A 55,106-nucleotide genomic window follows, 5' to 3' on the forward strand; every position below is an offset into this window, starting at 1 on the left:
ATCCTCGCCGACCTCCCCTCCATCACCCACTTCGTCGCCGGCCTCGGCACCACGGGCACCCTCATGGGCGTCGGCCGCTATCTGCGCGAACACGTCCCCGGCATCACCGTCGTCGCCGCCGAACCCCGCTACGACGACCTCGTGTACGGGCTGCGCAACCTCGACGAGGGCTTCGTCCCCGAGCTGTACGACGCCTCCGTCCTCACCACCCGCTTCTCCGTCGGCTCCGCCGACGCCGTCGCCCGCACCCGGGAGCTGCTCCAGCAGGAGGGCATCTTCGCCGGCGTCTCCACCGGCGCCGCCCTGCATGCCGCCATCGGCGTCGGCAACAAGGCGGTCAAGGCCGGACACCCCGCCGACATCGTCTTCGTCGTCGCCGACGGCGGCTGGAAGTACCTGTCCACCGGCGTCTACACGGCGCCCACCACCGAGGCCGCGATCGAGGCCCTCCAGGGCCAGCTCTGGGCCTGACCCCCGGTCCGACCCCCGGCCCGCCGGCCCTCCCGCACCTCCGCCCGCGCCGGGCGGCCGCCCCGAACCCCGGGGTCGGCCGCCCGGCGCGGGCGCTTCACCGGCCACCGCCCGCGGGGCCCCCGCCGAATCGGTGACAGCGCAGGTGAGTTCGCCCACACCCCCCCACCCCCAAGGGGCGACACCCCCTTTTGCGCTTTACGCTCAACGGACCGCACGCCCAGACCCACCCCCCAGCCCTCCTCCCCGTCAATGGAGGTCACCGCTCCATGAAGCTCACCGTCGTCGGCTGCTCGGGGTCGTTCCCGTCCGCGGAATCGGCTTGTTCGAGCTACCTCGTCGAGGCCGACGGCTTCCGGCTGCTCCTCGACATGGGCAACGGCGCCCTCGGCGAGTTGCAGCGCCACATCGGTCTCTACGACCTCGACGCCATCTTCCTCAGCCATCTCCACGCCGATCACTGCATCGACATGTGCGGCTACTTCGTCGCCCGCTACTACCGGCACGACGGCGGCCGCTGCCCCGCCCTGCCCGTGTACGGGCCCGAGGGCACCGAGCAGCGGCTGATCACCGCGTACGCGGACACGCCGTCGCCGACCGCGATGAGCGAGGTCTTCGACTTCCACACGCTGAAGTCCGGCAGCTTCGACATCGGCCCGTTCTCGGTGCGCACGGAGCGGGTCGCGCACCCGGTCGAGGCGTACGGCATCCGGCTGGAGCACGCGGGACGGACCCTCACCTACTCCGGTGACACGGGGGCCTGCGAGGCCCTGCACGAGCTGGCCGCGGGGACGGACCTCTTCCTGTGCGAGGCGTCCTTCACCCACGGCAAGGAGGACGTCCCCGATCTCCACCTCAACGGGCGGGAGGCCGGGGCCCACGCCGAGCGGGCCGGCGCCGGCCGGCTGGTGCTGACGCACGTACCGCCGTGGACGGACGGGGAACGCAATCTGGCGGACGCCCGCTCGGTCTACCGGGGCCCGGCCGAGCTGGCCAGGGCGGGCACGGTCTACCAGGTCTGACCCGTACGGTCCCTGGTTCCTGGCCGGCGTGGACACGCGGGAGCCCCCGGCGCCATCCTTCCTCCGGCGCCGGGGGCTCCCGCTGTTCACAGCTGTCGGGGCTGTCGGGGCTGTCGGGGGCGGGCTACTTGCCCTCCGCCTTGAGGATCTCCGCCAGCTCCTCGTCGGACTCCCGGCCGGGCGTCGGCAGGTTGAACCGGAGGATCGCGAAGCGGAAGACCACGTAGTACACGACCGCGAAGCAGAGCCCCACGAGGAGCAGCCCCAGCGGCTTGGACGCGATCCCCAGATTCAGGACAAAGTCGACCGCGCCGGCCGAGAAGCCGAAGCCGTCCTTCATCCCGAGCGACCAGGTCAGCGCCATCGACACACCGGTGAGCACCGCGTGCACCGCGTACAGCACCGGCGCGATGAACATGAAGGTGAACTCGATCGGCTCGGTCACACCGGTGACGAACGAGGTCAGCGCGAGCGAGAGCATCATGCCGCCGACGACCGCGCGGCGCTCGGGCCGGGCGCAGTGCACGATCGCCAGACAGGCGGCGGGCAGCGCGAACATCATGATCGGGAAGAAGCCGGTCATGAACTGTCCGGCGGTGGGGTCGCCGGCCAGGAAGCGGGCGATGTCGCCGCTCTTGTCCTCGTACGTACCGGCCTGGAACCACGGGAACGAGTTCAGCAGGTGGTGCATGCCGACGGGGATCAGCGCACGGTTGGCGACACCGAAGATGCCCGCGCCCACCGCGCCGGAGCCGACGAGCCACTCGCCGAGGTTGTGCAGACCGGTGCCGAGGACCGGCCAGATGAAGCCGAAGAGCACACCGATCACCAGACCGGCGAAGGCGGAGAGGATCGGCACCAGCCGGCGGCCGCCGAAGAAGCCCGCCCAGTCGGGCAGCTTGGTGCGGTAGAAGCGCTGGTAGAGCAGGGCGACCACGATGCCCATCACCACACCGCCGAGGACCTTCGCGTCCACCGGGGCGTCCTGCATCACGATCTTGCCGTCGATGACCTTCGCCACCTGCGGGAGATTCTTGTCGGTGAAGGTGCCCAGCACGCTCTTGAAGACCAGATAACCGGTGACGGCGGCCAGCGCGGTCGAGCCGTCCGACTTCTTCGCGTAGCCGATGGCGATACCGACGGCGAAGAGCAGCGGCATGTTGTCGAGCAGGGCATTGCCGCCCGCGTACATGTACCCGGCGATCCGGGTGATGAACTCCGGGAGGGAGTCGCTGCCCAGCATGTCGTCGTTGCCGAGGCGGACCAGGAGCGCGGCGGCCGGCAGCACCGCCACCGGGAGCATCAGGCTGCGGCCGATGCGCTGCATGACAGCCATCGCGCCCGCGCCCTTCTTCTTCGCGGCCGCGGGGGCGGCACCAGCCGTCTGGGACATGGTGAATCTCCAGGTGACAAGGGGTGGGGGGAGCCGCGACGCGCGGTCGCGTGGTCTAAACCACTCAAAGTGGTGTAGACCTTTCTAACATGTGGGGGATAGATAAGGAACCTGCGAATACCGTGATATTCGCAGGCTCCTTGAGTAATCCCGGGCGCTCCCGCACCCCTGCCCCCGGCCCACCGGAACGACGCCTTCCGCCCCCGGCCCGCCCCGCCCCGGCTCCCCCCGCCTTCCCGGCCTTCCGCCGCCCCCCGCTATTTGATGTTGTCCCGCTCCAGCTCCTTCTCGATCTCCTCAGGCTCCCGCCCCGGCACCGGAATATTGAACACGGTGATCGCGAATCGGAAGATCACGTAATAGACGACGGCGAAACCGAGCCCGATCGGAATGATCAGCCACGGCTTTGTCGCGAGCCCCCAATTGATCACATAGTCGATCAGCCCCGCCGAGAAACTGAACCCGTCCTTCACCCCCAGCGCCCAGGTCAACGCCATCGACACCCCCGTCAGCAGGGCATGCACCGCGTACAGCGCCGGCGCCACGAAGAGGAACGAGTACTCGATCGGCTCGGTGATCCCCGTCACGAACGAGGTCAGCCCCACCGACAGCATCAGCCCGCCGACCTCTTTGCGGCGATACGGATGGGCACAGTGCGTGATCGCCAGCGCCGCCGCCGGCAGCGCGAACATCATGATCGGGAAGAAGCCCGTCGTGAACTGACCCGCGTTCGGATCCCCCTGGAGGAACATCGTGATGTCGCCGTGCACCACCGTCCCGTCCGGCTTCGTGTAACTGCCCAGCTGGAACCAGATCGGCACATTCAGGAACTGATGCAGACCGATCACCAGCAGCGCCCGGTTCGCCACCCCGAAGATCCCCGAACCCCACGCCCCCAGACTCACCAGCCAGTCGCTGAACGACTCCAGACCCCGCCCGATCGGCGGCCAGATCCACAGACACACCACCGCGAACGCGATCGCCACGAACGCCATGATGATCGGCACCAGCCGGCGGCCGTTGAAGAAACCCAGCCAGTCCACCAGCCGCGTCCGGTGGTACCGCTGCCAGAAGAACGCCGCCAGCAACCCGATCACGATCCCGCCGAACACCCCCGGATTCTGGTACGTGAAGACCGTCACCGTCCCGTCCGTCGCCTGACACCCCGCCCCCACCGGCTTCGTCCCCGGCACACACACCTCGGGGAACTGCCGCAGCACGTTGTAGTAGACGAGGAAACCCGCCACCGCCGCCAGCGCCGTCGAACCGTCCGCCTTCTTCGCCATCCCGATGGCCACCCCGACACAGAACAGCAGCGGCAGCCCGATATTCGGATCGAGCAGCGCACCCCCCGCCCCCGCCATCACCCGGGCGACATCGGTCCAGCCCAGACCGTCCTTGCCGAAGACGTCGTCCTGACCGAGCCGATTGAGGATCCCCGCCGCCGGCAGCACCGCGATCGGGAGCTGAAGGCTGCGCCCCATCTTCTGAAGCCCCTGGAACAACCCGTTCCAGCGGGACGGCTGCGCTGCCGCCGCACTCTCCGAGGTCATCGGCGTCCTTTCGGGCGGGCCGGGCCGGTTTTGGCCGATGCGCGGCAATTGGTGTAGACCAGTTGTCGTACCGGGGCTCCGGGCCCGGCCAGGGCCAGGCGCCCGACCGGGAGCGCCGGTGATCGACATCATGGGCGAGACAGCCGTCCGCCGCCCGTGAAGATGGGCCAACCGTGCGTTAACGTGACCAAGCGGACCGCCGGTGGGCCGGCGCAGCGCCCAGCGCCCCCAGCGGGCGCCGTCCTCAACCAGGGAGACAACATGGCCACCAAGGCAGAGAAGATCGTCGCCGGGCTCGGCGGCATCGACAACATCGTGGAGGTCGAGGGCTGCATCACCCGACTCCGCACCGAGGTCGAGAACGCCGACCTCGTCGACGAAGCCGCCCTCAAGGCCGCCGGCGCCCACGGCGTCGTCCGCATGGGCACCGCCGTCCAGGTCGTCATCGGCACCGACGCCGACCCCATCGCCGGCGAGATCGAAGACATGATGTGACCCCGGCATCCACACCGCCACCCACCTGTACGACACCGGCCTGACACCGGAGCCCAACCCCCGCGAAGGCTCCCGGCACCGGCCGGCCCCAGGGCCCCGAACCACCCGGAACGGGGCCCTTCGCCGCAGCGATAGGCTCGGCACCATGTCTCGAATCGACGGCCGCACACCCGACCAGCTCCGCCCGGTCACCATCGAACGCGGATGGAGCAAGCACGCCGAGGGCTCCGTCCTCATCTCCTTCGGCGACACCAAGGTGTTCTGCACCGCATCCGTCACCGAAGGCGTCCCCCGCTGGCGCAAGGGCAGCGGCGAAGGCTGGGTCACCGCCGAGTACTCGATGCTCCCCCGCTCCACCAACACCCGCGGCGACCGCGAATCCGTCCGCGGCAAGATCGGCGGACGCACCCACGAGATCAGCCGGCTCATCGGCCGCTCCCTGCGCGCCGTCGTCGACTACAAGGCCCTCGGCGAGAACACCGTCGTCCTCGACTGCGACGTCCTCCAGGCCGACGGCGGCACCCGCACCGCCGCCATCACCGGCGCCTACGTCGCCCTCGCCGACGCCATCACCTGGGCCCAGCAGAAGAAACTCGTCCGCGCCGGCCGCAAACCCCTCACCGGCACCGTCGGCGCCGTCTCCGTCGGCATCGTCGACGGCACCCCCCTCCTCGACCTCTGCTACGAGGAGGACGTCCGCGCCGACACCGACATGAACGTCGTCTGCACCGGCGACGGCCGCTTCGTCGAAGTCCAGGGCACCGCCGAGGCCGAACCCTTCGACCGCGCCGAACTCGACGCCCTCCTCGACCTCGCCGCCGGCGGCTGCGCCGACCTCGCCGCCCTCCAGAACGACGCCCTCGCCCGCACCCTCACCCCGTAGCCGGCACGTCGTACGGATCACTCCCCCCGGCCGGGTGGACCAGCCCCCACCCGGGTAGGCACCGAACGCCGACCGCCCCACCGAGGCGGAACGCACCGGAACGCACCGGAAAGCAACCACCGACGCCACCACCGGCGTCGTTCTGAGCACGGGCGCACGGAACCACACCGTGCGCCCGGCCGGATCCAGGAGGGGAACACTCACATGGCCGCGCGCCGCCGCCGCATCGCACTCACGCTCGCCACCGCAGCCCTGCTCGTGCCCGTCACCATCGGTTGCAGCGCCATCGACAAGGCCCTCGACTGCGTCGAAACCGCCGAGGCCATCAGCAACAGCGTCGAGAAGCTCTCCGAGGCCGCCGCCAACGCCGCCGAGAACCCCACCCAGGCACGCGAAGCCCTCGACTCCATCGACAAGGAACTCGACAGCCTCGGCGACAGGACCGACGACGCCGACCTCCAGAAGGCCGTCGACGACCTCAACGCCGGAGTCGACAGCGCCCGCAAGTCCATCGAGGGCGGCGACCCGACCCCCGACCTCGACCCCCTCAAGGACGCCGCCACCGAGATCGGCAAGGTCTGCAGCCCCTGACACCCCGCGCGCCCGGCCACGGGATCGGCCGCACACCGGCCCCGTGGCCCGCCCACCCCGCCACACCCGGATAATCGGGCCATGACCCGTATCGTTCTCGCCACCCGCAACCCCGGAAAGATCGCCGAACTCCGGCAGATCCTCGCCGCCGCCGAACTCCCCTGCGAACTCGTCGGCACCGAGGCCTACCCCGAGGTCCCCGACGTCAAGGAAACCGGCGTCACCTTCGCCGAGAACGCCCTCCTCAAGGCCCACGCCCTCGCCCGCGCCACCGGACTCCCCGCCATCGCCGACGACTCCGGCCTCTGCGTCGACGTCCTGGGCGGCGCCCCCGGCATCTTCTCCGCCCGCTGGGCCGGCACCCACGGCGACGACACGGCCAACCTGCGCCTGCTCCTCGCCCAGCTCTCGGACATCGCCCCGGAACACCGCGGCGCCCACTTCTTCTGCGCGGCGGCCCTCGCCCTCCCCGACGGCACCGAACGCGTCGTCGAGGGCCGCATGCCGGGCACCCTCCGCCCCGCCCCCGAGGGCACGAACGGCTTCGGCTACGACCCGATCCTCCAGCCGGAGGGCGAGACCCGCACGGCGGCGGAGCTGTCGGCGGCGGAGAAGAACGCGATCAGCCACCGGGGGAAGGCGTTCCGGGCGCTGGTGCCGGTGATCAGGGAGCTGGTGGGCTGAGAGACGGAAGGGCGCCCTGCTGTGGGGCGCCCCTCCGCTGGTGTGCGGTCGATGGGATTCGAACCCACATGGGCGAAACGCCCAGAGGCACCTAAAACCTCCGCTTATACCCTTCAGCAACGACCGCTAGCCGCTCGCCATCGTACCGGGCGAGCGGCTGGGGGGCACGAGCGATCAGCCTTGCTTTCTTTGGCGATTGCCTCCTCTGCACCAGGTGTCGGTGATGGCGTGGCAATTGGGGCAGAGCAACCGAAGATTGTGCGGCTGGTTGTCCTTCCAGTCCGCGTTGATGTGGTCGACTTCGAGAGTCATGGGCCGTCCGTGCCAGACCGGCCCGCTGCCGCATCCGGCGCACTGTTCGGGCACGCCGATCTCCCGCAGTGCCCGACGCAGCAGGTGTGCGGGAGTCCGGCGGCCGGTGTCCGTCTTCACCAGCACCTCCGCGGGGCGCCGGACCGGAGTGGGCCCCGGCCTGCCGCGCTGATGGGCCTGGCCCAGAAAGTGGGCCGTCGAGAGGGACTCCTCCTGGGCGTGTGCGCGCAACAGAGCCCGCTGGTGCGAGGTGTCAGGTCGGCCCAGTCGACGCAGTGCTTCGGCCAGGGATCGGGAGGACTCGATCGCCGCACTCAGTTCCGCCCGGGAGGGGCGCGGCCCGCTGGTGCGGTAGGGGCGGCGGGCGAAGTGCGAGACATCGATGCCGAAGTGCCGGAAGCGCCGCAGCAGATAGCGCCTCAAGTGTCCGTAGGGCGGTGTGCCGAAGAAGGCTATGACCTCATCGATGCTGCCGCAGCGCCGGGCGGCTTCCGCCAGTAGTTCGCGGGTGTACCGCTCGCCCCGGCTCACGGCTCCGTCGCCTCTCCCGTGCCCTGCGGGCCGATCGGTCCGCGCCGCTGCCCACTGCCCCGCCCCCGGTAGGTGTCCGTTGTGGAATGGCAGTTGGGGCAGAGGAAGCGCAGGTTCTCCTGCCGGTTGTCGCGCCAGTCGCCGTCGATGTGGTCGATCTCCAGCGGCAGCGGTCGGCCCTGCCACTCGGGCGGCGTCCCGCACAGGGCGCACACCTCCCGCGCTCCTCGTTCGAGCAGTGCCCTTCTGAGGAGGTGGCTGGACCGGCGTCGCGGATGGTCCGAACCGTCCACGATCAGGATCTCGTCCGCGGACAGGCGTCGGCGCTCGTGCGTGGGGCCCTCCGTGCGCCGCGCCGCCGTGAAGTGCGCGGTGTCGATCCCGTAGGCCCTGATCCGCCGGCTGATGTGGGTGTGCTGCCCGCCCACCACCTCGATGCCCAGTCGCCGCAGCACCTCGCAGACGCTGGTCGACTCCGCGACGGCGGACTCCAGCACCTCGCGGGTCCAGCGGGCGCCCTCGCGGGCGAAGTGGTCGGTGGATATCCCCAGACGCCGCATCCGGTCGTGGAGATAGCGCCGGGACGGGCCCTTGGGGTCGACGCCCAGTCTGGTCAGTGCCTCCGAGAGGGTGCGGGAGGATCCCGCCGCCTCGGAGAGTCGTTCGTGTGTCCACGGGCTCCGGCCCATGCCGCCCCCTCCGTCCCGGCCCCGCCCCTCGGGGCCCGAACGGATTAACGATCCGCGATGCGGACGGTTACGTCCGAAATACGGAATGAAGGGTCTCACTTGTCACCGGCGGCCCGCCCGGCCCGGTGTGGCGGGCGGGCCACCGGGGACCGGGTCAGATGCCCAGGTCCTTGATGATCTTCGCGACGTGGCCGGTCGCCTTGACGTTGTAGAACGCCCGCTCGACCTTGCCCTCCTCGTCCACGACCACCGTCGACCGGATGACCCCGGTCACCGTCTTCCCGTACAGCTTCTTCTCGCCGAAGGCGCCGTACGCCGCCAGCGTCTCCTTCGACGGGTCGCCCACCAGCGTGACCTTCAGGTTCTCCTGCTCGCGGAACTTCGCCAGCTTCTCCGGCTTGTCCGGGGAGACGCCGATCACGTCGTAGCCCGCGCCCGCGAGCAGTTCCAGGTTGTCCGTGAAGTCGCACGCCTGCTTGGTGCAGCCGGGGGTCAGGGCGGCGGGGTAGAAGTAGACGATCACCTTCCGGCCCCGGTGGGAGGCGAGTGAGACCTCGTTGCCGTCCGCGTCGGGCAGGGTGAAGTCGGGGGCGGTGTCGCCGGTCGTGAGCCGCACGCTCATGGTTCTCGGTTCTCCTCGTCGCGCCTCGGGGGTGCCGGCGGGGTGTGCGGTGGCACGCCACGCCGTGCGGGTGTACGCCGTCGAGCGTAATAGGGGTGCCGTGGGGTGCGCGCGTGGCCGAGCTGACAGACTGTCGCTGAGGAATCACCGAGACGACGAGCACGACGACGACGGAGGAGCGCGGTGTCGGACGCGAGGACCCCTGCGCAGATCGAGGCGGACATCGTCCGCCGGCGCGAGCAGCTGGCCGAGACGCTCGACGAGATCGGGGTGCGGGTGCACCCCAGCACGATCGTCGGCGACGCGAAGGCGAAGGTCGCCGAGAAGGTGGACCGGACGGCGGGGCGTGCCTTCGCCGTGGTGCACCGCACGGTGGACGGTGTGCGGGCGAAGTTCGTCGGGGACGACGGCGCTCCGCGGATGGACCGGGTGCTGCCGCTGGCGGCCGTGGTGGTGCTGGTGGGCGTGATCGCGCTCTCCTCCCGGTCGCCGGAGAAGCACGGGCGGTAACGGGCACGGGCAGGCGACAGCGGACGGTGGCGGGTCGGTGGCCCGGTGCGGTCGGGCCCCGGGCCCGCCCCCCGTGGTGCCGCCGGGTATCGCCCTGCGGGCGTGCGGATGGCCCCGGGGCAGGTAGGTTCGACGCGTGAGCGCCAACAGCCAGGTACAGAACACCCATCACGACAAGCTGCCCATCCGGATGCTGCACGACCGGGTGTTGGTGCGGACCGACATCCCGGAGGGCGAGCGGCGTTCCAGCGGGGGCATCGTCATTCCGGCGACGGCGGCGGTGGGCCGCCGGCTGGCCTGGGCCGAGGTGGTCGCGGTGGGGCAGAACGTGCGGACCGTCGAGCCCGGTGACCGGGTGTTGTACGACCCCGAGGACCGTGCCGAGGTCGAGGTGCGGGGTGTGGCGTACGTGCTGATGAGGGAGCGCGATCTGCACGCGGTGGCGGCGGATCGGTTCCAGGGTTCCGAGGATTCCACGGGCCTGTATTTGTAGGCGTCACCCCCCGGCCGTTCCCGGCCGTCCTCCGGGTCGCCCGGCCTCCTCCCTCGGACTGGTGATCGATCTCACCGCCCCCGCCGTCCCTGTTTTGCTACGGTGGAGACACCCCGACGAGACGCGCCGTACCGGGCTTGGCAAAGACGACGCACCCCGTTGAAGTTCCGCGTCTCGGAGGTGGCCGTCATGGCCTGGGTTCTGCTGATCATCGCCGGTCTGGTCGAGGTGGCCTGGTCGATCGGGATGAAGTTCACCGATGGGTTCACCAAGCTGTGGCCCAGTCTGTTCACGGGTGCCGGGATCGTCGTCAGCATGGTGTTGCTGGCGCAGGCGGCGAAGACGCTGCCGATCGGTACCGCGTACGGCGTCTGGGTCGGTATCGGTGCGGCGGGTGCCGCGATCGTGGGCATGGTGGCGCTGAACGAGCCGGTGACGGCGGCCCGGATCTTCTTCGTCTCGCTGCTGCTGGTCGCGGTGGTGGGTCTGAAGGCGACGTCCGGCCACTGACCCACCGGCCACTGACCCGCCGGCCACAGAGCTTTCCTCGGCCCCGGTCGCGTCTGCGGCCGGGGCCGAGGTGTGTCGCGGGTGTGTGCGGGTGTGTTGCCGGGGGAGCGTCGGTGTTCAGCGTCCGCCCGGTCGTCCGCCGGGCGCCGGTGGTCCGCTGCCGCCGCCCGGACCCGTACCGCCCGGTGGGAACCCGCCGGAGCCGCCGCCGTTGCCGCCACCCGGGCCGGCCGGGGCGCCGGAGACTCCCGACAGCCCGGAGCCGCCGGTCATGCCGGGCCCTCCGGCGGCGCCCGGTACGGCGGGTCCGTCGAAGCCGTCGAAGCTGTCCAGCCGGTCGAGGCCGCTGCCCGGTGCGGGGCCGCCCATGCCGCCGGCGGGGGATCCGGGCAGCAGGCCGGTGCCCGCCGGGCCGCCCGACGCGGCTCCGGTGCCGGGTCCGCCGGTGGCCCCGGCCGTGCCTTGGGCTCCGGCGACGCCGCCGGTGCCACTGCCGGGAGCCGTGCCGGGCGGCGCGTTCCCGGGTGGCCCGCCGGGTGCCGGGCGGGTCCCGGGCGCGGTCGCCGGTCCCGTTCCCGGGGTGTTCGTGCCCGGAGCGGGCCGTACCTGCCAGGCTCCCTGCCGTACCCACAGGTCGAATTCGGTGATCTCCGTGCCCGCGAGTGCGGCGCCGGTGTACTGGCCCCAGATCCGCGCGGGTGCCCCGCCGCCGCTGACGCGGGGCAGCCCCAGGGCCCCGTACAGCGAGCGCTGTGCCCCCGAGTCCGGGTCCTGTCCCATGATCGCGACCACGGTGGCCAGCTCGGGGGTGTATCCGGCGAACCAGGCGGCCCGGTCCTCCTCGGCGGTCCCGGTCTTGCCGGCGGCGGGCCGTCCCGCCGACCGGGCGGCCGTCCCGGTGCCGGCGGCGACCACGTTCTGGAGGACCGCGGTGGTGGTGTCGGCGGCTTCGCGGTCGATCGCCTGCCGGACCCGGCGCTCGGGGAGCCGTACCGCCGTGCCGTCCTTGGTGACCTTGGCGACGAGGGTGTAGGCGCCGTGGCGGCCGTGGTCGGCGAGGGTCGCGTACGCCTCGGCCATGTCGAGGACGCTGGCGGTGGCGGGTCCCAGCGCGATGGACGGTGACGCGGTCAGGTCGGGGGTGCCGGCGGGGAGTCCGAGGTCGATGGCGGTCCGCCGGACGTTCGCGGGCCCCACGTCCATCGCCATCTGCGCGTACACGGCGTTCACGGACCGGTCGGTGGCCTCGGCGACGGTGAGGTAGCCGTGGGAGATCCCGTCCTCGTTGCCGGGGGCGTACCGCTTGCCGCCCCAGCCCTGGACGGTGCGCCGGTCGGTGCCGTCGTACAGGGTGCCGGGGGTGATGAGCCGGCCGTCCTGGGTGCGGGAGCCGTGTTCGACGGCGGCGGCGAGGACGAAGGGTTTGAAGGTGGAGCCGACCTGGTAGTCGCGGCGGGTGGCGTTGTTGACGTACTGCCGGGTGTAGTCGACGCCGCCGTACAGGGCGACGACCCGGCCGGTCGCGGGGTCGATGGACACGCCGCCGACGCGTACGTTCCGGTCGGCGGCGCGGGTGGGGTCGAGCCGGGAGGTGACCTGGTCGTCGACGGCCCTGGCGAGGGCGTCCTGGCGGGTGCGTTGCAGGGTGGTGGTGATGCGGTAGCCGCCGGTGGCGAGGGTCTTCTCGTCGAGGATGCCCCGGCCGGTCAGATACTCCTCGACGGCCTGGACGACGTAGCCGCGCTGGCCGGAGAGGCCGGTGGCGGGGCGCGCGGGCCGGGGCGGGCGGAAGGTGAGGGCGGCGCGCCGGGTGGGGGTGAGCCAGCCCTGTCCGACCATGCCGTCGAGGGTGTAGTTCCAGCGGGCGACGGCCGCGTCGGTGTTCTCGGGGTGGAGGCTGACGTCGAAGGCGCTGGGGGCGTTGAGGACGGAGGCGAGGTAGGCGCCTTCGGCGGTGTCGAGGTCCTCGACGTCCTTGCCGTAGTAGGCCTGGGCGGCGGCCTGGATGCCGTAGGCGTTGCGGCCGTAGTAGCTGGTGTTGAGGTAGCCGAGGAGGATGTCGTCCTTGCTCTGTTCCCGGCTCAGCTTCACCGAGATGAAGAACTCCTTCCACTTCCGTTTGATGGTCTGTTCCTGGCCGAGGTAGTAGTTCTTGACGTACTGCTGGGTGATGGTGGAGCCGGACTGCTTGCCCTTGCCGGTGAGGGTGTTCCAGGCGGCGCGGACCATGCCCTGGGGGTCGACCGCCCGTTCGGAGTAGAAGTCCCGGTCCTCGGCGGCGAGGACGGCGTGCCGCACGGTCAGGGGGACCTGGGTGAGGCGGACGTTCTCCCGGTTGACCTCGCCGTCGCGGGCGAGCGGGCTGCCGTCCTCGTACAGGTAGAGGTTGGACTGGGCGACGGCGGCGGCGTTGGCGGGCGGGATGCCGACGAGGGTGTAGCCGGCGACGAAGCCGCCGACGAGGAGGACCGCGGCGATCAGCAGGGCGGTGAGGACCGTGCGGCGGGTGGGGCGGAGCCGGCGGAGTCCGGTGCGCCGTGGCGGGGTGGCCGGTGTGCCGCCGGGGGTGGGTTCCGTGGTGTCCGGTTCCGTGCTCCGGGGGTGGGACGCGGTCGCGTCCCGGGGTGGCCAGCCTGCGTGCCGTGGCTCCTCGCTCATGGGCCCATAGTGCACTTTAGGGGCTGATATACCCCGGACCTCCGGCCCATGAATGCGTCGCGGATAAATGCGTGGCGGACCGTTCGTGGCGGCACTAGGCTCGGGGGCTTTGGTGCCGGGGACACGCGGGGCACAGGGCGCTGGGCGCGGGAGGCCGGGCGCGGGTGCGTGAGCGTGTCGGCGCGGGGGCGGGCGCCGGTTCTGTGGGATCCGAGAGGGGGGAGGGCGGGGCATGCGGCTGTACGGGGTCGTTGCGGCGGGCGGATTCCGGCGCTTCGCGACATACCGGGTGGCCACGGTGGCGGGTGTGTTCACCAACACGGTCTTCGGCTTCATCCTCGCGTACGCCTATATCGCGCTGTGGGACCAGCGCCCCCACCTCGGCGGCTACGACGTGAGCCAGGCGGTGACCTATGTCTGGGTGGGTCAGGCGCTGCTGATGACCTGTGGGCAGATGGGCGGCGGCTTCGAGGAGGAGCTGAGCGAGCGGATCCGCACCGGGGACATCGCCGTCGACCTCTACCGCCCGGCCGATCTCCAGCTGTTCTGGCTGGCCGCCGATCTGGGGCGGGCCGCGTTCCACTTCCTTGGCCGGGGGGTGGCTCCGCTGGTCTTCGGCGGGCTCGCGTTCGAACTGGCGCTCCCCGGGTCGGTCCTGACCTGGCTGGCGTTCCTGCTGGCGGTGGCCCTCGGGGTGGTCGTCGGCTTCGCGCTGCGGTTCATCGTCGCGCTGTCGGCGTTCTGGCTGCTCGACGGCGCCGGGGCGATCCAGGTGCACTGGCTGCTGGGGCTGTTCTTCTCCGGGATGACGCTGCCGCTGAACATCTTCCCCGGGGCGCTGGGCGAGGTGGCGCGGATGCTGCCGTGGTCGTCGCTGCTCCAGGTGCCGGCGGATGTGCTGCTCGGCACCCGGACGGGGTGGGATCTGGCGGGGGCGTACGCCTTCCAGGCGGGGTGGGCGGTGGTGCTGCTGGGCGTGGGCCGGGTGGTGCTGCGGCTGGCGACGCGGAAGGTGGTGGTCCAGGGTGGCTGACCCGGACCGTACACAGGAGCGCGGGCGGGGTGCGGTCCCGCCGCCGCGCGCCGCTTCCCGAGCCCCGGGGCCGGCGTCCCCCGGATCGGCGTCGACCGTGCCCGCGTCTCCCGGATCGGCGTCTCCCGTACCGGCCGATCCGTACGGGCGGGGCGGCCGGCTCGCCACGCTCCGCACCGGCCTGTACGCCTACCGGCTCATCGTCGCGATGTGGATCCGCGCCACGATGACGTACCGGGCGTCCTTCGCGCTGACGACGTTCGCGTCCTTCGCGGTGACGGCCTTCGACTTCGTCGCGATCCTGCTGATGTTCTCGCACGTCGACAGGCTCGGGGGCTACTCGCTCGCGGAGATCGCGGTGCTGTACGGGACGGTCGGCACCGCCTTCGGGCTCACGGATCTGACGCTCGGCTCCGTCGACCGGCTGGGGCGGCGGATCCGCGACGGCACCCTGGACACCCTGCTGGTGCGCCCGGCGCCGGTGCTGGCGCAGTTCGCGGCCGACCGGTTCGCGCTGCGCCGACTCGGCCGGATCACCCAGGGGCTGGTGGTCCTCGGCTACGGCCTGCTGACGGTCGATGTCGACTGGACGTTTCTGAAGGTGCTGATGGTGCCGATGATGGTGCTGACCGGCGCGGCGATCTTCGGTGCGGTCTTCGTCGGGGGCGCGGCGTTCCAGTTCTGGGCGCAGGACGCGGCGGAGGTGCAGAGCGCGTTCACGTACGGGGGCAGCACGCTGCTCCAGTATCCGCCGACGGTCTTCGCGCGGGATCTGGTGCGGGGGGTGACCTTCGTGGTCCCGCTGGCCTTCGTGAACTGGCTGCCCGCGCTGTATGTGCTGGGCCGGCCCTATCCGCTGGACGTGCCGCAGTGGCTGGCCTTCGCTCCGCCGCTGGTGGCCGCCGTGGTCTGGTGGCCGGCGGCGCTCGCCTGGCGTGCCGGGCTCCGTTCGTACCGCAGTACCGGAAGCTGAGCAGGGAGCCCGCACATGGAGATGACCGACGGTGTGACCGGCGACGCGACGGGTGACGTGACCGGCGATGTGATCGAACTCGACGGGGTGGCGAAGTCGTTCGTGGTACGGCGCAGGGCCGGTCTGTTCCGCCGGGAGAAGCGCGAGGTCCGGGCGGTGGACGGGCTGAGTTTCCGGGTGGCGCGGGGGGAGATGGTCGGCTGTATCGGGCCGAACGGGGCCGGCAAGTCGACCACGATCAAGATGCTGACCGGGATCCTCACGCCGAGTGCGGGGCGGCTGCGGGTCGCGGGCGTCGACCCGTCCGTGGAGCGTACGCGGCTGGCCCGCCGGATCGGGGTGGTCTTCGGGCAGCGGACCACGCTGTGGTGGGATCTGCCGCTGCGGGACTCGTACCGGCTGATGCACCGGATGTACCGGGTCCCGGACCGCCGGTTCCGGGAGAACCTGGACCGCTGTGTCGAACTCCTCGACCTGGCGGAGCTGTTGGACGTGCCGGTGCGTCAGCTCTCGCTCGGGCAGCGGATGCGGGGCGACATCGCCGCCGCGCTGCTGCACGATCCCGAGGTGCTGTACCTCGACGAGCCGACGATCGGCCTCGATGTGATCTCCAAGGCGAAGGTCCGGGCGTTCCTGCGGGACCTGAACACGGAGAGCGGGACGACGGTGCTGCTCACGACGCACGATCTGACCGATGTGGAACAGCTCTGCCGGCGGGTGCTGGTCATCGATCACGGGCGGTTGATGTACGACGGCGCGCTGAGCGGGCTGCACAGTGCGGCGGAGAGCGAGCGGACCCTGGTGGTGGATCTGGAACGGGAACTTCCGCCGGTGGAGACGGAGTTGGCGCGCACGGTGCGGGTGGAGGGGCCGCGTCAGTGGCTGGCGTTTCCGGCGTCGCAGTCGGCGGCTCCGCTGGTGGCGGCGGTGGTGGAGCGGTATCCGGTGGCCGATCTGTCGGTGCGGGAGCCGGACATCGAGGCGGTGATCGCGCGGATGTACGCGGAGCGGGCGGCCGCAACGACGGCCGACGGGGCGCCGGGAGCCGAGCCGGGCCCGGCGGCGGCCCGCTGACTATTCTTTCCCGTATGAGCGAACTCCCCGACATGAGGGCCTCCGACAGCGAGCGCGAGCGGATCGCGGAGCGGCTGCGGGAGGCGGTGGCCGAAGGGCGGCTCACCATGGAGGAGTTCGACGAGCGGCTGGACGCCACCTACCGGGCCCGTACCCATGGCGAGCTGGAGCCGCTGGTACGGGATCTTCCGGCGCCCGCCGGGGCGGGGTCGGTGGAGCCGCTCCCGTCGTCCGTGCCGGCGGTGGGCGGCTGGCAGGGGCGGATCGGTGGTACGCCGACCTCGCGGTTCGGGTTCGCGTTCTGGGGCGGGTTCGGGCGCAAGGGGACCTGGACGGCGCCGCGCCGCTTCACGGCCGTCACGCTGATGGGCGGCGGGGAGCTGGATCTGCGGGACGCGCGCTTCGAGGAGCGGGAGATCGTGATCCGCTGCTTCACGGTCATGGGCGGGATGAGTGTGATCGTTCCGCCGGAGCTGACGGTGGATGTCACCGGGGCCGGCTTCATGGGCGGCTTCGGGGAGAGCGGCGTGGACGCGGAGCCGGATCCGGCGGCGCCCCGGGTGCGGGTCACGGGGTTCGCCCTGATGGGCGGGGTCGGCGTGGTCCGCAAGCGGACCAAGGCCCAGAAGCAGAGGCTGAAGGCCGAGCGGGAGCGGGAACGCGCGCTGGAGCGGGAGCGCAGGCGGGCACAGAAGGAGCTGCCGGCGACGGAGCGTGACCGGTCGGGCGGGGCGGAGGAGACGCCGGGCTCCGCCGAGGGGGAGAGTTCTGGCGGGGAATCGTCCTGACCACCGCCCCGGCCTGCGCCCCTGTCCGTTCCTGCCGCCGCCCGGCCCGCCCCGGCCGCCGCCCGCCGGGAACTCTCCGTGCGCGCCGGGAGTAGGTCAGGCAGGGACAATGCGTACGGGGCGCGCGTGGACGGGTGGAGCGGATGAATCGCACGGATCAGACAGACCGGGTGGGGCCAGGGGGCCTGCCCTCGTTCGCGTACACCGAGGCGGACGCGGAGAAACAGCGCGGTGTCCGCAGGATGAAGCTGATCGCGACCGGGCTGCTGGTGGGTGTGGCGCTGGTCTTCGCGCTGGCGACCTGGGCGGAGCGGTCGGGCGCCGGGGCGTGGGCCGGGTATGTGGCGGCCGCCGCCGAGGCGGGCATGGTCGGCGCGCTGGCCGACTGGTTCGCGGTGACGGCGCTGTTCCGGCATCCGCTGGGGCTGCGGATCCCGCACACGGCGATCATCCCGAACAAGAAGGACCAGCTCGGCACGGCGCTGGGCACCTTCGTGGGGGAGAACTTCCTCTCCGGTGACGTGGTGCGCGGGCGGCTGCGGGCGCTGGGCATCGGCCGCCGGGTGGGGGCGTGGCTCGCCGAGCCCGCGCACGCCGACCGGGTGACGGCGGAGCTGTCGACCGCGCTGCGCGGGGCGCTCACGGTGCTGCGGGACTCCGATGTGCAGGCGGTGGTGGGGGAGGCGATCGTCCGCCGGGCGGAGAGTGCCGAGATCGCCCCAGGGATCGGCAAGACGCTGGAGAAGGTGGTCGCCGACGGGGCGCACCACCGGGCGGTGGATCTGATCTGCACGCGTGCCCACGACTGGCTGGTCACCCATTCGGTCTCGGTGATGGACGCGGTGGAGGGCGGCGCTCCGGGCTGGACGCCCCGGTTCGTGGACCGGAAGGTGGGGGAGCGGGTCTACCGGGAGCTGCTGCGGTTCGTGACGGAGATGCGGGACATGCCGGACCATGCGGCGCGGGGGGCGATCGACCGTTTCCTTACGGATTTCGCCGCCGATCTCCAGTCGGACACGGAGACGCGGGCGCGTGTGGAGCGGATGAAGTCGGATCTGGTCGCGCGCGAGGAGGTGCAGGACGTGATCGCTTCCGCGTGGTCGTCCGTCCGCGCGATGATCATTTCGGCGGCGGAGGACGACCGGAGCGAGCTGCGGCTGCGGGCGCGTGCCTCGCTGCTCTCGCTGGGGGCGCGGCTGGCGGCGGACGAGCGGCTCCAGGCCAAGGTGGACGGCTGGGTGGAGGACGCGGCGGTCTATGTGGTCACCACGTATCGGGGTGAGATCACCTCGTTGATCTCGGAGACCATCGCGAGCTGGGACGCGGAGCACACCTCGCGCAAGATCGAGGCGCACATCGGCCGTGATCTCCAGTTCATCCGGATCAACGGCACGGTGGTGGGGGCGCTGGCGGGCCTGCTGATCTACACCGTGGCGCATGCGCTGGGCGGCTGACGCCCGGCCCGGCCGGCCGGGGTCGAGGAGGTGTGGCGCTCCGTCGGCGGCGGCACCGGTGCGCAGGGCGGCCCCCTCAGCGACCCGCCCGTGCGCCCACCGCGTCCGGTGGCGCCACACCTCCGTTCAGGGGGGTCAGCCGACGAACTGGCCTCGGACGGCGCCGTCGGCGTACTCGGGGTTGTGCAGGTTGGAGTAGTAGTCGCCCGGGTTGGCCCGGATCCGCTGGAGGGTGGCGGGGTTCTGCCCGGTCAGCCTGCCGGCGACGGCGAAGACGCCGTCCGGGACGGGCCGGTCGAAGAAGTCGAGGACGACCTCGCCGTTGGTGCCGAAGGCGCCCCGGTGGACATGGCCGAGGGTCGGCGCCTGGATCCGGCTCCAGGCGAGGGAGTAGCCGACGCGGGTGCCCCGGGGGTCGAGGGTGGTCAGCGCGTGTCCGTCGGGGTCGCCGACCTTGGAGGCGTCGGTCTTGGGCACTTCCTGCTCGCCGTTGGAGAGGGCGGTCAGGGGGCCGCTGCGGAGGATGCCGAGCGGGTCGGAGTTCCCCTTGGCCGGCTTGAGCCGGCCACGGGCGGCCCCGCCGGGGTACTCGGCGCTGTGCAGGTTGACGTAGTAGCCGCCCGGGTTCTCGCGGATGGCGGCGGCGAGCGGGGCGTTGGTCTCGGTGACGTGCCCGGCGGCGCGGCTGACGGAGTCCGGCATGGCGCTGCCGAACAGCATCGCCTTCAGCGGCCCGTTCGTGCCGGCGGCCCCCTGGTGGATGTGCCCGAGGCTGGGCACGGTGCCCTTCCACCGCAGCGCGTAGGTGATCCGGTCGCCCCTGATCTGGATGAACCCGTCGGCCCTGGCATCGGGGTCGTTCACCGCGGGCCCGCCGGGGGTCGGCACTTCCTGGTCCCCGGTCGCGCGGACGACGAAGGTGACGACGCCGGCGCGGGGGGCCGCTCCGGTGACCGTGCTCCCGCCCTGCCCGCCGCCGTGCTGGTGCGTCCTGTCGTGTCCCGCGTTCTGTCGTGTGTCCTGTGCGCTGCCCTGTGCCGTGTTCTGCCCCCTGTCCTGCCCTCCGTGCTGCCCCCCGTGCGCGGAGGCGGACACGACGCCGGTGGCCGCGAGCACCAGCGCGCCGGCCGCCGCCAGAGTGATGCGCTTCTGCATGGATGGGTCCTCCCCTTGATGCCGACTGGTCGGGCCGGTCGTCCAGAAGTACGGAGACCGGAGGCGAACTGTTCAACGGAATTTTTCTTTCCCCCGGCGTGAACCGCCGGTCGTTTGCGCCCGTTCTATCTGACAGACCACACCGCGCCACCACCCCGGGGGAACACCCATGCCCAGCACCCGCCGCCCCGCCACGGACGCCACGCCCGGGGCCCTCTGTCACTGCGTCTGAGCCGGCCCCCTGCTCGAACGCGGCGACGACGAGCGAGATGACGAGCGAAACGACCAGCGCTCGGAGCCCGGCGAGCGGCTCGGCAAGGGGCATTCCCCACGCTCCACGGCCTTTCCACCCACCCAGATACCCGCGGCGGCCGGAACTGTCCCCCCGGCTGCTGCGGCCCTACCCATTCCCGGTGACCGAACGCCGCAATTCCCCCGCCGGCGGGGGGTCACCGGGAATGGGGTACGGCTGTGCGGCGGATTTCCCGTCCGGCGGGAGACCGTGTATGCGGGGCAAGCCGGCGGGAGCGCTGGCCGATGGAGTGTCAGGAAACCTCAGGTGGAACGCGCGGCCGCCAGCATGAGGCCCATGTCCTCGTACTGCTGATGGTCGTGCATGGCGGCGGCGATGTTCAGCACGGCCTGCGTCTCGCGTTCCGCTGCCGCCCGGAGCAGAATCTCGGCGGCCTCCGGGAGGCCTGCGGCCCTGCAGGAGGAGACAACGCCGGGGAACTCGTGGGCCGGGACCGTGCTGCCGGTGTTCCGCAGCACCATGAACGCGTCCCATTCCCGTCCGGCCGCGAGGTGGCGGCCGACTTCCGCGGCCTCGGCCTGCCACTTTCCCGGGACAGCCGAGGACTGCGGCGGCAGGGGTGCCGACGGGGCGGTGAGCCGGTCCCCCTCCGCGCGGGGGACCGGCACCGCAGCTGTGGCCAGCGGACGGGAGGGAGTACGCCGCCGCGCGTAGATGCGGACGCGCTGGCGGATGCGGCGCCGCCGCGTGGAACTGTTTTCGCAGGCTGACCGCTGTGCCCTGGACGGCTGCCCGGCACTCGTACGGGGCACAGCGGCGCCAAGGCCATGCTGCTCCAGCCTGGCCTGCTCCCACAGCCCTTTCAGCTCGGCGGCCGTAAACGGCAGCGTGCGGCCCGCCCTGGCCGCGTACTCCTCCGCAGCGGCATAGACCTGACCGGGCTCCTCCGGCGACTGGGGCAGCCGGTGCCCAGTCAGATGGCCGGAGAGAGTGGTCTCGGGCAGGCCGGACCGCTGGGCAACGCGGCACTGCGCCTGGCCGCTCGCCTTGATGACCGCGCGCAGCGCGGATCGGAATGCCGCCTGCGCGGGGTTCGGCTCTTCGTCCAGCTGTCCTCCGTGAACTTTGTCCGTCATCCCCAGCCCTTCGTATCTGACGCCGCACGCACAGTTGAGAGATTCAATTGTCCGCAGCGTGCTTCCCGCTGGGTAGCCGTGTCCCCGGAATGTGATCTACGCGGTCCCGCGTAGTACGCACCCCCGCGGATATGCGGTGAACCCTGGATTCTGGATCAACGACAGGCAAGGGTTATGGAGCGCGGGGCCGGCGAATCATCTCCGGGCCGCTGCCCGCTCCCACCCAGAGTTGTTGCTACGAGGAGACATGTGATGGTGGTTCTGCCGTCGTGGACGGACACGAAGCTCGGCACCATGAAGCGCGCGGCGCTCTGGCTGGTGACCGTGGTCGGTGAGGGCAACGTCTTCACCAAGGAGGACGTGAAGGCGGCCTTCCCGGGGGTCAGCCAGGCTGACCGCCGGGTCCGGGACCTGCGGGACCACGGCTGGCGCATAGACACCAACAGGGAAGACGCTTACCTGGGCCAGCACGAGCAGCGTTTCGTCAGCCAGGGCGAGCCGGTCTGGGAGCCGGGCAAGGGCTCGCGCCCCAGTACGTCGATCACCCAGACCCAGCGGCGTGAGGTGCTCTCCCGGGACGGCCACTTCTGCCGTTCCTGCGGCATCGTCCCCGGAGCGGAGTACGAAGGGAGCTACGAGCGGGCCCAGCTGGACATCGCACGGCGTGTGGTGAGGCACAGGGACGGCAGCGAGACCACGGAACTGGTGGCCGAGTGCAACCGCTGCCGGGTGGGCGGCCGTGGCAAGCCCGTAGACGAGGGCGCCGTGCTCGCCGGCATCGGCAGCCTGGGATCGCTGGAGCGGAAGCTGCTCGCCCAGTGGGTTGCTGCGGACCGCCGTGAGTTCAGCGTGGTGGAGAAGTTGTGGGCCGACTTCCGGACGCTGCCCGAAGAGTCGAGGGCCAGGGTACGTAGGGTGCTGGAACTGCCCGCGCCTGAGGGCACACGTCACTGACATCCCGCTGCGGAGGCCGGCACGGCCCCGGCCTCCGCAGCCGGACCCTGGAACCCCGGAACACGCCTTAGACAGGAGTACCCCTCGTGAGTAACGACTACGGTCGGCCGCCCCTGGCAGATGAGATCCGCGCACTGGTCGGGCAGCGGCTGGAGGAAGCGGCTGGCGCCGGCGGTGTGCGGGAGACGCTGACCGTGGAGTGGCGCACCCAGCCCCTCAGTGTCGAAGTCATCGACATGCCTGTGGACCGTCTCTACTACAACCCGCACAGCCACCGCATCCGCGCGCAGCGCAGTCATGACCCGCAGCGTGAGGCTGAGCTGAAGCGGGATGGCTGGCAGCCGGAGAGCCAGAGCTACCTGCACTACCTGCTCCAGGCGCTTCCGGCGGACCCGGACAAGCTCGACCCGGAATTCGACAAGCTCATGGAGAGCCTGCGCGACTTCAAGCAGAACGAGCCGGGTCTTATCACCCGCGACGGCGTTCTGGTCAACGGCAACACCCGGCGGGCCGCGCTCAAGGAGCTGGGCGTTGCCCATATGAGGGTGGGTGTCCTCCCGGAGTCCTGCACGCTGGAGGACATCAACGCGGTCGAACTCTCGCTTCAGCTGCGGCCGGACCGCCGCCGTGACTACTCGTACATCAACCGGCTGCTGGCCATCAGCGAACAGCAGGAGCAGGGACGGGCCCTGGCCGATATCGCCCGGGACTTCCGTATCCGTGAGTCCACCTGTGAGCAGGAACTCTGGATCCTCAGCTGCCTCAAGGACCTGATCGAGCGGTCCGCGCAGGGCGGTAACCGGCTGCGTCTGCTGGATTTCGAGAATCACCAGGAGAAGCTGCGGGAGCTCTACCGCCGCTACGCCAAGGAGTCCGCGGTCAGCCGGGACCAGGCTGACCTGCTGAAGGAGAACAGGCTGGCGGCGATCGTCCTGAACTTCTCCAAGACGGACGTCCGTCTGATCGAGCCTGACTTCAGGGCCCGCTATCTGGACAGGAACCTCCCCGCCTCCCTGCGGACGGAGACGGGGGCCGTGGCAGCGGTCGTCATTCCGGGGCTGAACCGTACGGTGGCCGCCGCCGCGCCGGCCGTTGCCGAGGCCAGGGCGCTGACGGACACCATCCTTCAGGCCAAGGCCACGGAGAACACCGATCCCGGCGGGCTCTCCGAGGGGGCCAGGAAGGCTTCCGAGATCCTCCAGCAGGCACACGACGCCTTTGAAGACGCTCTGGAGCCGGCGGGCAAGGACGCCCGGATCCGCAAGCGCAAGCAGGCCGCTCCTGACCGCATCGCCGATGCGTGCAAGGACCTGGAGCAGGGGATCACCGACCTGGTGCTCTCCCGGGGCTCCCGGAGTCTCGATGAGGAGACGTTCGACGAGGCGGTGGTCAGCCTCCGGCACGTGCTGAGGAAGCTCGCCCAGGAGTCCGCCCGCAGTATCAGCGCTCCGGGGGAAGGCGTCTCCTGGCTGCTGGAGGCGACCCGGCAGGAGGGCGCGTGACCGGCAGCGCCGGGCCGTCCCTGCGGATCGGCTTCGATGTCACCCGGACCCGCGCGGTGCTGCGGGCAGCGGCGGGCCTGGAAGCGGAGTTCGCCAGGCTGGCCAGCCGGTTCCTCTCCGCGGGGCAGCGCACACCGCTCTCCGCTGAGGTGGACCTCGATGACTTCCTCATGGGTCTGGAAGCGCTGGGCGGCTGGCCGCACCCCGGGACCGTCGAGTGGGAAGAGCAGCTTGCCGCACTGGTGGGTGAGGTGCTCGATGACGCTGAGAGGGCGGAGCGGCAACTCCGGGAGCCGGACGCCCCGGCGCCGGTGCGGCCGGATGACATCCCGGACCTCCTCGGCGACGGCTGGTGTGGCGGGCTGACGGATTTCCAGCGGCGGGACATAGCGCGGCTGCTCTCCCTGCGTCACGGCGCCAACTTCTCCGTGCCGGGTGCCGGGAAGACCCGTGTCGGGCTCGCTCTGTTCGCGGCCGCGCGGGCCAGTGGCGATGCCCGTCGGCTTCTGGTGGTCAGTCCGAAGTCGGCGTACGAGTCATGGCTGTATGAGAGCGAGGTGTGCTTCCGGAAGGCACCCGTCACCAGGGTGCTGGATGGGAGTCCCGACCACAGCGCGGACATCCTGATCGTCAACTACGAGCGGCTGGACAAATCGCTCGCGGCTCTCGCGTCCTGGCTGCGGGCAGCCCCGTCGATGATCATTCTGGATGAGGCCCACCGGATGAAGCTGGGAGCGCGCGGCATCTACGGCAGTGCTTGCATGGCGCTGGGGCCGCTCTCCCGCAGGCGCCTCATCCTGACCGGGACCCCGGCGCCTAATGGGGCACGCGACCTGGAGAATCTCCTCTCGTTCGTGTGGCCTGGCCACGGCCGTCGCGTGGTGACCCAGGCGGTTGCCGGCGGTGACCTCACACACGCCAGCGGCGTCCTCCGTCCGCTCTTCACCCGTACGACCAAGGCTGAGCTGGGGCTGCCGCCCTACGAGACCCGTATCCGGTATGTGGCGATGGACCCTCTGCACCGGGAGGTGTACGACGCTCTGGCAGGGCGGTACACCGCCCGTGCGGAAGCCTCGCGGGATGATTTCGACGCCCTGGGCAAAGCGATGCTGCGGCTGCTGATGGCGGCGATCAGTCCGGCTCTGCTACTGGAGGGGGAGAGCCGGTATGAACCCCTGGTCTACCAGGTGCCACCGCTCGCGGTGCCGGAGAATGATTCGCTCTACTCACTGATGCGGGATTTGCCCAGCTATGAATTCTCACCCAAGTACCGGGAAGCGCTGAGTATTGTCGCCGAGAATGCGGCCCTGGGGCGGAAGACGATTGTCTGGACGACTTTTGTCCGCAGTCTGACAACCATGGAGCGGCTGTTCTCGGCGTATCAGCCGGCCATGGTGCACGGCGGCACCGCGGACCGTGAGGATCAGCTGCGGAGATTCCGCGAGGATCCTGACTGTCACGTACTTCTTTCCAACCCGGCGACGCTGGGGGAGGGCATCAGCCTGCACCAGGTCTGCCATGACGCTGTTTATGTGGACAGAGACTTCATGGCGGGCCGGTTCCTGCAGAGCCTGGACCGTATCCACCGGCTCGGACTCGCCCCCGACGCTGAGACCCGGGTCACGGTGCTGGCCGTCGAAGAGACGATCGACGAGGTCGTCGCTCTCAGACTGGAAGAGAAGCTGGACTTCATGGGCCGGATTCTTGACGACCCCGCTGTGCGGCAGCTGGCCGATCTGGAAGAGGAGCCCTCGCTGGCGGCGGGGATGGACATGGCCGATGTCCGCGCTCTGCTGGGGCACCTCCGGGGGCGCCACCGGCCCTGAAGGCTGACGGCTGGGCTCCCGCCTGAGAGGAGCCGCGCGGTGAAGGCCCTTGTGAGCAGGGGCCTGGCTGTGACGTGAGCGGTTCTGGTGCTTCCGGCGGACGGGAGATGCGACACTTGCGTGTCTGTCTTTGCCGACTCAGGATCTTCGCATCACCGCCCAGGAGGAGCCCATGACAACCGCCCCGCGCCAGCTGACCTCAGTAGAGATCTGCGCGGGTGCCGGTGGCCAGGCTGTGGGACTCCACCAGGCGGGCTTCCGGCACCTCGCGCTGGTGGAAATCGACAAGCATGCCGTGGAAACCCTGCGGGAGAACATCGAGAACAACCCGAAGTGGACGTGGGAGAAGGAGCACTGCCTTCTCCGCAATGTGGATGTCAAGGAATTCCACCCGCTGAAGGAGATCCTTGATCCCGATACGGATTCCGCGAAGGTCCGCAAAGCCGATGACGAGGCTCCGCTGCTGAAGCCGGGGCGGCTTGACCTGCTGGCCGGAGGCGTGCCCTGCCCGCCGTTCTCCGCGGCCGGAAAGCAGCTGGGCCGGGATGACGAGCGCGACCTCTTCCCGACCATGCTCGATCTGGTGGAAGAGCTGAAGCCCCGGGCCGTGATGATTGAGAATGTCCGGGGCCTGGTCCAGCCCGAGCAGAAGTTCCGCTACTACCGGAACCACATCCGGAACCGTCTGCGCAAGGCTGGATATGTGATCTGCGGCTGGCGGGTGCTGGAAGCGCAGGACTTTGGCGTGCCGCAGCTGCGTCCCCGGGCCATTCTCGTCGCGATCCGCAAGGATCAGTACCGGGGATTCGACTGGCCCCAGGGCGGTGGGAAGATCACAACCGTTCTTGAGGCGCTCAGGGAATCCATGCTGGAGCGACTGGGTGGTGAGGACTCCCCTCTCTACAAGAGGTGGGAAGAGAAGGCCAAGCTCGGTACGGTCGCGCCCACTCTGGTCGGCGGCTCCAAGAAGCACGGCGGTGCCGACCTGGGCCCGACCCGGGCGAAGAATGCGTGGGCCACACTCGGTGTGGACGGCAAGGGCGTCGCCAATGACCCGGATAAAATGGTCGACAAAGACCGGGACCTGGGGAATCTGGGGGATCCGGGGAAGCCGGGGCGAGGCCCGAAGCTCACGGTAGCGCAGGCCGCCATCATCCAGGGCTTCCCCACGGATTGGAAATTCACCGGCGGTAAGACGGCCCGTTACCGGCAGGTCGGCAACGCCTTCCCGCCGCCGGTCGCCGCCGCTGTGGGCGAAGCCATCAAGGAAGCGCTGTCCCGTACCGGCCCCCTGCACGACGACCCGTCCCCGGACTTTGAGCCCGAGGACGATCCGTCACTGGTCGCGCCGGAGTTTTCGGGCCAGGACTTCCTGCCGGCGGTCGGTGACGACGCGGAGCACGGTGCTGGCGCACTCCTCGGGTGATTCATGCTCCCAGAAGCGGAGGACGGCCCAGCCGGCCTCCGCCAGCCGCTGATCGGTATCCCGGTCGCGGCTGATGTTTCCCGCGACTTTGTCTGACCAGTAGCCGGGGTTGGTCCGGGGTGACACGTAGTGCTCCGGGCAGCCATGCCAGTAGCAGCCGTCGATGAAGACCGCGACCTTCGCGGGGCGGAAGACCAGGTCCGCCGTGCGGCGAAGGTCGGGAAGCGGCCTCGCCGCGACGCGGTAGCGCAGACCCTGCGCGTGCACCAGCCGCCGGATCAGCCGCTCGGGCTGGGTGTCCCGGCTGCGGATCGCCTGCATATTGCGGCGGCGGGCGGCTGATGAAGCCCATGATCCCGCAGGGGCTTCCCAGGTGTCGGCTGGGTTCTTCTCGTTCGCCATCGTGTCTCAGTAGCTGGCCGGAGCCGGGGTCGGCGTATCGCCCTCGGACCACACGGCGTACCAGTTCTCTCCGATCTGAGCGACAGGGCGTCCGGCGTCTTCCGCACTCTCGAAGCGGCTGACTCTCACTGCCACCCAGGATCCCCGGCCTGGAATGGGGAGGTCAAGGGCGCGGGCGATATGCGGATGCCTTTGCTGGTCCCCGAGAATCATGATTCCTTCACTCCGGAGGTGGCCCCGCGCATCCCGAACCCGCTTGGGTCCGTCATCCTGGCTGGCTACGGTGAGAACCGCATTGCGGTCGATCCTGGCGCCTTGCACTCTCCGGAATAGCTCATTGATGCGCTGCTGCCCGCCTGGTTTCTGGCCCTGGATTCTGCCGCCTGCGGTAAAGATAGCGGAGCGATCGGCTTCCGGAAGGTTCAGCAGAATATTTGGGGGAAGAGAGCCGCTGGGGATTATCCACCGTATAGCTGAACGCCCCACCCCGGACAGTGTGCGTTTGCCGTCCCGGTTGCTTCCCTGATTCAGCAGTTCTTCGCGGATGCGGAGGAGTCCTACCTGGAAAATCGGATTCCGGTCGTTCGCCTTCATGAGCAGGCACATGTGCCCCATCGCTTCCTTCGGGATGGACCAATTGCTGAGCATCGTGAACTTGGCGTCCACGTCATGGCCGGCGATGGAGTAGTCCATGGAGCGTCCGTCACCCAGACCGAACTCCGCCCGGGCTACGATCTCGACCTTGGTCCCCAGATAGGTCTTCTCGGTTTTCGCCAGGCTGTTGAGATCGAACCGGCCCGTGCGCTGCCCGTCCAGAACCTCATCGATGGACTGACGTAGCACTCTGCCGAACCGCTGCTCCAGCTCAGGCAGGGCCGTAAACCAGCTGATGACCTGGTCGAGTCCGGGGTCAGGGGCATGAGCAGAGGCAAGGAGAGTGACGTTCCGGGCCGCAGTGGTATCTGGGGAATGCACAGGAGTCTCTCAGGAGGCTGAAGGGTGCGCAGAAGGAGTGAAGGAGTGAAGAGGAGCGGGGCGTCTCTGCCGGGCCGGCCCGGTCAGAACCCCGCGCCCCCGTGGCAGTCGCGATAAGCCGCCCCCGATCCGCACCAGCAAGCGGTGTGCCGGGCCGGCGGCCAGGTGGTGGCGCGGCCCCGGGCGGCCAGGGTGGTGGTGAATTGCGGGAGCAGGTCCGGCGTGGACGGGGAGGACTGTTCCGAGGCCGCGAACGCCTCGTACGCCGGGACCGTCGCCGTGACGATGCCCAGGTTCGCCGTGCCCGTGGACGCCAGGTCGCGCAGGGACGCCTCGATGTCCGTGAGGTGGGCCGCGTGCGTCGGGTACTCGGATTCCAGTTCCGGGTAGGCCGCGAGGAGTTCCGTCAGTTCGGGCTCGGGCCAGTGCAGGACCGCGACCGGGAAGGGGCGGGAGAGCGCCGTGCGGTAGGAGCCCAGTTCGGAGCGGAGACGGGCGATCTCGGCGCGGAGTTCGGCCGGGTTGTCGGAGCCCAGGGCCCAGAGGCGGTTCGGGTCGTGGAGTTCGTCCAGGGTGATGTCCGACTGGGCGGAGTGGACCTTGTCCGCGAGGAGGTCCCAGCGGTCGTGCGGGTGGCCCAGGAGCCGGCGGACCCGGTGGCGGCCCGTGAGCAGGGGCTGGGTCTCGTACGAGATCTCCTCGTCCCCCGACGGCAGCAGCAGGGCGACGGCCTCCGTGAAGCACGCGTGGGAGGCGTCCAGCTCGTCGTGCGCCTCCAGCGTCTCCGCCACGATCTCCCACGGCGACGGGTCCGCCGGGGCCGCCGTGCGGATGCCGCCGATCAGGGCGCGGGCCTCGGCCTCGTGGCCGTACTCCCACAGGTTCGCCGCCTGGAGCGCCTTCACCAGGTACGGGCGCTCCGGGCCCGAGGCCAGGAGACGGTCGTAGAGCGTGGAAGCGCGTTCGCGGTCCCCCGCCAGTTCGAGATGGGCGGCGGCCTGGAGCAGCAGGGGTTCTTGATCCTCCGGGTACTGCGTCGCGGTGCGCAGCAGACGCTCGGCTTCGGCGATGTGGTCGGCAGGCGTGTCGGGGCGCATGGATGACACCGTACTGCGACGGCGGTACGCCGTGGCCTGCGGCCGTCGGCCGTGATCGGGTATAACGGATGGACCGCACCGGTGTTCGGACCGGTGCCGTGGCCGGATCCGACGGGCCGCACCGTGAAGGCGGCCGCACCGTGAGCGGGCCGCACTGCGAGCGGGCCGCACTGCGAGCGGGCCGCACCGCGAAGGGGGAGGGGCATGACGCCGAAGCCGCGCACCGCCGCTCCCGTGCTCGTGCTGCTCCTCGTCCTGGAACTGGCCCTCTTCGACGGCAGCGCCCTGACCGCCGCCGTCGCCCTCACCGCCGCCGCCACCGCGGCGGCCGCCTCCGCGCTCGTCGTCTGCGCCGTGATCAGCGCGCGCTGCGCCCCCGTCGTGCCGCGCGGCCGGGTCCGTACGGCCATCCGCGACCGGGAGAAACGCACCGCCTTCCTGCCCCAGCGCGATCCCGACGCCCGGGGCCGCACCCGCCCCCGGGCCCCCGGGCACGCCCTCCCGACGGCCGCGTAGGGACCCGGACAGACTTCCTGGATACCCCGCGCGGAAGCCGTCATGCCGTCCTTCTCCCGGCACGACGACCCCTCGGAGGGCTTACCGCCATGTCCGTTTTCGCCACACTCGTGGAGCGGCTCGCCGACCTGCTCCAGCCGCTCTTCCCCAGCGCCGCCACCGCCGCCGCCATCGTCGTCTTCACGGCGCTGGTCCGGCTCGCCGTCCACCCGCTCTCCCGGGCCGCCGCCCGCGGCCAGAAGGCCAGTGCCAAGCTCGCCCCGCGCGTCGCCGAGCTGCGGGCCAGGCACGCCAAGAACCCCGAGCGGCTCCAGCGGGAGGTGATGGCGCTGTACTCCCGCGAGCGGACCTCGCCCGTCGCCGGCTGCCTGCCCAGCCTGCTCCAGCTGCCCGCGTTCTTCGTGCTCTACCACCTCTTCTCCAGCTCCTCGATCGGCGGCCGCCCCAATGAGCTGCTGAGCCATACGCTGTTCGCGGCGCCGCTCGGGGACCGCTGGACCGACGCCGTCGGACGCGGCGAGATCGTCGACGGGGCCGGCGCCGTCTACCTGGTGCTCTTCGCGATCGTCACCGCCGTCGCCGTCTTCAACTACCGCCGTACGAAGAGCCAGCAGGCGGCCGCGCCACAGCTCCCGGACGCCCCTCCCGGCCTGGGCGCCATGCTCCGTTTCCTGCCGCTCCTGTCCTTCGCCACCCTGATCACGGTGGCCGTCGTGCCCCTCGCCGCCGCCCTCTACATCGTCACCAGCACCACCTGGTCGGCAGCCGAACGCGCCCTCCTCTACCGGGACATGCCGGCCGCCGGCGCCCTCGCCAACCCGATGTAGCGCCCTCTCGCCTGCTCTTGCGCAATGATCGGACCTCTTGGAACGATCGGTCGGACTCCCCGTCCGTCGACGGGTGTTCCCCCAGGAGGCCGATCATGAAGTTGATGCGTGTCGGAGCGGCGGGCCGGGAACGGCCCGCCCTGCTCGACCCGGACGGGACGACCTGGCGCGACCTCGGTGGCCTGGTCGGCGACATCGACGCCGGCCTCCTCGCCGACCCCGCCGCCCTGGACCGGATCCGGACCGCGGCGGACGCCGGTGACCTGCCCGTACTCCCCTCCCAGGGGGTACGGGTCGGGCCGCCCGTCGCCCGCGTCGGCAAGGTCGTCTGCATCGGGCTCAACTACCACGACCACGCCGTCGAGACCGGCGCCGAGCCCCCCGCCGAGCCGGTGCTCTTCCTCAAGGCCGCCGACACGGTGGTGGGCCCGTACGACACCGTCCTGATTCCCCGGCGCAGCGAGAAGACCGACTGGGAGGTCGAACTGGCCGTGGTCATCGGACGTACGGCCCGGTATGTGGCCGACGACGAGGACCCCCTCTCCTACGTCGCCGGGTACGCGGTCTCCCACGACGTCTCCGAGCGCGAGTTCCAGCTCGAACGCGGCGGCACCTGGGACAAGGGCAAGAACTGCGAGACCTTCAACCCGCTGGGGCCCTGGCTGGTCACCGCCGACGAAGTCCCCGACCCCCAGGCGCTGCGGCTGCGGCTCTGGGTCAACGGAGTCCTCCGGCAGAACGGGTCGACCGCCGACCAGATCGCCCCCGTCGCCCAGATCGTCCGGTACGTGAGCCGGTTCATGACCCTGTACCCGGGCGACGTCATCAACACCGGCACCCCGGCCGGCGTCGCCCTCGGCCACCCTCACCCCCAGCCCTATCTGCGGGCCGGCGACGTGGTCGAGGCCGAGATCGACGGCCTGGGGCGGCAGCGCCAGCGGTTCCAGGACGCCTGACAGTCCACGGATTCCTGGGGGACGGGACAGCGCACAGGGGTGCCTCAGGGGGAGAGGGCGTCCGCCTGCGCCGGCCGCACCTCCGTCACAACGACACCCCCGTCACAGCGACACCGTCGTCCCCCGCTCCGCCGACCTCCGCGCCGCCTCCAGCACATCCAGCGCCGCCGCCGCCTCCCCCGCCGTGACCGGCGGCGGCATCCCCTCCCGCAACGACCGCGCGATCGCCGCGTAGTACGCCGGATAGTCCCCCGGAACCGTCTCCACCGGCCCCCCGCCCCCCGTCAGCGGCGACTCACCCGCACCCAGCCGGCCCCAGTACGACTCCTCCTCCACCCCCCACGGCTCCCCCGGCACCGGCCGCACCCCCGCCCGCAGCGCCGCCTCCTGCGGATCCAGCCCGTACTTCACCAGCCCCGCCGTACTGCCCAGCACCCGGAACCTCGGCCCCAGCTGCGCCGCCGTCGCACTCATATGGAGATGGGAACGGACCCCGCCCGCGTGCGTGAGCGCGATGAACGTGTCGTCGTCCGCCTCCGCGCCCGCCCGCCGCACATCCGCCTCCGCGTAGACCCGTACCGCCGGACCGAACAGCGTCAGCGCCTGGTCGACCAGATGGCTGCCCAGGTCGTAGAGGAGCCCGCCGATCTCCTCGGGGTCGCCGGACTCCCGCCAGCCCCCCTTGAGCTGCGGCCGCCACCGCTCGAAACGGGACTCGAACCGCTGGACGTCACCGAGCAGGCCCTCCGCCAGGACACGGCGGAGCGTGAGGAAGTCGCCGTCCCAGCGGCGGTTCTGGAAGACCGAGAGCAGCAGTCCCCGCTCGGCGGCGAGGGCCGCCAGCCCCCGGGCCTCGGCGGCGGTCGCCGCCAGCGGCTTGTCCACCACCACCGGGAGCCCGGCGCGCAGCGCGGTGGTGGCGAGCGGGACATGGGTGCGGTTCGGGGACGCGATCACCACCAGGTCGAGTGCGTCCGCGCGCGCCCACAGCTCCTCCGGGCGCTCCGCGAACCGCACCCCCGGGAACTCCGCCGCCGCCTGTTCGCGGCGTTCCGCGTTCGCCGTCACGACGGTGTCCAGCTCAAGATCCGGTGTCGCCGCGATCAGCGGGGCGTGGAAGAAGGAGCCCGCCACGCCGTAGCCGACAAGTCCGACGCGCAGCGCGCCACCACCCGTACCGCCGCCGGTGCCCGTACCAGTCATGCGCCCACTCAACCAACGCCGTTCCCGTCGTGCAAGCAGTCCCCGGGAGTTCCCGGCAGGCCCGGAAGCGGGGGTGAGCAGGGGGGTTAGGGGCGGATCCGCCCGCCCCGGAAACCGCCCGGGAACCTGCTCCGGAAACCGCCCGGGAACCTGCCCCGGCGCCCGCTCCTGCCGCCGACGTGCCGCTTCACCCATACGGACCAACCGGCGCGAACGAGCGGCCCGGCCCCCGCCGACATACGCTGATGGGGCGGAGTTGCACGGCTGTTCGGGGCGGTACGTCCCCGTACCCACACCCCCGCGCCGCGCACGGGGAAGGGCTCCGGCAACCCGCTCACCGGACCACTGCACGCACCGCACGATCCAGCGAAGGTCACCACCGCAAGGTCACCCACCGCACGATCCAGCGAAGGCCACCCACCTCATGCGACCGCGCACAGCCCTCGCCGCCGGTGTCATCGCGGCCACCGTCACCGCCGTAGCCCTCTCGCCCCCCGTCCCGTCCGCGGCGGTCGACATCGCGGGCGACACCGTCCGCGCGCCCCGCTGCGCCGCCGCCTCCGTACGGGACTTCCCGATCGACACCCGGATGCGCGGCGGCCCCGCCGCCCTCCACCCCGGCGGCGGGTTCGGCGAGTGGACCGTCGAACTCGCCAACCGCACCGACAAGCCCTGCCGGAACATTCACCCCGTCCTGGTCCTCACCGCCCGCGACCGGGGGCTGACCCGGGACCGGGTCTCGCTGGAGTTCTACGACACGGCCCACGCCCGCTGGCGCCCCGCCGAGCTGGAGACCAGTGGCGAGGACGAGGTCGTCGCCGTCCTCGACGCCGACGCCACCAGCGGTTTCGTGGTCCCCGGCCGGGGGACGGTCCCCGTCGGCGTACGACTGGCGCTCGCCCCGGACACCCCGCCCAACGAGGTCGTCGTCAACGCCGCCGTCATCCAGCGGCACGGCGACGACGGGGACTGGGTCGGCGAGTCGGACGACTACCGCTTCACCGTCACCGACGGTGCCGGGGACGACGGCGCCGGCCCCGACCAACTGGCCGCCACCGGCGCCGGGCCACCGCTCGGGGCGGCGGCGGCCCTCGGCTCCGTCCTGCTCGGGGCCGGCCTCCTGACCACTTTCGTCGTCCGCCGTCCGCGCCCGCCCGGCCGCTGACCGGAGCCCGCCGCGAAGGCCTCCGCGAAGGCCTCCGCCCGGCGGATCGGCGACCCCCGCCCGCCGGATCGGCGTCGGATCAGCGTCGGATCGGCGTCGGATCAGCGAAAACACGGCGCTGACCAGGCGCCCGATGGAGTGACGCCATTAGGCTGTCGGTGTCGGGGTGCCACAGAGCCGTGCCTCCGGCACACCCGCACCTCGCGTCCCGTACGCCGCAGCACGGCAGGAGTCCCGTTGATGGCAGAACGCAAGCCCATCGAGTCCTGGCTCACCGACATGGACGGTGTCCTGATCCACGAAGGCGTGCCGATCCCGGGCGCCGACGCGTTCATCAGGAAGCTCCGGGACACGGAGAAGCCGTTCCTGGTGCTGACCAACAACTCCATCTACACGGCCCGTGATCTGCACGCCCGCCTCGCCCGGATGGGCCTGGACGTGCCGGTGCAGAACATCTGGACCTCCGCGCTCGCCACCGCGCAGTTCCTGGACGACCAGCGGCCCGGCGGCACGGCCTACGTCATCGGCGAGGCCGGCCTGACCACCGCCCTGCACGACATCGGATACGTCCTCACCGACCACGACCCCGACTACGTCGTCCTCGGCGAGACCCGGACGTACAGCTTCGAGGCCCTCACCAAGGCGATCCGGCTGATCAACGGCGGGGCGCGCTTCATCGGCACCAACCCCGACGAGACCGGCCCGTCCACCGAGGGCCCGCTGCCGGCCACCGGCTCGGTCGCCGCGCTGATCACCAAGGCCACCGGCAAGGACCCGTACTTCGCGGGCAAGCCCAACCCGCTGATGATGCGTACGGGGCTGAACGCCATCGGCGCCCACTCCGAGACCAGCGCGATGATCGGCGACCGGATGGACACCGACGTGCTCGCCGGTCTGGAGGCGGGCATGGAGACCTTCCTCGTCCTGACCGGCCTGACCACCCCGGCGGACATCGACCGCTACCCCTTCCGGCCGTCCAGCGTCGTGAACTCGATCGCCGACCTGGTGGACCGGATCTGACCCGAACGGCCCCACAGGCCGCGCCCCGCCCCGAACGGCGACCGACCCGCGAACCGGAACCGGAACCGGAGCAGGGCCGATGGGCCGAACGGACGCGTCGGACCACCCGCCCGCGTCCGCCCGTCTCCGCGTTCCGCCAGCTCGGAAGAGTGAACCGGACGACTGGCGGGCGCAGCGGATGCGAAAACGCCCCGGACGCGTGAATCTTGCGGTACCAGGAGGTTCACGATGCGTTCCACTTCCATCGCTCTCCGTGCCGCCGGTGTGGCCGCCGCGTTCGTCATCGGGCCGCTCCCCGGCGGCATCGCGTACGCCGGGGACTCCGTCACCGTCACGACCCACCCCGCCGAGGTGCGCGCGGGGGACGAGGTCGAGATCCGCGTCCAGGGCTGCCGGGGGACCACCGGGGCGGCCTCGTCCACCGTCTTCACCGCCGACGCCGAACTCTCCGGCGGCGGCTCCTGGCAACCCCGCGATCCCGGCCGCTCCGAAGAGTCGGAAGAGTCGGAAGGGTCGGAAAGGTCCGAGGAGGGCGGCGGCGGGGACCGCGCGCACACCCTCTCCGGCAGCACCCTCGTCCGCTCCCACGCCACATCCGGCGGCCATGACATCACCGTCACCTGCGACGGCCACGAGCACCGGGGCGCCGGCACCCTCCGGATCACCGGCGGATCGCACCACGGCGACCCCTCGCCCGCCGCTCCCGTCCGCGCGGGCGGCGGCGGTACGGCGGCCCTCGCCGTGGACCGGGAGCGCCCTGATGAGGACGCGGAGGCCGTCGGCGGCCCCAGCACCCCGCACACGGTCGTCGGGCTGATCCTCGCGGCGGGGGCGGCCGTCGCGGTCGCCCTGCGCTCCTCGCGCCGCCGACCCGGCCGCCGGACCGGCTCGGACTGAGGCGGCGACCGCGATGGCCGCCGAGGACAGCACCGGGACGGAAGACACGGGAGACACAGCCGGAACGAAAGCAGCCGGAACGAAAGCAGCTGGCACGAATACAGCCGGCACGGGCACAGCCCCCGGGGGCGGAACCGGCCGCGGGCGCCTGCTCACCGGCGTCACCTGGGCCGTCCTGCTGCTCGGCCTCTGGCTCTGGGGCCGGGACACCACAGGCGCCACCGGCCCCGCGCCCACCACCGGCGATGTCGCCGCCGTGGGCCGGCCGCCGCGGGTGCCGCTGCCGCCCGCCCACGACCCCGTCGCCCCCGCCCCGCCGCTGCGGATCGAGGTCCCCTCGCTGGGGATCAGCGCCCCCGTGGTCCCCCGCGGCCTGGACGCGGCGGGCGCGGTCGATCCGCCGCCGTACGCGAAGGCCCAGACCGTGGGCTGGTACGGGGCTGGTACGCAGCCCGGGGCGCGGGGCGCGTCGCTCCTGGTCGGCCATGTGGACACCGAGACCCGTCCCGCCGTCTTCTACGGGCTGAGCGCGGCCAGGACCGGCGCGGAGATCCGGGTGGTCCGGGCGGACGGCTCGGTGGCCCGGTTCACCGTCGACGACGTCCGGGTCGTCGAACGCGAGCGCTTCGACGCCCGCAAGGTGTACGGGCCCCGCGCGGCCGGGCGGGCGGAGCTGCGGCTGATCACCTGCGGCGGCACCTTCGACCGGGCGTCGGGCAGCTACACGTCCAATGTCGTCGTCTCCGCGTATCTGACCGGGTTGCAGCGCTCCTGACCCGGTGCCCCCGGAACGGAACCCGCCCGCGCCCCGGGTGCGAACGGCAGCACACGGCCGCACACGGCGGCGAACGACCTGGCCCGCCCGGCGACCCGCTCCCCCGGGAGCCGCCGGCCGGGCCGGTCCTCGACCGCAGCGGGCACGGGCCGCGGGAGAGGCCCGGCGCCGCACGGGAGGGCCCACCGTGGTCTGCGGAGCCGGGTCCGGACCGGGGCCGATCCCGCCACTGTAGGGCCGGGGACGGCCCCCGGCCCAGGGACCGTACGCCCCCTTGTCGTGAACCCGTCGCCGCCCGTTCGCCTCCGACGGCTTTCCGCCCCGCCTCCGCCGACCCTGGCCATGACGGGCCTCGTACCCCGCTGACCAGGTATGCCAGGATGAACCGGGCGGATCTTGGCAGGGGCGAAGGCCCGGCGGTCCACACCGGGAACCGACTCCGCGTCAGATACATCAGCATGTACGAGGCATGTGTATAGGGCATGCGTACGAGGTGCCGTTCGAGGTGCCGTACGACAGGTGCCGCATGAGAGGTGCCGTACGAGGTGCCGTACGAGGACGACGGCACGGCCGGAGGGGGAGCGGGAACGGATGCGCGGTACGCGGACCGGACGGACCATGGCGGGAGCCGGAGTGGCGGTGCTGCTGTTCTCCGGCTGCACCTCCGAGGAGAAGAACCGGGGCAAGGGCGCGGGCCTGGGCCAGCAGCCCAGGGCCACCGACCCCTACTGGGTCAACCCGGAGGGCAACGCGGCCCGGCAGATCGTCGAGTACCGCGAGCGGGGCGACGAGGACAAGGCCGGTCTGATCCGGCGGATCGCGAGCCAGCCCACGGCCGAGTGGATCGGCACCGACGACCCCGAGGGCCAGACCCGCCGGCTCACCGAGCAGGCCACCCGGGCCGACCGGGACGCGCTGCTCGTCCTCTACAACATCCCCCACCGCGACTGCGGCCAGTTCTCCAAGGGGGGCGCCGCCGACGCCGACGCCTACCGCGACTGGGTGGACGGGGTCGCCAAGGGCATCGGGGACCGCCGGGCCACCGTGATCCTGGAGCCGGACGCCGTACTCCACCTCGTCGACAGCTGTACGCCGAAGGAGTACCACGAGGAGCGCTACCACCTGATGTGGGGCGCGGTGGAGCGGCTGAAGCGGCAGCCCGCCACCAAGGTCTACCTGGACGCGGGCAACGCCGGCTGGTCCCAGCCCGACGCGCTGCACGAGCCGCTGCGCCGGGCCGGTATCGACCGGGCCGACGGGTTCGCCGTCAACGTCTCCAACTTCTATCCGACCGCCGCGAGCGCCGAGTTCGGCAAGCGGCTCTCGGCGAAGGTCGGCGGCAAGCCGTTCGTCATCGACACCAGCCGCAACGGCAACGGCCCGTACACGGGCGGCGACCCCAAGGAGAAGTGGTGCAACCCGCCGGGCCGGGCGCTCGGCGAGGTCCCGACCACCGACACCGGGGATCCGCTGATCGACGCCTATCTGTGGATCAAGCGTCCGGGGGAGTCGGACGGCGACTGCAAGGGCGGCCCGAAGGCGGGCGAGTGGTGGCCCGAGTACGCCCTCGAACTGGCCCGCAACGCGCAGTAGCCCTTGACGCGACGCGACGCGACGCGACGCGGCCCGTGACGGGGAGCGGGAGAGCGGGAGCGGGAGCCGGGACAGGGCTCGCGGGGGCCGGCCGCCGGCCCCCGCGCACGCCCCGCACGGTCTACGGCACCTCCACCCACACCGCTTCCGACGGCGTCCCCTGGTCGTCCGTCACGAAGAGCATGTAGTACCCGGACGGCACCAGCGAGCGGTTCTCCGGCACCTTCACGGTGATCCCGTCCGCCGTCCGCTCCATCTCCAGCGCGATGGACCGCTGGTCCACGTCGGTGACGTGGGTGACGGCGCTGGGCCGCATCAGCTTGGCGCTCGCGAGCGGCTTCTCGCTGGTGACCTCGAATGTGCCGGAGCCGCCGCGCTCGATCGTCTTCGGCCCCCCGCTCACCTCGGGCCTGCTGTCCCGGTAGAGGTACGGCGGCTTGTAGATCTCGACCCGCTGTTCGAAGATGCCCGCCCGGGTGTTGGCCTTGTCGGCGAAGAGCGAGTCCGAGCCGAAGATCATCACACTGCCGTCGGGCAGCAGCACCGAACCGGAGTGGTAGTTCCGCCCCACGCGGGGGTCGGCCACGCGCTGGTACTTCCCGGTCTTCGGGTCGTAGGTCCTGGCCTGGAGCACATTGGAGCCACTGCGTCCCCGGTAGTCCTCGGAGCCGCCGGTGACCAGTACGGTGTCGTCCGGCAGCAGGGAGGCGCTGGGGTAGCGGGTCCCCTTCTCCAGGGTGTCGCCGTCCGTGAAGCGGGGCTTGTCCTCCTTCAGGTCCACCAGCCGGGACTTCTCACTGGACTCCTCCGACTCGCCGACCCCGCCGCCGCCGATGACCATGAACCGCTGGTCCTGGGCGGGCGGCAGCATGACGGTGGCCGAGGTCTCCAGCTGGTCCGGGTCGCTCATACCGGGGATCTTGTCGAACTTGTTGGTGTCCACGTCCCAGATGCCGGGGTCGCGGCCGACGTCGGCGGGCCCGTACCCGGAGTTGGAGCCGGAGTAGAAGAGCTTGCCGTTGTCCATGAGGAAGAGCGCCGGGTAGGTGGGGAACCTGCGCTCCTTCCCGGTGTACTCCCACTTCTTGGTCTTCGGGTCGTAGATCTCGTCCTTGCCGGGGACGATCGCGCCGATGTCGTCCAGGCCGGAGACGGAGAGGACCTTCCCGTCGGAGAGCGTGGTGAGCGTCGGGTACCAGCGGGCCTCGTTCATCGGGTCGACGGGGATGTACTTCTCCGCCACCGGGTCGAACTCGTAGGCGTCCTTGATGCCCTGGAAGTCCTTCTTGTCGAGGGCCAGCTTCTGGGCGATGCCGTAGACGTTGCGGTTGTCCTCGCCCTTGAGCCCGCTGATCCGGTAGTTGTCCTCCGCGCCGGTCTCGTACTTCTTGCCGGTCCGCTTCGCCTCGACATAGGTGCGGCCGCGGCCGGCCTCGGTGCGCAGGAACCGGCCCGTGTCCTTGTCGAAGATCTTCTTCGCCTTCTCCACCAGGACCGGGTCCTGGGAGACAAAGGTCTTGCCGTTGTCCTTGCCGGTGAACTCGGTGCCGGCGGGGATCGTCTTGGGCTCGTCCGGGTCCTCGTTGTGGACGATCATCAGACCGCCCGCCTTGGTGACGTCGCCCTCCAGCTTCTCGTACCGCTTGGTACCGCCCGCCACCAGGAGTTTGCCGTCGGGCAGCTGGGTGTGCCCGGCGCAGAACATGTCATTGGGGGTGGGGATGTGCTGGAAGGTGTCCGTCTTGGGGTCCCACAGCACCGTCTCGAACTTCTTGGCGTCGAAGTTCTTCTGGTTGTTGCCGGAGCCCGCGATCAGCAGCACCTTGCCGGTGTGCAGCAGCGCCGCGTGAACACCGTTGACGCGGTACTCGTCGGGGATGTCCAGGAAGTCCCACCGGCCGTTCGCGGCCTTGTACTCCGGCTGGTCGATCTTGTACTCGTGGTACTTCGCGCTGCCGTACCGCCAGAGCGCCGGCCCGTTCATCCCGGCGACGGCGGTGACGACGGCCACGCCGATGGCTATCCGGCGGGCCCGCCGCTTGCGGTGGTTGACCCGGTTCGTTCGGGCGGCACGGGTGGCCTGCCTGCTCATTTCTTACGTCCCCCCAGGGTGATCTGCATGGTCTGTTCGGGGTCGGCGGACGCCGCCGGGCCGCCGGGGCGGGCGCCGCCGTCGGGCCCGGTGCCCGTGCCGGGTCCGGTGCCGGGGCCCTGGCGCCTTCGGCGGCGCCCCCGCTTCTTCTCCTTCTTCTCCTCGTGGAGGGTGTGCCGCCAGGCGAAGATGGGCGCCGCCGTGATCAGCAGCGCCAGCGTGGCCCACGTGATCATGGCCGGGTGGTCGTGGCCGAAGACGAAGGACGACCCGAGCGAGGCGGCGAAGACGACGATGAAGAAGAGATGGATCCGGAAGGTGCCGAAGAGGGTGTCCGGGCTGGAGGAGTCGCCCTTGGGGGTCACCACGAACTTGCTCTTGCGCCGCAGCACGGCGTCCATCAGCGAACGGGCGTAGATCGGGGCGGAGAGCGCCGACATCACCATGCCCGCGAGGCCGCCGGAGCCCTCGGGCTCGTGCGGGGAGACGTTGTGCCGCCGGTTCCAGATGTAGAGGCCGATCTGGAGGGCGGAGGCGTTCCCGTAGAGCATCATCCAGATCAGCGGGTCGATCTGGACGCCCGACGCCCCCATGCCCAGGAAGAGCGCGCAGCTGAGCGCGGCCAGGATCCAGTTCATGGCGGACATCGGATAGAAGATGATCATCATGGTGTAGTTGAAGAGCTTGCCGGCCGGAAGGCTGCCGTAGCCCCGCCAGTACTGCTTGAGGATCGTCTCGTACGTGCCCCGGGACCAGCGCAGCTGCTGGGTGAAGAAGTCGGTCCAGGCGGTCGGGCCCTCCCCGACGGCCAGCACGTCCGGGGTGTAGACGGAGCGCCACTTGTTGCCGGTCGCCGGGTTCTTGGCGCGGTGGATCTCGAAGCCGGTCGCCATGTCCTCGGTGATCGAGTCGTACAGGCCGCCGATTTGCTTGAGCGCCGAGATGCGCACGGCGTTCGAGGTGCCGACGAACATGGGGGCGCCGTAGCGGTTGCCGGCCCGCTGGATCAGGGCGTGGAAGAGGAACTGCTGCGACTCGGCGGCCTTGGTGACGAACGTGTCGTAGTTGCCGTAGACCTGGGGGCCGATGACGAAGCCGATGTCCGGGTCGCGGAAGTAGCCGAGCATCCGCTCCAGATAGTTGGGCAGCGGGATGTGGTCGGTGTCGACGGAGGCGAAGTAGTCGTAGTCGTCGCCGTGGGCCTGGAGCCAGGCGTTGTAGTTGCCGTGCTTGGTCTTGGCGCGGTGCGGGCCCTTCTCGGTGTTCCACTCGGCGACGCCCTTGCGGGAGAAGTGGTGCACGCCGAGCCGGGCGCAGACCTCCTTGACCTCGGGGTCGTTGCCCTCGTCCAGCAGCCAGACGTGCATGACCCCGCGGTGGCGGATGCGGACGGCCGCCTCCAGGGTCTTGGTGACCATCTCCAGCGGTTCCTTGCCCGGAACGAAGGAGGTGAGGAAGGCGACCTTCGTGCCGGACTCGGGGACCACGGGCACGGGGTCGCGCGCGACCAGGGTCGCGTGGGCGTTGGAGAGCACGTTCATCGTGCGGAACAGCTCGATCAGGCCGATCGAGACCAGCATGACGATGTCGAGGACGAGGAGGAGGTCGTCGTTCAGGTTCGGGTCGCGCTCGGTCCAGTGCGAGGGCTGCATCAGCCAGAGGAAGAGGCCGAGGGAGACCAGCGGCGCGGAGCCGAGGAGCAGGGCCGCGCGTATCCGGTGCGGCTCCTGGGATATCAGGGAGCGGTACTGGACCCGGTACGGTTTCCCGGGCTCCGGTTGGGTGAGGGGGCCCGCCAGCCGGCTGTAGTGCTCGTAGTCGTACTTCGGCAGCGGCTTGGCGGGGTGCGGCCGGTGGCCGCCCGATCTGAGATGGGCGGGCACTCTGAGCTGGGTCGTCCGGCTGGGGTCGCCGGACTCCCCTGGGGCGCTGGGAGTCGTCATGAGTCATCCCCCCGACACGCGGGATGTGCGCGTGTGGTGTCTAGTTCGGTGTGTTTCGGCCATGGGCCCCCTCGACCCGCTGGCCGGAACGAATGGGTGGTGAGCCACTGTCCGCTGTGACGGAGGACAGTCACTTGCCGGTTGCATGATGCCTGTTCCGGGATCGCACCGTAAAAGGGACCCCTCCCCTGGCGGCCCCGGTCGCCGCCTGCCCCCGGGCGCCTCTGAGCTGCGGCGCGCGGTCGGTTTGCGTGGACATGGCGAAGGCCCCCTCATCGATGACGAGGGGGCCTTCGCTGCGCGTGCGCCGCCAGGGACTCGAACCCCGGACCCGCTGATTAAGAGTCAGCTGCTCTAACCAACTGAGCTAGCGGCGCCTGCTGACGGGACAACTCTACCGGACCGGGAGGAGTGGTCCTGACCATTATCCGACCGTACACGGCCTGTCGGATGGTCGTTTTGTCCCTTTGGTCCCCCAAAATGGGGCCGGAAGGCAGTGACGACCGTGTCGGGGTGCCCAGCGAGGGCCCCGTGGAGAGGTGCGGAGGGGAGAGCCATGGCGGCGCCGGTGTTCGAAGAGTACGAGCCAGCGGCCGACTGCGACTGTCCGGGATGCGTCGGGCGGCGCCGGTCCCTGGCGGCCGGGGGGCATCCCTCGGCCCAGGGGTGCCGGCGGGCCCTGGTGGTGTTCACGGCCGCGGGCGTGGTGCTGGGCGGCGGCGGACCGGCGTCGTCCGCGTTCGCCGGGCCGGGGGCGCCGCCCCCGCAACCGCCACCGGCCCCGGGCGCGGACCCGGCCGGAGCCGGGCCGGGGCAGGGCGGGACCGCGCCCCTGCACGGCGGCCCCCCGCTGCCGCCCGCCGCCGCGCCGGCCGGTTCCGTACCCGCCGCGGCACCGTCCGGGTCCGCGCGGCGGCGCCCGGCGGGCCCGGCGGCCGGGACCACCGGTGCGGCGGGTTCGACAGGTGCGGCGAGCACGGCGGGTACGGCGGCCACGGCCGGGCCGGAGAGCCTGAAGGGCCTGCCCGGGATCGACACGCCGGAAGGTCTTTCGGCCGCCCTGCCTGCCCTGCCCGCCCTGCCCGCCGTCCCGGTGGTGCCGGTCCCCGGCGGCCCGATCACCCGGGCGGAGATCATCGAACGCGCCCGCGCCTGGATCACCGCGAAGGTCCCCTACAGCACCCAGCGGTACTGGAACGACGGCTACCGCCAGGACTGCTCGGGCTATGTCTCCATGGCCTGGAACCTCCCCGGCAACGAGTGGACCGGGAGCCTCGCCCGCTACGGCATCCGGATCGAGCGGGAGGACCTGGAACCCGGCGACATGCTCCTCTTCCACAATCCGGACAACCCCACCACCGGCTCCCATGTGACGATCTTCGGCGGCTGGGCCGACCGGGCCCGCACCCGCTATCTCGCCTACGAGCAGGCCAAGCCGTACACCCGGCGGCAGAGCACCCCGATGGCGTACTGGAACAACTCCGACCGCTATCTCGCGTACCGCTATGTCGGGCTGGTCGACGGGGTCACCGGGGCCGCGGGCCCGGAGTCGGCCGCGCTGTTCCCGGGCCCGTCGGTGTTCGGTCCCGGCGCGGTGAACGAGTACGTCACCGAGCTGGGCCGGATGCTGGTGCGGCGCGGGGGCGAACGCTTCTACGCGACCGGCCCCGGGCCGCGCTGGGGGGACGCCGACCGCAGGGCCACGGCCGCGTTCCAGCGGGCCCAGGGGTGGCGGGGCAAGGAGGCCGACGGCATGCCCGGCGCCGAGACCTGGCGGCGGCTGGTGACCGGCCAGGGCCGGAACATCCCGGCGGGCACCGCGCTCCCCGGCCGGCCGCAGACCCTCCCGGGCGTCCCGGCACTGCCCGCGCTCCCGGATCTCACCGGCCTGACCGGCGGCCTTCCCGGCACCCCCGGCGCCCCCGGCCGGACGGGTCGCACCGGCGACGCGGGCCCGGCGCCCCGGCCGGAAAGCGGCTCCGGCACCACCGGCCCGTACGCCGGCTACCCCGGGGCCGAGCACTTCCGGCCCGGCGCGGTCAGCCCGTCCGTCACCCGGCTCGGCGAGCGGCTGCGGCAGCTCGGTTACGGGCGGTACTACACCTCCGGCCCCTCGCCCCGCTGGAGCGAGGCGGACCGGCGCAATGTGGCGGCCTTCCAGCGCGCCCAGGGCTGGCGCGGGGCGGAGGCCGACGGCTATCCGGGCCCCGAGACCTGGCGCCTGCTCTTCCCGGAGCCCGGCGCGACGACCAAGAGCACGACCGAGAGCACGACCGAGAGCACGGCCGCCGGTACGACCGGGAGCGCGCCCGGCGGCACGGCCCCCGCCCCCACCGCCCGGAGCGGACGCCCGGCGGACGGGCCGGGCATCCGCTGACCACCGTACGGACCGGCGGGTACGGACCGGCGGGTACGGACCGGCGGGTACGGCGAAGGCGGCTTCAGGGGCGGACAGGAACGGGACACCACCGGCGGCGGGCCGGGGAACAGGGAACGAGCAGCGGAGACGGAGCGGTGATGAACACGACGACATCGGAGCCCGAGGGCGGCGTGCCGCCGGACACCTCCCGGCACACCCCGGTGATCGCCCAGGAGGCCACCACCGAGATCCCGGTGCATCTGCTCTTCCGCGACAACGACTCCCCGCCCCTGGCGCTCCGCCCCGCCGTCGTCGCCCGCCGCCGGGGCACCGGGGAGCAGCCCCGGATCGGCGGCGGTCGGCTGCCGGTGCGCCCGGCCGCCGTGCCGCCGCCGCCCCGCCCGGCCCCGGCCGCCGACCCCGGGCTGACCGAGCGCCCGGCGGGGGCGGCGCTGCCCGGCTGGACCGGCGCGGTCGCCGGGGTCTCGGCGCTCGCGGGCGTCGGCACGGTGCTGTGGGGCGCGGGCGCGCTCCCGGGGATGGTGACCCGGCCGCTCGGCCTGGCCTCGTACCCGTACCAGGGTCTGGGCCTGGGGCTGTGGTGCCTGGTGACCCTGGGGGTACTCAGCGCGCTCTTCGCCTTCGGCGGCATCGGGCGCGGCGGGACCGGCCATGCCTGGGTGCTCACCCTCTTCGGCGAGTACCGGGGGAGTGTGCGGCGCCCGGGTCTCTTCTGGGTCAACCCGCTGCTGCTGCGCCGCCGGGTCGATGTGCGGCTGCGGCACTGGCGCAGCGAGCCGATGCCCGCCGTGGACGCGGACGGGACGGCGCTGCGGGTGGTCGTCCTGGTGGTGTGGCGGGTGCGGGACACCGCGCGGGCGGTGCTCGGGATCGAGGACCACGAGGACTATCTGAGCGAGCAGGTGGAGTCGGTGATGGCGCGGGTGCTCTCCCAGCTGCCGGTCGACGCCCCGGGTCTGGGCGCGGGCCCGGGCCGGGAGTGCGAGGCGACGCTGCGGGACGCCGAGGCGGTGGGCGGCGCGCTGACCCGGGCGCTGGCGGCGGAGTGCGCGCCGGTGGGGATCGAGGTCTTCTCGGCGCAGCCGGTGGCGATCGAGTACGCGCCGGAGGTGGCGGCGGCGATGCAGCGGCGCCGGATCGCGGCGATCGACGCCCGGCACCGGGAGTCGGTGCTGACGTCGGTGGTGGACGCGGTGGACGACACGGTGACCCGGCTGACCGCGCGCGGTCTGGTGGAGCTGGACGACTATGAACGCAAGGCGCTGGTCAAGGACTTGACGGTGGCGTTCTACGCGAGCCGTTCCGGGACGGGTGAGGACTGACCCGCCGGGTACCGCAGCCCCCGCCGGATCGACGGGGGCTGCGGTGTGCGGGGGGTGGCGGTATCAGTAGCGGAACCACAGCTCGTAGACGTCGGGCCAGAAGGGGGACGGCTTGCAGAGGTGGAGGGCGCCGTACAGGGGCCGCAGCTCCGCGGCCTTGGCGGTGCAGGCGGCCTGGCCCACGTGGTGACTGTGCTGCCAGAAGCCGGGGGCGGCGGTGGCGGTGGACGCCGTGCCGAGGGTGAGGGCGGCGGCGGTGGCGGCCGTGGCCGCGAAGACCGCGAGGCTCTTTCTCATAGGGCTGAACTCCTCTGTCAAGTAAGAGACATGACGAAATAACAGGAGCTGTGCAGACCCGCCCTTGACATGATCCGGACGGGCAAGGAGAAACGTAGCGGGGGTACAGAAGGGGCACAAGAGGTCTACACCAGTAGACAACGAATCATTTCTTCTCGGCTCTCATCAGCCGGTATGCGGCAGCCGCCGGGAATGGGGAGGCGATGGCCCGGCGGCGGCCCGGAGGGCACAGGCCGCCGCCGGCCGGGTTCGCCGTGTCGGGAGGGCCCGTTCTCACCGCCCGATAAGGGGGGGATTCCAGTCAGATCGAGGACGGCGGCGGGGAGCTGCGGATCGGTGGTTCCGCCGCCGGGGGTGGGCCCGGGTGGGCCCGGGTGGGGTCGACGGCATCCGGGCGTGCATCACGGCGGGATGTCCGGTCCGCCCACTGTCCGGTCCGCCCGCTGTCGGCCCCGCCCACTGTCCGGAGGGCCCTTCGCCGGGCTTCGCCAAAGAGCTGCCAAAGAACCGGCAAACCGCCGCCAAGGCCCCGCCAAAGTTTCGCCACGCCTTCGTCAAAGTGGCCCCCTGTGACCCGGAAACCTGATCCGGATCTGTTCCGGCCGGTTCCGGAACCGGTCAAAACGCCCCGCTGTGGCGGGTCCGCAGCGGCGCCGAAGTGGCCCCGGATGCCGGCCCGGAGAGCGCGTGATGGCCCGCCGGAGCGGAAGTGGAGGCGTGCTCACCGACCCCTTGGACCTGCGCCGAGTCCGCCTCGCGCTCTGGTCAACGGCGTTCCGCGGCAATCTGGAGGATTGACGTCCGTGTGAAGGGGAAGGGCCGAACGGCCCAACGGCAGGTTGCCGATTGGTCTGGACATGGTGAACGTCCGTCCTTACATTGGTGCTTGGTCTAGACCTGAAGAGGCGCCGCGGTCGGCGTCCTTCTCTGTCACTTCGCGTTACCCCCACACGTACGTGCAGCACGGCTCACTGAACTCCCCCACGTTTTCTGGAGCGAAGCATGCGCAAGAAGTTCACCGCCGCCACCCTCGGCCTGCTCGTTACCGGTGCCACCGTCGTCGCCACCGGCAGCGCCAGCAGCCACGGCTACACCGACTCCCCGCTGCCCAGCCGTCAGAAGGTCTGTGCCAACGGCGCAGTGACCGGCTGTGGCAACATCCAGTGGGAGCCGCAGAGCGTCGAGGGCCCCAAGGGCTTCCCGGCCCAGGGCCCCTCCGACGGCACCCTCTGCGCCGGCGGCAACGGACAGTTCTCCCAGCTCGACGACCCGCGGGGCGGCAACTGGCCCGCCACCTCCGTCTCGGCCGGCCAGAACCAGACCTTCACCTGGCGCTTCACCGCCCGGCACCGCACCACCGACTTCAAGTACTACATCACCAAGCAGGGCTGGAACCCGAACCAGAAGCTGACCCGTTCGGCCCTGGAGTCGCAGCCCTTCCTGACCGTGCCCTTCAACGGTCAGCAGCCCCCGGCGACCCTGTCGCACTCCGGCAACCTGCCGAACCGGTCCGGCAAGCACGTGATCCTGGCTGTCTGGACCGTCCACGACACCCCGAACGCGTTCTACGCCTGCTCCGACGTCAAGTTCTGATCCGGGACGCCGGCGACCCCACCGCCGGCGCCAGGGGGATGTTCACCGCAGGGGGCTGAGGGACCGGAGCCGGGTCCTCAGCCCCCACCCGGTGGCCCCCGGGTGAACGTGACCCACCCCGTGCGCGATGCGTACGGGGTTTTCCCGTGCCGCGCCCGTCTGCCGGGGTCTGGGCCGGGAGCCGGGACCGGGACCGGGACCGGATGCGGACCCCGGAAACGACTCTGAGCGCCCTGGAAGATCCAGAACGCTCAGAGGCCAAGAAGTGCGCCGCCAGGGACTCGAACCCCGGACCCGCTGATTAAGAGTCAGCTGCTCTAACCAACTGAGCTAGCGGCGCTTGACGGGGTAAATACTACCTGGTCCCGAAGCGTGCTTGCGACCAGCGGGCCCCAGAGCCCCCACCCGCCCCACCGCAGACACCCCGGGAAGCAGCGCCGCACATGAAGAAACCGCAGCTCAGAGGGTGTGCGGGGATGATTCGGGGCAGTCGCTTAGAGCGCGAGTGACAGCACCACCGGCGCCGCCTTGCGGTTCAGCTTGTCCGCTGCCGAGCGCAGCCGGTGCGCGTGCTCGATCGGCAGGGAGAGCGCCAGGCACCCCACCGCCGACCCCGCCGTCAGCGGCACGGCGGCGCAGACCGTCCCCACCGCGTACTCCTGGAGATCCAGGACCGGGACCGTCGGCGGCTGGCTGTCCAGCTTGGAGAAGAGCAGCTTCTCGCTGGTGATCGTCCGCGATGTGAAACGGGTGATCCGGTGCCGGGCCAGATGGTCCCGCCGTCCGTTCCGGTCGAGCTGGGTCAGCAGGCACTTGCCCAGCGCGCTCGCGTGCGCCGCCGAGCGGAAGTCCACGTACTCGTTGACCTTGGGCGCGTGCGGGCTGTCCGCGTACTGCGTGATCCGCACCTCGCCGTCCACATAGCGGCTGAGATAGACCGCCGCGCCCACCGAGTCCCGGATCTCCGCCAGGGTGTCCTGGAGCTTGGCCTCCAGGGCCTGCTGTCTGCTCGCGCCGGAGCCCAGCAGTACCAGCGAGTCACCGATCACATACGCGCCGTCCGACACCCGCTCCACATAGCCCTCGCGCAGCAGCATCGCGAGCAGCGGGGCCAGATGCCCCGTGGGCAGCCCGGTCTCGCGGGCGATCTGGGCGTCCGTGCACCCGCCGGTGTGCCGTGAGACCGTCTCCAGTACGCGCAGGACGTACTGCACCGAGTGGAACGGCGCGGTCGGCTCCGGCTTCAGCGCCACGGTCTCCCCCTAGCAGGTCGGTCACCGCACAGCAGCATCCGTATCACGATAGCGGCCAGGGGCGACCGAATGGGCGACTGTTGGCGAGAATAACCGGCACCACCCTTTTGCCGACCGGTACTCGGTCCGGTACTCGGTCCCGTACTCGGTGTGCCGGTCCTTGCCCCGGGCACCGTTCTGTGGCGAAGTGCCCCGGGCGCCGGTTCCGTTCACAGGACCGCGCTCAGGAACTCGCGGGTGCGTTCCCGCTCCGGCGCGCCGAAGATCTTGTCCGGAGGGCCGTATTCGATCACCCGGCCCTGGTCGAACATCATCACGCAGTCGGAGATGTCCCGGGCGAAGCCCATCTCGTGGGTGACGCTGACGAGCGTGACATCGGTGGAGCGGGCGATGTCCGTCAGCAGCTCCAGGACCCCGGCCACCAGCTCCGGGTCGAGCGCCGACGTCACCTCGTCCAGCAGCAGCACCTTCGGGCGCATCGCCAGCGCGCGGGCGATCGCCACCCGCTGCTGCTGGCCGCCGGAGAGCTGCCCCGGGCGGGCGTCCGCGCGCTCCCCGAGCCCCACCAGCTCCAGCAGCTCCCGGGCGCGCTCCCGCGCCTCGTCCCGGGAGAGCCCGAGCACCCGCACCGGCGCCTCCGTGAGGTTCCGCTCGACGCTCATGTGCGGGAAGAGATGGAAGTGCTGGAAGACCATGCCGATGTTCTTCCGCACCTCCCGCAGATGCCGCTCCCCGGCGGGGACGAGCCGGCCGCCGCGCTCCTCGTGGGTCAGATACTCGCCGCCGACCCGGATGGTGCCCTCGTCCGGCCGTACGAGCGTCATCAGCAGCCGCAGGATCGTGGTCTTGCCCGAGCCGGACGGCCCGATCAGCGTCACATGTCTGTTCGGCAGCACGGTCAGATCGAGGGAGTCCAGGACGGTGGTGCCGCCGAACCGCTTGGTGACCCCCTCGAAACGGATCAGCTCCCCGGAGCCGGCGCCGGCTCCGGCTTCAGGAGTGCCGGTGGCGGAGGCGTCGGCGGGGAGGATGGGTGCGGTGTCAGCGGGCAAAACGACGCTCCAGTACGCGCAGAAGAAGAGAAGCCGGATAGGACAGGAGAATGAAGGCGACGCCGACCACCGTGAAGGCTTCGACCGTCAGAAACGTCTCGGACGAGAACTGCCGCGCCGCGCCCAGCATTTCCATCACTCCGATGACAAACAGCATCGGCGTGTCCTTCAGCATGGCGATGACGTAATTCCCGAGCGCCGGGGCGACCCGGCGCAGCGCCTGCGGCAGGATCACCGACGTCCACGTCCGGTGGCGGGGCAGATTCAGCGCGGTCGCCGCCTCCCACTGCCCCACGGGGACGCCGTCGATGCCCGCCCGGTAGACCTCGGCGGTGTACGTCGAATAGTGCAGCCCGAGACCGATGATCCCGGTGGCCGTCGCGGAGAGCGTAAGCCCCCACTCCGGCAGCACGTAGTAGAGGAAGAACAACTGCACCAGCAGCGGGGTGTTGCGGACGAACTCCGTCACCGCCGTCACCGGCCAGCGCACCACGGCGGGGCCCGAACGCTGCGCCACCGCCCAGACGAGGCCGAGTGCGAAGGCGAGCAGCGCGCCCAGGACCAGGGCCTGGAGGGTGACCCACAGGCCGTCCCAGAAACGGGGCATGAAGGCGTCGACGGCCGACCAGTCCCAGGTCATCGGCGCCCACCCCCGGCCAGGGCCGCCGTGCCGCCGTCGGCGGGGGTGCCGGATCGTTCCCGCCGCGCCGGCCGGGGCCGGGGGCCGCTGCGGGCCCGCCGCTCCAGCGCCCGCATGCCCCGGGTGACGGCGAAGGCGAGCACGAAGTACGCCACCAGGATCACCGTGTAGACGGGCGCGCTCTGCCCGGTGGCGTTGCGCACCAGCGAAGCCCCGAACGCGATGTCGGACACCCCCATGACCGAGACCAGCGAGGTGCCCTTGAGCAGCTCGATCAGCAGATTGTTGGCGGGGCGGATCATCTCCGGCCACGCCTGCGGCAGCAGGATCCGCCACAGCCGCTGCGCGGGGGAGAAGCCGAGCGCGACGCCCGCCTCCCGCTGCCCCTCGGCGACGGCGGCGATCGCGCCCCGGACCACCTCGGAGCCGTACGCGCCGTAGCTGAGCCCCAGCGACAGCACCGCCGCCCACATCGGCACCAGCTGCCAGCCGAACGCCAGCGGCAGCACAAAGAAGATCCAGAACATCAGGATCAGCGCGGACGTGCCCCGGAAGACCTCGAAGTAGGTCCCCGCGACGAACCGGACGGGCCACCTGCGGTGGGTCCTGGCCACGCCGACGACCAGCGCGACCACCACACCGAGCGCCGCCCCGCCGACGGTCAGCTGGACGGTGACCCACAGGCCCTCCGCGAGGAGCCGCCAGAGCCCCGGGCTGATCTCGCTCACGAGCGGCACTTCTCCTTCGCGGTCATGGTGGTCATCTCGTCCTCCGTGAAGCCGAAGGGCCGCATGATCTGAAGCAGTTCACCGCTCCGCCGCAGCTTGCGCAGCTCGCGGTTGAAGGCGTCGCGCAGAGTCGTCTCGGGGGTCCGGAACGCGAACGCGCCCACACCGGGAGCCGGTTCGCCGTCCAGATACGGCGTGATCTCGTCGGTGGCCTCGACCCGTTCCGTGTTCGACTCCCGGATCACGTTCCGCACGGCGACGGCGGTGCCCGCGAAGGCGTCGGCCCGCCCCTGCTCCACCGCGAGCAGCCCGGCGAGCTGGTCGGGCAGCGTACGGATGCGCTGTACGCCCGCCTCCTCCGCGTGGCCGATCTGCGCGTAACCCACGCCGGTCGCCAGCCGCGCCCCGGACTTCGCGACATCCTCGTAGGAGCGCAGACCGCGCGGATTGCCCTTCGGCACGATGAAGGCGTCCCGCATGCGGTACTCGGGGTCGGCGAAGATCACCTGGTCGCAGCGGGCGGGCGTGATGTACATCCCGGCGGCGACGACGTCGAACTGGAGCGAGTTCAACCCGGCGATCAGCGAGCCGAACTCGGTGGGGAAGGGCTCCACCTCGTCCACCCCCAGCTCGGGGAAGATCCGGCGGGCGATGGCGGGCGCGTAGCCGGTCATCCGGCCGTCCTTGCCGATGTAGCTGTAGGGCTGCTCACCGGCGAGCCCGAGCCGTACGGTGCCGTTCGCCCGGAGCCGCGCGAGGAGGCTGCCGCCGTCGCCGTCATTGGCCGTGGACACCCGGGTGCATCCGGTGGCGGCGGTTGCGCCGAGGGCGGCGGTTGCGCCGAGGGCGGCGGTGAGCAGGGTGCGCCGGCGGGGGTCTGTTCTCTTCCGTGGTCGGGCCATGGCGGCGCGGCTACCCGTTGTGCCTGGGGGTATGCGTGCGGGTTGTTCGTCTGTGCACCCGGGGTGGGGTGCGGGTCCGTCCTCAATCTCCCCCAGACTTCGTCCGGGGGGACCCCCAGGGGCTGGTTTTTGTGCGGGTCGACCCGGCCCGGGTGGTGGTGCGGGTTGGCGGGGCCTCCGGGCTCACCTCCTCGGGGTCGGCGAGCGTACTCACGAGGTTGAGTGCGGGTCGGCCTCCGCCGATCCCCTGCGGGGGCGACCCTGCACCCCCGCCCACGCAGCCAGCGGAGCCGGCCGGTACCCCCGCCGGGGGGAAAAGAGGGTGCGGGGCCCCGGACGCGTGCGGGGGGTGCGACCGGGGCCCCTGGGAGCCGTGCGCCCGGATGCGGAGGCGTGGTCGCACCCCGGGCGCACGGCGGCTTCAGAGTTGTTCGGCTATGCCCACACCGAGCAGGCCGAGGGATGAGACACAGGAGAGTGCGAGAAGGCAGGACCACGGAAGCCAGGCCGCAGCGCGTGGATGCTTTCGTTTCACGGGTGGTGCCTTTCAGAATCCGTCACGGCCCCAAGTGCCGAATCGCTGACGTCTCTCGATGTCCGCCCGGATTCTCGCGCGGAGGCGTTCCAGCGCGGAGGGCGTTCGATTGGCTTTCAGCGGGCAATCCGGGTTGGGGCAGTCGCAGGGGCCGAAGTCGAGTGGGTTCAACTCCGATGGACCGCTGGGTGGCTGACGCAAGGCCAACCTCCGTGTGGGGGTATTGGCTGAGCACGGTGTTGCTCTGGTGACGGAGACGTTACGGAGAGTGGGCGCTTCGGGTCGATGGCACTCCTCCGGAGTGTCGCCCAGGAGTGCCATCGGGCGAGGGAGTCGCTAGAGAGGAATGCTGAGGAAATCCGCCATGGCGCGCATTTCCGGTGTCAGGATCCTGCGCCCGTTCAGTACCAGAGTGAGAACGTCCCGGGCGTATCGCTGGTGGGAGAGCCAGTCCGGATTTGTGGCCCTGACCTGTTCCAACTTGGTGAAAGCCTCTGCGAAATCACCCTTCTTCGTATGGGCATGGGCGATGTCCAGTAGATGGCGGTTTTGATTTCTGCCGTTCGGTCGCAGCGGGTAGAGCGGTGTTCGCTCGGCGAGCCGGAGGACCATGTCCGGGGAGTCCATGATGCCGTAATTCTCCGTGCGCATGAGATGGACCGTTGTCGGGCCGAAGGTGCGCAAGGAGTCCGCTTTGGACGCGTACTCGCGCCCGAGTGCGCTGGCAGCGGCTTTGGCAAATTTCAGCGCGTCGGTGGCTGTTTCCTTCTGGTTGTTTCGCACCGCGCTTGCCGATACGCGCAGGCACAGCAACCCCCAGGTGCTCAGCTCCGAGGGTTTGGCGCGGGAAATGCGTGGTTCCGTTGCGTCGGCCCATCCGGTCGCCAGCTGCAAAGCGCTGTCCAGCTTGCCCTGGCGCAGGAGGAGCCAGCACTGGCTGTTGACCGCTGCGGCGGCCTCCTGCTGATCGTCCGCCTCCTCGATGGATCGAGTCAGTGCGATGTCCGCCGCATGGTACTGATTGGTCTGGATCATGAGGGCTCCGGCGAGCCGGAGAACGCGCGTGCGGACGGGCCGCCCGTCGGTGCCGAGTGCCTCGGAGTCCCGCAGCAGAGAGGGAAGTACCCGGGCGAGTTCCGCGTACTGATCCCTGTCGTAAAGCGGAGTCGCGCCCTGGAGTGCACTCCAAACACCTGCAAGCGTCGGACCGTCGTCGTCCGGTCCGGCGACCCCGGCGGGATTCTCCAGCGCGGCCCTGACGGAGTCCCACTGCACCGCCGGCGTATCCGTCGGAGCTTCCTCCTCGTCGGCGTCCACCAGCCGCATGGTGGGCACACCGAGGGCCACCGCCAGCTTTCTCATGGATTCGAGGCGGGGAACCCCGTAATCGCCCTGCTCAAGCTTTCTGATCAAGGAGAGTGACACGTCCGACGCACTCGCCAGTTCCTTTTGGCTGAGCCCCCGGCGCTTGCGGACTTCCTTGAGTTTCCTGCCCGTGGCATTGCTCATGGTAAGAGAGTACGCTCATCGGCCGGTGCGGCAACTCGCGTCGCCCGTAGGGGAGTCGGGCCCCATTGATCAATTGTTCGACCGTCGTACGCGCCCGGTGAATTCCCGTGATCGACCCGGTGGGCCGGGGCGCGGGATCGCGGCGCCCCGGGCCGTATCCGAACCGCTCAGAGCGGCGGCGCGGGCAGGGTCGCCGTTCCCGACGCGTACAGTGCGTGCGCCGCCCGCAGGACCAGCGCGTCCGCGTGCCGGGCCGCAACCAGTTGCACCCCGATGGGCAGGCCGTCCGCGTCGAGACCGCAGGGCACGCTCGCGGCGGGCTGCTGTGTCATGTTGAACGGATAGGTGAACGGGGTCCAGCCCGCCCACCGCCGGTGCCGGGAGCTGAGGGGTGCCTGCGCTCCCGCCTCGAACGCGGTGATCGGCAGGGTCGGGGTGACCAG

At 71.1% G+C, this 55,106-nt stretch carries 51 protein-coding genes, 3 tRNA genes and 1 riboswitch (2 of these 55 cut by a window edge); of the genes, 29 read left to right on the forward strand and 25 right to left on the reverse strand.

Features of this window, described 5'->3' with window-relative positions:
- Together SYYSPA8_RS04395 and SYYSPA8_RS04400 are read left to right on the forward strand one after the other, a co-directional pair.
- Nucleotides 1-471, forward strand: partial view of a PLP-dependent cysteine synthase family protein gene (locus tag SYYSPA8_RS04395; RefSeq protein ID WP_323445608.1) — the 3' portion only. 480 nt of this gene lie to the left of the window's left edge; the window shows 471 of its 951 coding nt (coding positions 481-951); its start codon lies off the left edge, out of view; its stop codon occupies nucleotides 469-471.
- 269 nt (nucleotides 472-740) lie between these two features.
- Nucleotides 741-1,493: an MBL fold metallo-hydrolase gene (locus tag SYYSPA8_RS04400; protein ID WP_323445609.1), complete on the forward strand. Its 753-nt coding sequence runs from the start codon at nucleotides 741-743 to the stop codon at nucleotides 1,491-1,493.
- A gap of 124 nt (nucleotides 1,494-1,617) precedes the next feature.
- Here SYYSPA8_RS04400 and SYYSPA8_RS04405 read toward each other — a convergent pair whose 3' ends face one another.
- Both SYYSPA8_RS04405 and SYYSPA8_RS04410 read right to left on the reverse strand, forming a co-directional pair.
- Nucleotides 1,618-2,886: a PTS transporter subunit EIIC gene (locus SYYSPA8_RS04405; RefSeq protein WP_323445610.1), complete on the reverse strand. Its 1,269-nt coding sequence runs from the start codon at nucleotides 2,884-2,886 to the stop codon at nucleotides 1,618-1,620.
- A gap of 257 nt (nucleotides 2,887-3,143) precedes the next feature.
- Nucleotides 3,144-4,439, reverse strand: coding sequence for a PTS transporter subunit EIIC (locus tag SYYSPA8_RS04410; protein WP_323446300.1), 1,296 nt, complete (start codon nucleotides 4,437-4,439; stop codon nucleotides 3,144-3,146).
- 261 nt (nucleotides 4,440-4,700) lie between these two features.
- On the opposite strand from SYYSPA8_RS04410, the gene SYYSPA8_RS04415 reads away from it, so the two are divergent.
- The 4 genes from SYYSPA8_RS04415 (at nucleotide 4,701) to rdgB (ending at nucleotide 7,092) form a co-directional block, all read left to right on the forward strand.
- Nucleotides 4,701-4,934, forward strand: a complete 234-nt coding sequence (locus tag SYYSPA8_RS04415) for a PTS glucose/sucrose transporter subunit IIB (RefSeq protein WP_323445611.1) — start codon at nucleotides 4,701-4,703, stop codon at nucleotides 4,932-4,934.
- A gap of 145 nt (nucleotides 4,935-5,079) precedes the next feature.
- Nucleotides 5,080-5,817, forward strand: coding sequence for a ribonuclease PH (gene rph / locus SYYSPA8_RS04420; RefSeq protein ID WP_323445612.1), 738 nt, complete (start codon nucleotides 5,080-5,082; stop codon nucleotides 5,815-5,817).
- 204 nt (nucleotides 5,818-6,021) lie between these two features.
- Nucleotides 6,022-6,408, forward strand: coding sequence for a hypothetical protein (locus tag SYYSPA8_RS04425; protein ID WP_323445613.1), 387 nt, complete (start codon nucleotides 6,022-6,024; stop codon nucleotides 6,406-6,408).
- Nucleotides 6,409-6,489: 81 nt separating this feature from the next.
- Nucleotides 6,490-7,092, forward strand: coding sequence for an RdgB/HAM1 family non-canonical purine NTP pyrophosphatase (gene rdgB, locus SYYSPA8_RS04430; RefSeq protein WP_323445614.1), 603 nt, complete (start codon nucleotides 6,490-6,492; stop codon nucleotides 7,090-7,092).
- Nucleotides 7,093-7,135: 43 nt separating this feature from the next.
- Here the strand turns inward: rdgB and SYYSPA8_RS04435 are convergent.
- From SYYSPA8_RS04435 to bcp, 4 genes are all read right to left on the reverse strand, one after another.
- Nucleotides 7,136-7,219: transfer RNA gene (locus SYYSPA8_RS04435), tRNA-Leu, on the reverse strand.
- 47 nt (nucleotides 7,220-7,266) lie between these two features.
- The gene (locus tag SYYSPA8_RS04440) at nucleotides 7,267-7,935 is read right to left on the reverse strand and encodes an HNH endonuclease signature motif containing protein (protein ID WP_323445615.1); all 669 of its coding nucleotides are present in this window, start codon (nucleotides 7,933-7,935) and stop codon (nucleotides 7,267-7,269) included.
- The gene (locus SYYSPA8_RS04445; RefSeq protein WP_323445616.1) at nucleotides 7,932-8,624 is read right to left on the reverse strand and encodes an HNH endonuclease signature motif containing protein; all 693 of its coding nucleotides are present in this window, start codon (nucleotides 8,622-8,624) and stop codon (nucleotides 7,932-7,934) included. The genes SYYSPA8_RS04440 and SYYSPA8_RS04445 overlap by 4 nt, the downstream gene beginning before the upstream one ends.
- Nucleotides 8,625-8,778: 154 nt before the next feature.
- Nucleotides 8,779-9,246, reverse strand: coding sequence for a thioredoxin-dependent thiol peroxidase (bcp, locus tag SYYSPA8_RS04450; RefSeq protein WP_323445617.1), 468 nt, complete (start codon nucleotides 9,244-9,246; stop codon nucleotides 8,779-8,781).
- A gap of 183 nt (nucleotides 9,247-9,429) precedes the next feature.
- Here bcp and SYYSPA8_RS04455 point away from each other — a divergent pair, with 183 nt between their 5' ends.
- The 3 genes from SYYSPA8_RS04455 (at nucleotide 9,430) to SYYSPA8_RS04465 (ending at nucleotide 10,759) form a co-directional block, all read left to right on the forward strand.
- Nucleotides 9,430-9,756, forward strand: coding sequence for a DUF3618 domain-containing protein (locus SYYSPA8_RS04455; protein WP_323445618.1), 327 nt, complete (start codon nucleotides 9,430-9,432; stop codon nucleotides 9,754-9,756).
- A 190-nt stretch (nucleotides 9,757-9,946) separates the two neighbouring features.
- The gene (locus SYYSPA8_RS04460) at nucleotides 9,947-10,249 is read left to right on the forward strand and encodes a GroES family chaperonin (protein WP_218184061.1); all 303 of its coding nucleotides are present in this window, start codon (nucleotides 9,947-9,949) and stop codon (nucleotides 10,247-10,249) included.
- 91 nt (nucleotides 10,250-10,340) lie between these two features.
- Nucleotides 10,341-10,405: riboswitch (guanidine-III (ykkC-III) riboswitch) on the forward strand.
- Between the two features lie 33 nt (nucleotides 10,406-10,438).
- Nucleotides 10,439-10,759 carry a DMT family transporter gene (locus SYYSPA8_RS04465; protein WP_323445619.1) on the forward strand — a complete coding sequence of 107 codons (321 nt, stop codon included), beginning with the start codon at nucleotides 10,439-10,441 and terminating at the stop codon, nucleotides 10,757-10,759.
- A gap of 117 nt (nucleotides 10,760-10,876) precedes the next feature.
- On the opposite strand, the gene SYYSPA8_RS04470 is transcribed toward SYYSPA8_RS04465, so the two are convergent.
- Nucleotides 10,877-13,417, reverse strand: a complete 2,541-nt coding sequence (locus SYYSPA8_RS04470; RefSeq protein WP_323445620.1) for a transglycosylase domain-containing protein — start codon at nucleotides 13,415-13,417, stop codon at nucleotides 10,877-10,879.
- 232 nt (nucleotides 13,418-13,649) lie between these two features.
- Here SYYSPA8_RS04470 and SYYSPA8_RS04475 point away from each other — a divergent pair, with 232 nt between their 5' ends.
- The 5 genes from SYYSPA8_RS04475 (at nucleotide 13,650) to SYYSPA8_RS04495 (ending at nucleotide 18,739) form a co-directional block, all read left to right on the forward strand.
- Nucleotides 13,650-14,450: an ABC transporter permease gene (locus SYYSPA8_RS04475; protein ID WP_323445621.1), complete on the forward strand. Its 801-nt coding sequence runs from the start codon at nucleotides 13,650-13,652 to the stop codon at nucleotides 14,448-14,450.
- Between the two features lie 97 nt (nucleotides 14,451-14,547).
- Nucleotides 14,548-15,423, forward strand: coding sequence for an ABC transporter permease (locus SYYSPA8_RS04480; protein WP_407705897.1), 876 nt, complete (start codon nucleotides 14,548-14,550; stop codon nucleotides 15,421-15,423).
- Between the two features lie 15 nt (nucleotides 15,424-15,438).
- A complete protein-coding gene (locus tag SYYSPA8_RS04485) occupies nucleotides 15,439-16,497 on the forward strand; it encodes an ABC transporter ATP-binding protein (RefSeq protein WP_323445622.1) in 1,059 nt (352 codons plus the stop codon).
- 32 nt (nucleotides 16,498-16,529) lie between these two features.
- Complete coding sequence (locus SYYSPA8_RS04490) at nucleotides 16,530-17,285, forward strand: DUF1707 SHOCT-like domain-containing protein (protein ID WP_323446302.1); 756 nt, start codon at nucleotides 16,530-16,532, stop codon at nucleotides 17,283-17,285.
- Between the two features lie 143 nt (nucleotides 17,286-17,428).
- Entirely contained in the window at nucleotides 17,429-18,739 is a 1,311-nt protein-coding gene (locus SYYSPA8_RS04495; protein WP_323445623.1) for a DUF445 domain-containing protein, read from the forward strand.
- 135 nt (nucleotides 18,740-18,874) lie between these two features.
- Here the strand turns inward: SYYSPA8_RS04495 and SYYSPA8_RS04500 are convergent, their stop codons facing one another.
- Nucleotides 18,875-19,894, reverse strand: coding sequence for a CHRD domain-containing protein (locus SYYSPA8_RS04500; protein WP_323445624.1), 1,020 nt, complete (start codon nucleotides 19,892-19,894; stop codon nucleotides 18,875-18,877).
- 555 nt (nucleotides 19,895-20,449) lie between these two features.
- Entirely contained in the window at nucleotides 20,450-21,283 is an 834-nt protein-coding gene (locus SYYSPA8_RS04505; RefSeq protein WP_323445625.1) for a hypothetical protein, read from the reverse strand.
- A 255-nt stretch (nucleotides 21,284-21,538) separates the two neighbouring features.
- Here SYYSPA8_RS04505 and SYYSPA8_RS04510 point away from each other — a divergent pair, with 255 nt between their 5' ends.
- From SYYSPA8_RS04510 to SYYSPA8_RS04525, 4 genes are all read left to right on the forward strand, one after another.
- Nucleotides 21,539-22,237 carry a hypothetical protein gene (locus SYYSPA8_RS04510; RefSeq protein ID WP_323446303.1) on the forward strand — a complete coding sequence of 233 codons (699 nt, stop codon included), beginning with the start codon at nucleotides 21,539-21,541 and terminating at the stop codon, nucleotides 22,235-22,237.
- Between the two features lie 86 nt (nucleotides 22,238-22,323).
- Nucleotides 22,324-23,739: a transcriptional regulator gene (locus SYYSPA8_RS04515; protein ID WP_323445626.1), complete on the forward strand. Its 1,416-nt coding sequence runs from the start codon at nucleotides 22,324-22,326 to the stop codon at nucleotides 23,737-23,739.
- Entirely contained in the window at nucleotides 23,736-25,565 is a 1,830-nt protein-coding gene (locus SYYSPA8_RS04520) for a DEAD/DEAH box helicase (RefSeq protein ID WP_323445627.1), read from the forward strand. Before SYYSPA8_RS04515 ends, SYYSPA8_RS04520 begins: the two co-directional genes overlap by 4 nt.
- A 172-nt stretch (nucleotides 25,566-25,737) precedes the next feature.
- Nucleotides 25,738-26,991: a DNA cytosine methyltransferase gene (locus tag SYYSPA8_RS04525; protein ID WP_323445628.1), complete on the forward strand. Its 1,254-nt coding sequence runs from the start codon at nucleotides 25,738-25,740 to the stop codon at nucleotides 26,989-26,991.
- On the opposite strand, the gene SYYSPA8_RS04530 is transcribed toward SYYSPA8_RS04525, so the two are convergent.
- From SYYSPA8_RS04530 to SYYSPA8_RS04540, 3 genes are all read right to left on the reverse strand, one after another.
- Nucleotides 26,902-27,393, reverse strand: coding sequence for a very short patch repair endonuclease (locus SYYSPA8_RS04530; RefSeq protein ID WP_323445629.1), 492 nt, complete (start codon nucleotides 27,391-27,393; stop codon nucleotides 26,902-26,904). The two genes, SYYSPA8_RS04525 and SYYSPA8_RS04530, sit on opposite strands and share 90 nt — an antisense overlap.
- A 6-nt stretch (nucleotides 27,394-27,399) precedes the next feature.
- Nucleotides 27,400-28,368, reverse strand: a complete 969-nt coding sequence (locus tag SYYSPA8_RS04535; protein ID WP_323445630.1) for a NaeI family type II restriction endonuclease — start codon at nucleotides 28,366-28,368, stop codon at nucleotides 27,400-27,402.
- 83 nt (nucleotides 28,369-28,451) lie between these two features.
- Nucleotides 28,452-29,465 (reverse strand): SEC-C domain-containing protein, encoded by a 1,014-nt coding sequence (locus SYYSPA8_RS04540; RefSeq protein ID WP_323445631.1) that lies wholly within the window; start codon nucleotides 29,463-29,465, stop codon nucleotides 28,452-28,454.
- Between the two features lie 204 nt (nucleotides 29,466-29,669).
- On the opposite strand from SYYSPA8_RS04540, the gene SYYSPA8_RS04545 reads away from it, so the two are divergent.
- From SYYSPA8_RS04545 to SYYSPA8_RS04555, 3 genes are all read left to right on the forward strand, one after another.
- Complete coding sequence (locus SYYSPA8_RS04545) at nucleotides 29,670-29,981, forward strand: DUF6412 domain-containing protein (RefSeq protein WP_323445632.1); 312 nt, start codon at nucleotides 29,670-29,672, stop codon at nucleotides 29,979-29,981.
- Nucleotides 29,982-30,070: 89 nt separating this feature from the next.
- Complete coding sequence (locus tag SYYSPA8_RS04550) at nucleotides 30,071-30,808, forward strand: YidC/Oxa1 family membrane protein insertase (RefSeq protein ID WP_323445633.1); 738 nt, start codon at nucleotides 30,071-30,073, stop codon at nucleotides 30,806-30,808.
- Nucleotides 30,809-30,903: 95 nt separating this feature from the next.
- Nucleotides 30,904-31,764, forward strand: coding sequence for a fumarylacetoacetate hydrolase family protein (locus SYYSPA8_RS04555; RefSeq protein WP_323445634.1), 861 nt, complete (start codon nucleotides 30,904-30,906; stop codon nucleotides 31,762-31,764).
- Between the two features lie 102 nt (nucleotides 31,765-31,866).
- On the opposite strand, the gene SYYSPA8_RS04560 is transcribed toward SYYSPA8_RS04555, so the two are convergent.
- Nucleotides 31,867-32,967: a Gfo/Idh/MocA family oxidoreductase gene (locus SYYSPA8_RS04560; protein WP_323445635.1), complete on the reverse strand. Its 1,101-nt coding sequence runs from the start codon at nucleotides 32,965-32,967 to the stop codon at nucleotides 31,867-31,869.
- Between the two features lie 424 nt (nucleotides 32,968-33,391).
- Here SYYSPA8_RS04560 and SYYSPA8_RS04565 point away from each other — a divergent pair, with 424 nt between their 5' ends.
- From SYYSPA8_RS04565 to SYYSPA8_RS04585, 5 genes are all read left to right on the forward strand, one after another.
- Nucleotides 33,392-34,132 (forward strand): hypothetical protein, encoded by a 741-nt coding sequence (locus tag SYYSPA8_RS04565; RefSeq protein WP_323445636.1) that lies wholly within the window; start codon nucleotides 33,392-33,394, stop codon nucleotides 34,130-34,132.
- A gap of 240 nt (nucleotides 34,133-34,372) precedes the next feature.
- Entirely contained in the window at nucleotides 34,373-35,152 is a 780-nt protein-coding gene (locus SYYSPA8_RS04570) for an HAD-IIA family hydrolase (RefSeq protein WP_323445637.1), read from the forward strand.
- Nucleotides 35,153-35,380: 228 nt separating this feature from the next.
- Nucleotides 35,381-36,049 carry a hypothetical protein gene (locus SYYSPA8_RS04575; protein WP_323445638.1) on the forward strand — a complete coding sequence of 223 codons (669 nt, stop codon included), beginning with the start codon at nucleotides 35,381-35,383 and terminating at the stop codon, nucleotides 36,047-36,049.
- Between the two features lie 13 nt (nucleotides 36,050-36,062).
- Entirely contained in the window at nucleotides 36,063-36,824 is a 762-nt protein-coding gene (locus SYYSPA8_RS04580; RefSeq protein WP_323445639.1) for a class F sortase, read from the forward strand.
- 591 nt (nucleotides 36,825-37,415) lie between these two features.
- Nucleotides 37,416-38,417 carry a glycoside hydrolase family 6 protein gene (locus SYYSPA8_RS04585; protein WP_323445640.1) on the forward strand — a complete coding sequence of 334 codons (1,002 nt, stop codon included), beginning with the start codon at nucleotides 37,416-37,418 and terminating at the stop codon, nucleotides 38,415-38,417.
- Nucleotides 38,418-38,538: 121 nt separating this feature from the next.
- Here the strand turns inward: SYYSPA8_RS04585 and glxA are convergent, their stop codons facing one another.
- The 3 genes from glxA to SYYSPA8_RS04600 form a co-directional block, all read right to left on the reverse strand.
- Nucleotides 38,539-40,509, reverse strand: a complete 1,971-nt coding sequence (gene glxA / locus SYYSPA8_RS04590; RefSeq protein WP_323445641.1) for a radical copper oxidase GlxA — start codon at nucleotides 40,507-40,509, stop codon at nucleotides 38,539-38,541.
- The gene (locus SYYSPA8_RS04595) at nucleotides 40,506-42,452 is read right to left on the reverse strand and encodes a glycosyltransferase family 2 protein (protein WP_323445642.1); all 1,947 of its coding nucleotides are present in this window, start codon (nucleotides 42,450-42,452) and stop codon (nucleotides 40,506-40,508) included. Before SYYSPA8_RS04595 ends, glxA begins: the two co-directional genes overlap by 4 nt.
- A 303-nt stretch (nucleotides 42,453-42,755) precedes the next feature.
- Nucleotides 42,756-42,829: transfer RNA gene (locus tag SYYSPA8_RS04600), tRNA-Lys, on the reverse strand.
- Nucleotides 42,830-43,008: 179 nt separating this feature from the next.
- On the opposite strand from SYYSPA8_RS04600, the gene SYYSPA8_RS04605 reads away from it, so the two are divergent.
- Nucleotides 43,009-44,829, forward strand: coding sequence for a peptidoglycan-binding protein (locus SYYSPA8_RS04605; RefSeq protein ID WP_323445643.1), 1,821 nt, complete (start codon nucleotides 43,009-43,011; stop codon nucleotides 44,827-44,829).
- 140 nt (nucleotides 44,830-44,969) lie between these two features.
- Nucleotides 44,970-46,154 (forward strand): SPFH domain-containing protein, encoded by a 1,185-nt coding sequence (locus SYYSPA8_RS04610; protein ID WP_323445644.1) that lies wholly within the window; start codon nucleotides 44,970-44,972, stop codon nucleotides 46,152-46,154.
- Nucleotides 46,155-46,217: 63 nt separating this feature from the next.
- On the opposite strand, the gene SYYSPA8_RS04615 is transcribed toward SYYSPA8_RS04610, so the two are convergent.
- On the reverse strand, nucleotides 46,218-46,451 hold the full coding sequence (locus SYYSPA8_RS04615) for a hypothetical protein (RefSeq protein WP_323445645.1): 234 nt from the start codon (nucleotides 46,449-46,451) through the stop codon (nucleotides 46,218-46,220).
- A 1,002-nt stretch (nucleotides 46,452-47,453) separates the two neighbouring features.
- Here SYYSPA8_RS04615 and SYYSPA8_RS04620 point away from each other — a divergent pair.
- Nucleotides 47,454-48,044, forward strand: a complete 591-nt coding sequence (locus tag SYYSPA8_RS04620; protein WP_323445646.1) for a lytic polysaccharide monooxygenase auxiliary activity family 9 protein — start codon at nucleotides 47,454-47,456, stop codon at nucleotides 48,042-48,044.
- 266 nt (nucleotides 48,045-48,310) lie between these two features.
- On the opposite strand, the gene SYYSPA8_RS04625 is transcribed toward SYYSPA8_RS04620, so the two are convergent.
- The 8 genes from SYYSPA8_RS04625 to SYYSPA8_RS04660 all read right to left on the reverse strand — a co-directional run.
- Nucleotides 48,311-48,384 (reverse strand) — tRNA-Lys (locus SYYSPA8_RS04625).
- 154 nt (nucleotides 48,385-48,538) lie between these two features.
- On the reverse strand, nucleotides 48,539-49,297 hold the full coding sequence (locus SYYSPA8_RS04630; RefSeq protein ID WP_323445647.1) for an IclR family transcriptional regulator: 759 nt from the start codon (nucleotides 49,295-49,297) through the stop codon (nucleotides 48,539-48,541).
- Between the two features lie 209 nt (nucleotides 49,298-49,506).
- Complete coding sequence (gene ehuA / locus SYYSPA8_RS04635) at nucleotides 49,507-50,328, reverse strand: ectoine/hydroxyectoine ABC transporter ATP-binding protein EhuA (protein ID WP_407705932.1); 822 nt, start codon at nucleotides 50,326-50,328, stop codon at nucleotides 49,507-49,509.
- A 10-nt stretch (nucleotides 50,329-50,338) separates the two neighbouring features.
- Nucleotides 50,339-50,989, reverse strand: coding sequence for an ectoine/hydroxyectoine ABC transporter permease subunit EhuD (gene ehuD, locus SYYSPA8_RS04640; protein WP_323445648.1), 651 nt, complete (start codon nucleotides 50,987-50,989; stop codon nucleotides 50,339-50,341).
- Entirely contained in the window at nucleotides 50,986-51,717 is a 732-nt protein-coding gene (gene ehuC / locus SYYSPA8_RS04645) for an ectoine/hydroxyectoine ABC transporter permease subunit EhuC (protein WP_323445649.1), read from the reverse strand. Before ehuC ends, ehuD begins: the two co-directional genes overlap by 4 nt.
- Entirely contained in the window at nucleotides 51,714-52,619 is a 906-nt protein-coding gene (gene ehuB / locus SYYSPA8_RS04650; protein ID WP_323445650.1) for an ectoine/hydroxyectoine ABC transporter substrate-binding protein EhuB, read from the reverse strand. The genes ehuC and ehuB overlap by 4 nt, the downstream gene beginning before the upstream one ends.
- 871 nt (nucleotides 52,620-53,490) lie before the next feature.
- Entirely contained in the window at nucleotides 53,491-54,663 is a 1,173-nt protein-coding gene (locus tag SYYSPA8_RS04655; RefSeq protein WP_323445651.1) for a helix-turn-helix transcriptional regulator, read from the reverse strand.
- 167 nt (nucleotides 54,664-54,830) lie between these two features.
- Nucleotides 54,831-55,106, reverse strand: the final stretch of a protein-coding gene (locus tag SYYSPA8_RS04660; protein ID WP_323445652.1) for an amidase. It continues 1,134 nt past the right edge of the window; only the last 276 of its 1,410 coding nucleotides appear in the window; its start codon lies off the right edge, out of view — the gene reads right to left on this strand; it ends in the stop codon at nucleotides 54,831-54,833.

The sequence above is a fragment of the Streptomyces yaizuensis genome (assembly GCF_034961445.1).
Taxonomy (GTDB): Bacteria; Actinomycetota; Actinomycetes; order Streptomycetales; family Streptomycetaceae; genus Streptomyces; species Streptomyces yaizuensis.

What these genes read in the sequence shown, in the direction of transcription:
- SYYSPA8_RS04470 (WP_323445620.1), bottom strand. Translation starts at nt 13,417, where the DNA reads ATGAGCGAGGAGCCACGGCACGCAGGCTGGCCACCCCGGGACGCGACC.
- SYYSPA8_RS04465 (WP_323445619.1), top strand. Translation starts at nt 10,439, where the DNA reads ATGGCCTGGGTTCTGCTGATCATCGCCGGTCTGGTCGAGGTGGCCTGG.
- SYYSPA8_RS04545 (WP_323445632.1), top strand. Translation starts at nt 29,670, where the DNA reads ATGACGCCGAAGCCGCGCACCGCCGCTCCCGTGCTCGTGCTGCTCCTC.
- rph (WP_323445612.1), top strand. Translation starts at nt 5,080, where the DNA reads ATGTCTCGAATCGACGGCCGCACACCCGACCAGCTCCGCCCGGTCACC.
- glxA (WP_323445641.1), bottom strand. Translation starts at nt 40,509, where the DNA reads ATGAGCAGGCAGGCCACCCGTGCCGCCCGAACGAACCGGGTCAACCAC.
- SYYSPA8_RS04540 (WP_323445631.1), bottom strand. Translation starts at nt 29,465, where the DNA reads ATGCGCCCCGACACGCCTGCCGACCACATCGCCGAAGCCGAGCGTCTG.
- SYYSPA8_RS04580 (WP_323445639.1), top strand. Translation starts at nt 36,063, where the DNA reads ATGGCCGCCGAGGACAGCACCGGGACGGAAGACACGGGAGACACAGCC.
- SYYSPA8_RS04575 (WP_323445638.1), top strand. Translation starts at nt 35,381, where the DNA reads ATGCGTTCCACTTCCATCGCTCTCCGTGCCGCCGGTGTGGCCGCCGCG.
- SYYSPA8_RS04530 (WP_323445629.1), bottom strand. Translation starts at nt 27,393, where the DNA reads ATGGCGAACGAGAAGAACCCAGCCGACACCTGGGAAGCCCCTGCGGGA.
- SYYSPA8_RS04560 (WP_323445635.1), bottom strand. Translation starts at nt 32,967, where the DNA reads ATGACTGGTACGGGCACCGGCGGCGGTACGGGTGGTGGCGCGCTGCGC.
- SYYSPA8_RS04565 (WP_323445636.1), top strand. Translation starts at nt 33,392, where the DNA reads ATGCGACCGCGCACAGCCCTCGCCGCCGGTGTCATCGCGGCCACCGTC.
- SYYSPA8_RS04655 (WP_323445651.1), bottom strand. Translation starts at nt 54,663, where the DNA reads ATGAGCAATGCCACGGGCAGGAAACTCAAGGAAGTCCGCAAGCGCCGG.
- SYYSPA8_RS04555 (WP_323445634.1), top strand. Translation starts at nt 30,904, where the DNA reads ATGAAGTTGATGCGTGTCGGAGCGGCGGGCCGGGAACGGCCCGCCCTG.
- SYYSPA8_RS04605 (WP_323445643.1), top strand. Translation starts at nt 43,009, where the DNA reads ATGGCGGCGCCGGTGTTCGAAGAGTACGAGCCAGCGGCCGACTGCGAC.
- SYYSPA8_RS04460 (WP_218184061.1), top strand. Translation starts at nt 9,947, where the DNA reads ATGCTGCACGACCGGGTGTTGGTGCGGACCGACATCCCGGAGGGCGAG.
- SYYSPA8_RS04505 (WP_323445625.1), bottom strand. Translation starts at nt 21,283, where the DNA reads ATGACGGACAAAGTTCACGGAGGACAGCTGGACGAAGAGCCGAACCCC.
- SYYSPA8_RS04570 (WP_323445637.1), top strand. Translation starts at nt 34,373, where the DNA reads ATGGCAGAACGCAAGCCCATCGAGTCCTGGCTCACCGACATGGACGGT.
- SYYSPA8_RS04615 (WP_323445645.1), bottom strand. Translation starts at nt 46,451, where the DNA reads ATGAGAAAGAGCCTCGCGGTCTTCGCGGCCACGGCCGCCACCGCCGCC.
- SYYSPA8_RS04595 (WP_323445642.1), bottom strand. Translation starts at nt 42,452, where the DNA reads ATGACGACTCCCAGCGCCCCAGGGGAGTCCGGCGACCCCAGCCGGACG.
- SYYSPA8_RS04525 (WP_323445628.1), top strand. Translation starts at nt 25,738, where the DNA reads ATGACAACCGCCCCGCGCCAGCTGACCTCAGTAGAGATCTGCGCGGGT.
- ehuB (WP_323445650.1), bottom strand. Translation starts at nt 52,619, where the DNA reads ATGGCCCGACCACGGAAGAGAACAGACCCCCGCCGGCGCACCCTGCTC.
- SYYSPA8_RS04490 (WP_323446302.1), top strand. Translation starts at nt 16,530, where the DNA reads ATGAGGGCCTCCGACAGCGAGCGCGAGCGGATCGCGGAGCGGCTGCGG.
- SYYSPA8_RS04495 (WP_323445623.1), top strand. Translation starts at nt 17,429, where the DNA reads ATGAATCGCACGGATCAGACAGACCGGGTGGGGCCAGGGGGCCTGCCC.
- SYYSPA8_RS04445 (WP_323445616.1), bottom strand. Translation starts at nt 8,624, where the DNA reads ATGGGCCGGAGCCCGTGGACACACGAACGACTCTCCGAGGCGGCGGGA.
- SYYSPA8_RS04610 (WP_323445644.1), top strand. Translation starts at nt 44,970, where the DNA reads ATGAACACGACGACATCGGAGCCCGAGGGCGGCGTGCCGCCGGACACC.
- bcp (WP_323445617.1), bottom strand. Translation starts at nt 9,246, where the DNA reads ATGAGCGTGCGGCTCACGACCGGCGACACCGCCCCCGACTTCACCCTG.
- SYYSPA8_RS04620 (WP_323445646.1), top strand. Translation starts at nt 47,454, where the DNA reads ATGCGCAAGAAGTTCACCGCCGCCACCCTCGGCCTGCTCGTTACCGGT.
- rdgB (WP_323445614.1), top strand. Translation starts at nt 6,490, where the DNA reads ATGACCCGTATCGTTCTCGCCACCCGCAACCCCGGAAAGATCGCCGAA.
- SYYSPA8_RS04500 (WP_323445624.1), bottom strand. Translation starts at nt 19,894, where the DNA reads ATGCAGAAGCGCATCACTCTGGCGGCGGCCGGCGCGCTGGTGCTCGCG.
- SYYSPA8_RS04415 (WP_323445611.1), top strand. Translation starts at nt 4,701, where the DNA reads ATGGCCACCAAGGCAGAGAAGATCGTCGCCGGGCTCGGCGGCATCGAC.
- SYYSPA8_RS04550 (WP_323445633.1), top strand. Translation starts at nt 30,071, where the DNA reads ATGTCCGTTTTCGCCACACTCGTGGAGCGGCTCGCCGACCTGCTCCAG.
- SYYSPA8_RS04585 (WP_323445640.1), top strand. Translation starts at nt 37,416, where the DNA reads ATGCGCGGTACGCGGACCGGACGGACCATGGCGGGAGCCGGAGTGGCG.
- SYYSPA8_RS04475 (WP_323445621.1), top strand. Translation starts at nt 13,650, where the DNA reads ATGCGGCTGTACGGGGTCGTTGCGGCGGGCGGATTCCGGCGCTTCGCG.
- ehuD (WP_323445648.1), bottom strand. Translation starts at nt 50,989, where the DNA reads ATGACCTGGGACTGGTCGGCCGTCGACGCCTTCATGCCCCGTTTCTGG.
- SYYSPA8_RS04405 (WP_323445610.1), bottom strand. Translation starts at nt 2,886, where the DNA reads ATGTCCCAGACGGCTGGTGCCGCCCCCGCGGCCGCGAAGAAGAAGGGC.
- SYYSPA8_RS04400 (WP_323445609.1), top strand. Translation starts at nt 741, where the DNA reads ATGAAGCTCACCGTCGTCGGCTGCTCGGGGTCGTTCCCGTCCGCGGAA.
- SYYSPA8_RS04485 (WP_323445622.1), top strand. Translation starts at nt 15,439, where the DNA reads ATGGAGATGACCGACGGTGTGACCGGCGACGCGACGGGTGACGTGACC.
- SYYSPA8_RS04410 (WP_323446300.1), bottom strand. Translation starts at nt 4,439, where the DNA reads ATGACCTCGGAGAGTGCGGCGGCAGCGCAGCCGTCCCGCTGGAACGGG.
- SYYSPA8_RS04425 (WP_323445613.1), top strand. Translation starts at nt 6,022, where the DNA reads ATGGCCGCGCGCCGCCGCCGCATCGCACTCACGCTCGCCACCGCAGCC.